The sequence below is a fragment of the Amaricoccus sp. W119 genome (assembly GCF_047275745.1).
Lineage (GTDB): Bacteria > Pseudomonadota > Alphaproteobacteria > Rhodobacterales > Rhodobacteraceae > Amaricoccus.
This window is the reverse complement of the sequence record NZ_JBKQWU010000012.1, coordinates 55,925-100,751: the sequence shown is the minus strand read 5'-3', so window position 1 is coordinate 100,751 and position 44,827 is coordinate 55,925. Positions and strand designations below refer to the sequence as shown.

Below are 44,827 nucleotides of genomic sequence, written 5' to 3'. Positions count from 1 at the left end.
GGACATAGTCACGCCGAGCGGTATCATTCCAAGGCATCCGATCTCCGTCAGTCTTCGCAAACCGACGTGAATCACAACCCTATGATATCGCTCAACTCATTTCGGGTTCGGCTCTTAGTCCTGATCGAATGGGAAGACAGCGTACAGCCGGCGTCGCACTGGCAATACATAAGTGAGCTTCGATCGCCATCCGTAGTGAAATGCAGTTCTGTCGGATGGCTCGTGCAGGACACTGAGGATGTGAAGGCGCTTGCGCCGAATATCGGCCGCGTAGCGGATGACAACGTGCAGGCTTCTGGGATTATTCAGATACCTGCACGTTGCGTAGTACGTCTAGTTCACTTGGGCGAGGGCTAGTCACTTGCCCTTAGGCTTCTGTCCCTTGGTTTCGTCCTGCCCCAAAACGGAGGCAGCCAACCGAATCGCGGTCGCCTGCCGTCAGCATACCACATCTGGTGTGCACGTCGAGTCTAAGTCCAAAAGCGTACCGTTCCGTAAAATTTTGTTAGTGGTCGCCCGGCTAATGCTCGCAGCACCGAACCAGCCAGCATCCGGATGACGCGATGACCGAAGCCGCCCTTCCCGCCCCCGACGACGCTCCGAGAAAGCGCGGCCGCGCGGGATTGCTGATCGGCGCCATCCTCGCCATCGTTCTCGGCGGCGCGGGATTCGGCACGGTCTACGCCGGCCTCGTCGACCCGCTCGCCATCTCGCGTGGCGGATCACCGAAGCCCGTCGCCGCCGGCCACGGCGCGGAGGCCGGCGGTGAGATCTTCCTGCCGCTCGATCCGATCACGGTCTCGCTCGCGCCGGGCCAGGGGGCGCGGCACCTGCGCCTCGCTGCGACGATCGAGACCGCGCCGGGGCTCATGCCGGCGGTGGAGGCGTTCAGGCCGCGAATCCTCGACGTGCTGATCGGCTATCTCCGCGCCGTCGATGTGGCCGAACTCGAAGACCCCGCCGCCATGCCGCGGCTCCGGGCGCAGATGCTGCGCCGCGTCCAGCTCGTCGCCGGCGGCGACGACGTGCGCGATATCCTCGTCACCGAATTCATCCTGAACTAGGAGGCTCAGTTGGAACTGCTCACGGACGGGCTGCTCCTCGCCGCGACGCTGTTCGCGGCGACATATTGCTGGGTGCTGGCCCGCCGGGTCGACGCGCTCAAGGATCTCGACAAGGGGCTCGGCGGTACGCTCGTGCGCCTCACGCGCCAGATCGAACTCGCCCGCGCGACGCTCGACGAGGCGCGCGCCAATACGCGCGAAGGCCGCCAGGAACTCGCCCGGCTCGCCACCCGGGCCGAAGCGGCGGCGNGCGACGCTCGACGAGGCGCGCGCCAATACGCGCGAAGGCCGCCAGGAACTCGCCCGGCTCGCCACCCGGGCCGAAGCGGCGGCGGAGCAGTTGCGCCTCCTGCTCGCGGCAGTGAACGATCCGAACGGTTCGGAACCGGCTCAGCCGGCGCTCCGGGCGACCGCCGCCCGTCCCGCGCGCGGCTCCGCGCCCGAGGGACGGCCTCCCTCCGCTCCCTCCTCTCCGGCCCCCACCTCCGCGGCGCGCGCCCCTTCCGCGCGCCCCGCCCCGGCGCCTGCCCTCCGGACGGCCCCCGCCGGGATGCAATCGAGCCCCGGCCGGCCCGAGCCCTCCGCCGACGGCTTGCCCAAGCCGCGCGGCCTGCCGGCGGTCCGCTCGCTTTCCGCCGCCGCGAGAAGCACGGAGGCCGACGGCAAGGCTGAGGAAGAGATCCTCGCGACGCTGCGCGCGCTCGCCGGCGACAAGGCCTGAGCGATGGCCGGTGGACGCAACCGCGCCGCGATCGGCGGCGTGTCCCTTATCGTACTCTGCTTTCTCGGCTCCGCCTCGCTGCGCTTCGGCGAGGGCGGCCTCGCCGTGGCGCAGGAACTGTCGCGGAGCGCGGAGCCGGTGCCCGCACCCACGCCGAACGACGCGCTCCTCGCCGCGCTCCGGGCCCGCGAAGCGGATCTCGACGCCCGCGACAAGACGCTCGCCGACCGCGCCCAGGCGCTCGGCGTCGCCGAGACCAAGCTCGAAGAGCAGCTCGCGGCCTTCGAGAAGGCGCGCGAACAGCTCGAGGGCACGCTCGCCTCGGCCGACAAGGCCGCCGAGAAGGACATCGACCGGATGACGGCGGTCTACGAGAAGATGAAGCCCGGCGACGCCGCGCGCATCCTAGACAAGATGGATGTCGCCTTCGCCGCCGGACTTCTCGCGCGGATGCGCCCCGAGATCGCGGCCCAGGTCATGGCGGGCATGACACCCGAAGCCGCCTACGCGGTCACGGTCACGGTCGCGAGCCGCAACTCGCGCGTGCCGACGCGGTGACTTGAACCTTTCTTAACCCGCCTCCCCCACAGATTGTGCGCGACCCGCGTGGACGGGCGCGACGGACGGACAGGACACGAGGACATGGTCGGAATAGCCGGAGTCTGCATCGTTTTCGCCATGGTCTTCGGTGGGTACATCATCGCCGGCGGCAAGCTCGAGATCATTCTCCACGCCCTGCCGCATGAGATGATCATCATCGCCGGCGCCGCGATCGGGGCCTTCGTCATCTCCAGCGACTTCCACACGATCAAGCACACGCTGTCGGACATCGCCAAGGTCTTCAAGGGACCGAAGTGGAAGCCGCGCGACTATCAGGACCTCCTGTGCCTGATGTTCCAGCTCATCAAGGCACGGGCCAATCCGGTCGAGCTCGACTCGCATATCGAGGACCCGGCCTCCTCGCCGATCTTCATGGCCTATCCGCGCATCCTCGCCGACGCGGAGGCGGTCTCGCTCATCTGCGACACGCTGCGGTCGGCCTCGATGAACTACGACGACCCGCACCAGGTCGAGGAAGTGCTCACCAAGCGGATCGAGAAGACCTACGCCAAGGCGCAGCATTCCTCGCACGCGCTCCAGACCATGGCGGATGCCCTGCCCGCGCTCGGGATCGTCGCGGCGGTGCTCGGCGTCATCAAGACCATGGCCTCGATCGACCAGCCGCCGCCGGTGCTCGGCAAGATGATCGCGGGCGCGCTGGTCGGGACCTTCATGGGCGTCTTCCTCGCCTATGGCATCGTCGGCCCCTTCGCCTCGCGCGTGAAGGCGGTGATCGACGAGGACCAGACCTTCTACAACCTGATCCGCGAGGTCATGGTGGCCGCGCTCCACAACCACGCCGCCAATGTCTGCGTCGAGGTCGGGCGGCAGAACACGCCCGCCGCCGTCCGCCCGAGCTACGGCGATCTGGAAGGCGCGCTTCGCGCCACGCGCCAGGCCGCGTGATGGCCGGGCTTCCGGATTTTCGGGCGATCCTCGCCGCCGCGTTTCTGCCCGCCTTCGCGCTGCCAGCCGCGACGGCGGCGCAGACGATCCGGGGCGGCGAGCACACCGGCTTCACCCGCGTCGTCCTGCCGGTCGCCGCGGGGGTTTCGTTCTCGCTGCGCGTGGAGGGACGCGAGGCGGCGCTGATCTTTCCGGGCCGGAAGCTCGGTTTCGACACGAGCCGCGCGCTCGCGCGGCTGACCCGCGCCCGCGTCTCGGCGATCGAGGCGGGCGACACGCCCGCCGGCACCCGCGTCGCGCTGACGCTCGGCTGCGACTGCTCCGTCAGTGCCACGCGCATCGACAGCCGCCTCGTCGCGCTCGACATCGCCCCCGCCGAGGGGCCGGTCGTGCCGCCGCCGAAATCCCGCGCCGCCGCCAATGCCGCGCGCGACGCGCGCGAGGCACGGGTGGTCGCCACCGCCGAGGCCGCGCTGCTGCGCCAGCTCGAACGCGCGGCCGAGCAGGGCGTCGTCGATCTCGATGCCGTCCCGGCCGCGGGACCGGCCGCGGCGACGCCGCCCGGCCATCGCCAGATCGAGGCGGTCACCGTGCTCGACCGCGATCGCCGCGAGCTTCGTCCCGCGCCGCCGCCGGATTGCCTTCCCGACGCGCGTTTCGATCTCGGCGGCCCCCGGCCGGGCGAGGCCTTCGCCGACGCGCGAGCGGCAGCGGCGCGGGGTCTGATCTCGGCCTCGGGGGAGGCTGATCCCCGGGTTCTCGCGAAACTCGTCAGGCTCCACCTCCGTTCCGGCCTGGGGCTGGAGGCGCGGGGCCTGCTCGCGGCCTTCCCGGCGCGTTTCCCTGACCGGGCGCTGCTCGAAGATCTCGCGCGGGTGGTCGAGGGCACCGCTCCGCCCGCCACCGGTCCGCTGCGCAAGCCCGAGACCTGCCCCGGCGCGCACGGGCTCTGGCAGGCGCTCGCGGGCGACCTGCCCGCGCCCGACGTGCCGGAGAAGGGGTTCGAAACCGCCTTCGCCGCTCTGCCCCCGGACACGCGGCTCCTGCTCGGTCCCCGGCTCATCTCCCGCTTCCTCGGCGCGGGGAGGGTCGCGGAAGCGGCGCGGCTCCGCGATCTCGTGACGCGCGCGGGTCTCCCGGAGACGCCCGAATTCACCTTCGCCCGCGCCGCGCTCCTGGAGCGGGAGAGGCCGGCGGAGGCGTCGGCGCTCTTCCGCGACCTCGCGCAGGCGCCGATCGCCGAGGCGACCGAGGCGCTGGCGCGGCATGCGAGGCTCGTCCTTCGCGCGGGCACGCCAACGCCAGAACTCGCCGCCGATCTCGCGGTCGCCGCGCATCTCTCGCGCGGACTGCCGCTCCGGGCGGATCTGCTCGCCCTTTCGGCCGAGACCCTCGGGCGAAGCGGCGCGCTCGCCGCCGCGCTCGACGCGCTCGAGACGGCGCGGCGGGATCTGCCGGCCGAGACGCGGCGCTTCGCCACCGTCGCGACGCGGCTGCTCGCAAGCCCGGACGCCGCTCCCGGCGCGGCGGATTGGGCCGGTCTGGTCCTCGGCCATCCGGCGCTGATCGCGCGGGACCGGGGCGCCGCGCCCGACCGCGCCGCGATCGCGCGGCGGCTGCTCGCGATCGGCCTGCCGGCGGCGGCGCGCGATCTCGTGGCACCCTCCCTGACCGCCGGCCCCGGACCGCTCGGCGAGGCCGAAACGCGGCTCATCGCCGCCGAGGCGGAACTGCGCCTCGGCCATCCCGAGCGCGCGCACGCGCTCGCGGCGAACCTGCCGGGAACGGAAGCCACGGCGCTTCTGGCCCGCGCCGAGGCCGGGGCGGGCGCCTGGTCGGAGGCGGTGGGGACGCTCGCAGCGGCCGGGCTCGAGCCCGAGACCGCGCCCTACGCCTTCCCCGCCGGCGACTGGACGCGCGTACGCGGCTCCGCCGACCCGGCCGAACGTGCGATGGCAGCCTATATGGGCCGGTCGGAGCGCCCCGCGGGCGCGACACCGGCCGAGACCGCCTTCGCCGCCCAGGCACCAGGACTTGCCCGGCCGAGCCTCGAGGAGCCTCGCGAGCTTCTGGAGACCGGTCCCGGCGTCGCGGAGTTCGTGCGGGGTCTTCTCACCGCCCCCGAGGGCGCGAACTGAGCCGCGCCGGCGACGGTTCCGCCCGTCAGGGACTGGAGATCTTCATCAGGACCAGCCCGGCGACGATCAGCACCGCCGCGGCCACGCGCATCGCCGTCACCGGTTCGGCGAGCCAGACGATCCCGACGACGAACGCGCCCACCGCGCCGATGCCCGTCCAGATCGTATAGGCGGTTCCGAGCGGGATCGTCCGCATCGCGAGCGCCAGCAACCAGAAGCTGCCGATCATCGCGACCAGAGTGATGATCGACGGCACCAGCCGGGTGAAACTCTCCGACTGTTTCATCGAGAAAGCCCAGACGATTTCAAGAAGTCCTGCCACGAGCAGACTGACCCAAGCCATGCGGCCTCCGTCCCTTGAGCGTCCGGGTCGTCCCGGGCAACGTGCCCTCGCGGGAGGGAGAGGTCGTCCTCGTTTCGCGCCGAACCTACGGCATCCGCCGCGAGGGGGCAACCCGGCCCCGAGGGGTTCGGAGGCATGCCCGAACCGGTGGCACGCCCGGCACGCGCTCCGGGGGCCGCGCGAACCCGTCGTGCGATACCCGCCTTGCGCGTGGCCGGCGAACCGGCCAAGAAGCAGCGAGGAGCGACACGGTCGCGAAAACGCGGCGCCCCGGCCCGGTGGAGACCCCTGCTTGCTGCCACCCTTCGACACCATGAGCTTCGCCAGCGTCTGGTACTGGGCCCTGACCGTGCTCGTCTGGACTCTGGTCACGCAGCGGGTCCTCGGCGTGCCCCATGACATGCTGATCCGCGCGGCAAGGCTGCCCGAGGTCTCCGCGCGCGTGGACACGCTCGCGCATATCGCCGCCGAGCGGGTGGCCGGCATCGCCGATGCCGCCGGGGTCGTCTTCGCGACGCTGGCCGGCTTCACGCTCGCGATGCTGGCGGTCATGGGCTTCCTGTTCCAGATCGAACTCGCCAAGGCGCTCGCGCCGCTGGCCTTCCCGCTCTGCCTCATCGCCGCCACCACCGCCCGGCTGGCCGCCCGAATCCGCCGGGAGAAGCTCAGGGGCGAGCCGCTGCGGCGCCTGCTCACACGGCACCGGGGGACGAACCAGGCGGTCGCGATCATCGCGATGTTCGCGGCCACGATCCTCGCCGTGACGCATCCGCCCATCTACTTCCCGCGCTGACCCCGCGGGTGGCCGCTTGCCGCGGCCGCGTCCTTGGAGTACCTCCGCGCCCATGGCCCGGAAAGATCCGCTCTCTCCCGGCCGCCTGATCGTCGGCGGCTGCCCCGAGGGATTCGACGCACGCTATCTCGCCGAGACGCTGGCCCGCGCGAAGGGTCCGGTGATCCATGTCGCGCGCGATGACGCCCGGCTCGCGGCGCTCCGCGCGGCGCTGCGCTTCTTCGCGCCGAAGGTGCCGGTCCTGACATTCCCGGCCTGGGACTGCCTGCCTTACGACCGGATCTCGCCCAATTCCGAGATCGCCGCCCAGCGCATGGCGACGCTCGCGGCGCTCGCCGACGGACTCTCGCGCGAAGTCGTGATCCTGACGACGCTGAACGCCGCGACGCAGAAGGTGCCGCCCCGCGCGCGGCTCCGCGAGGCGAGCTTCACGGCGGAGGTCGGCGCGCGGCTCGATCTCGCGGCGCTCCGGGGCTATCTCGCGCGGATGGGCTTCTCGCAGTCGCCGACGGTGACGGAGCCGGGTGATTACGCGGTGCGCGGCGGGATCATCGACATCTACCCGCCGGGCCGCGGCAGGAACGGGGGGCCGATCCGGCTCGATCTCTTCGGCGACGTGCTCGATTCCGCGCGCCGCTTCGATCCCGAGACGCAGCGGACGACCGAGAAGGTCGCGCGCGTCGAACTCGCACCGGTCTCCGAAGTCATCCTCGACGACGAGTCGATCCAGCGCTTCCGCACCCGCTACCGCGCGCTTTTCGGCGCGGCGGGCAATGACGATCCGCTCTACGAGGCGGTCAGCGCGGGGCGCAAGCATCAGGGCTACGAGCACTGGCTGCCGCTCTTCCACGAGTCGCTGGAGACTCTGTTCGACTATCTCCCCGGCGCGCCCGTGGTGCTCGACGACCAGATCGCGGCGAGCCGCAAGGCACGCTGGGAGGCGCTGACGGAGGCCCATGCGACGCGCGCCGAGGCGCTCAGGGCGAAGTCGAAGCTCGGCACGGTCTACAAGCCGATCCCGCCCGAGGAGCTCTACCTCGACGACGCGGCCTGGGACCGGGCGATCGGCAACCGGCCGGAACTCCGGCTCTCGCCCCTGCCCCAGCCTTCCGGCCCCGGCGTCATCGACGCGGGCGGACGGATCGGCCGCGATTTCGCTCCCGAGCGCCAGCGCGAACAGGTGAGCCTCTTCGGGGCGCTCGCCGATCACATCCGCGCCCGGCGGCGCGAGGGTCAGGTCGTCGTCGCGAGCTTCTCCAAGGGCGCCCGTGAACGCCTCGGGGGGTTGCTCGCCGACAGCGAGGTGACGGGCGCGAAGGAAATCGCCTCCGCGGCGGATGTGCCCGAGGGCAAGGGCGGGCTCTTCCTCGCCGTCTGGCCGCTCGAAGCCGGGTTCGAGGCGCCGGGCCTCACCGTCATCTCCGAACAGGACGTGCTCGGCGACCGGCTGGTCCGGGGCGCGCGGCGGCGCAGGCGGGCGGACAATTTCCTGACCGAGGCGGCGGGGCTCACGCCCGGCGATCTCGTCGTCCATGTCGATCACGGCATCGGCCGCTACAGGGGGCTCGAGACCATCACCGCCGCCGGCGCGCCGCATGATTGCGTGGCGCTCGAATACGCGGGCGGGGACAAGCTCTATCTCCCGGTCGAGAATATCGAGCTTCTCTCGCGCTACGGCCACGAGGAAGGGCTGCTCGACCGGCTCGGCGGCGGCGCCTGGCAGGCGAAGAAGGCGCGGCTCAAGGAGCGCATCCGCGAGATGGCGGACCGGCTCATCCGCCTCGCCGCCGAACGCGCGCTCCGCAAGGGGCAGGTGCTGACACCGCCGGAACACCATCTCTGGGAAGAGTTCTGCGCCCGCTTCCCCTATACCGAGACCGAGGATCAGCTGAACGCGATCCAGGACGTGCTCGGTGACATGGAATCGGGCCAGCCGATGGACCGGCTCATCTGCGGCGACGTGGGCTTCGGCAAGACCGAGGTCGCGCTGCGCGCCGCCTTCGTCGCGGCGATGTCGGGAACGCAGGTCGCGGTCGTCGCGCCGACCACGCTCCTCGCCCGGCAGCACTACAAGAATTTCGCCGAGCGCTTCCGGGGGCTGCCGATCAACGTGCGATCGCTGAGCCGCTTCGTCCCGGCGAAGGAAGCGGCCGAGACCCGCGAGGATCTCGCCCGCGGCAAGGTCGATATCGTCGTCGGCACTCATGCGCTGCTCGCCAAGAGCATCCGCTTCGCCAATCTCGGCCTGCTCGTCATCGACGAGGAGCAGCATTTCGGCGTGCAGCACAAGGAGCGGCTGAAGGAGCTCCGCTCGGACGTGCATGTGCTGACGCTGACCGCGACGCCGATCCCGCGGACGCTGCAGATGGCGCTCTCGGGCGTGCGGGAACTGTCGCTGATCGCCACACCACCGGTCGACCGGCTCGCGATCCGCACCTATGTCTCGGAATTCGACCCGGTGACGATCCGCGAAGCACTGTTGCGCGAGCACTACCGGGGCGGGCAGTCGTTCTACGTGGTGCCGCGGATCTCCGACATCCCCGGCATCGAGGATTTCCTCAAGGAACAGGTGCCTGAGGTGAAGGTGGTGGTCGCGCATGGCCAGATGGCGGCGACCGAGCTCGACGACCGGATGAACGCCTTCTACGACGGGCAGTATGACGTGCTGCTCGCGACGACTATCATCGAATCAGGGCTCGACATTCCAACCGCCAACACGCTGGTCGTGGACCGCGCCGACATGTTCGGCCTCGCGCAGCTTTATCAGATCCGGGGCCGCGTCGGCCGCTCGAAACTGCGCGCCTATGCCTTCATGACGACCGAGCCGCGCAAGAAACTGACACCGCAGGCGGAGAAGCGGCTGCGCGTCCTCGGCTCGATCGACAGCCTCGGCGCGGGTTTCACGCTGGCGAGCCAGGATCTCGACATCCGGGGCGCGGGCAACCTGCTCGGCGAGGAACAGTCGGGGCAGGTGCGCGAGGTCGGGTTCGAGCTTTACCAGGAGATGCTGCAGGAGGCGATCGCCAAGCTCCGGTCCGGCGATATCGAAATGACCGAGGACGCCGGCGAATGGTCGCCGCAGATCAACCTCGGCGTGCCGGTGCTGATCCCCGAGGATTACGTGCCCGATCTCGACGTGCGCCTCGGCCTCTACCGCCGCCTCTCCTCGCTGGAGCGCAAGGTGGAGATGGAAGGTTTCGCGGCGGAGCTCATCGACCGGTTCGGGCCGCTGCCGCCCGAGGTCGATACGCTGATGCTGATCGTCCGGATCAAGGCGCTCTGCAAGCGCGCGGGCATCGCCAAGCTCGACGGCGGGCCGAAGGGCGCGACGGTGCAATTCCACAACGACCGCGTGGCGCGGCCCGAGGCGCTGGTCGAGTTCCTGCAGAACCAGAAGGGCGCGGCCAAGGTCAAGGACAACCGGATCGTCATCGCCCGCGCCTGGCCCGACCAGAAATCCCGCCTCGTCGGCGCCTTCCAGATCGCGCGCGACCTCGCCGCGCTCATGGCACCGCCGAAGGCGGCTGCCCAGCCGGGGCCCAAGCCGGAGTCCAAGTCGGGGTCCGGGCCGGGCGCGGAGAAGCGCGTCGGGGCGCGCTGACCCCCTTCGGCCTCTCGCTCATGGCGTCGCGCGGACGCGCGTATTGATCGGCCCGCGCCGGCGCGGCACAAGTGGGTCATCACCACCCCCGGGGCCGCCCTCAGGCGATCCGATCAGGACAGAAGGACAGACCATGGCGAACAGGACGGACCATCAGGTGGAGCCGAAATGGAGCCTCGTCGGCCCCGGCCTCGTCGTCGCGGCGACCGGTGTCGGCGCGGCTGACCTGATCGCGACGACGGTCGCGGGCAGCAAATACGGCTACGCGCTGCTCTGGGCGGTCGTCGCGGGCTGTTTCATGAAGGTCATCCTCGTCGAGGGCGCCGGCCGCTACACGCTCGCGACCGGCAACACGATCTTCGAGGGCTGGCGCAGCCTCGGGCGGTGGACCTCGTGGTATTTCGGCCCCTACATCGTGATCTGGGGCTTCGTCTACGGCGCCGCGGCCATGGCGGGTGTCGGGCTCGCGCTCTATTCGCTGTTTCCGTTCCTGAGCGTCGCGGCCTGGGGCATCATCTCGGGCCTGCTCGGCCTCGCGCTGGTCTGGTCCGGCCGCTACGATCTCTTCGAGCGGGCGCTGACGGCCATGGTCATCCTGATGTTCTTCTCGATGCTGATCGCCGCGATCTTCACGCTGCCGAACCTCGGCGAGATCTTCGCGGGCCTCGTGCCCAGGATCCCGGAAGGCGCGCTCATCAACGTTCTGAGCGTCGCGGGCGGCGTCGGCGGCACGATCACGCTCGCCGCCTACGGCTACTGGATCCGCGAGAAGGGCTGGGACACGCCGAGATTCATGCGGGTGATGCGGCTCGACAATCAGGTGGCCTACCTCGTCACCGGCATCTTCGTCGTGGCGACCCTGATCGTCGGCGCGGAACTGCTCTATTCCGCCGGAATCGCCATCGGCTCGGGCGATCAGGGCATGGTCGATCTCGCGCGCGTGCTCGGCGAACGCTACGGCGCGGTCATGGGCACGGTGTTCCTGATCGGCTTCTGGGCCGCCTCGATGAGCTCGCTCGTCGGCGTCTGGAACGGCGTCAGCCTCATGTTCGCCGATTACGCCGGCCAGCAGATGGGCCGCCCGCATGACCATCCCGACCGGCAGTCGGGCGGGCTCTACTACAAGGCCTATATCCTCTGGCTGACCTTCCCGCCGATGATCATGCTCTTCCTCGGCCAGCCGGTCTATCTGATCCTCGCCTATGGCGTGCTCGGCGCGCTCTTCATGCCGTTCATGTCGATCACGCTGCTCTGGATTCTCAACACCGACCGCGTGCCCGTCGAATGGCGCAACAAGCCGGTGACGAACATCCTGCTCGTCATCTGCACGCTGGCCTTCGCGGCGCTGGCGCTGAACCAGCTTCAGGGAGTGATCGCCCGGGCGTTCTCCTGACGCCCGCGGCGGGCGGGGTTTACCGGGCCGGGGATCACCTGACCGGAGGTCATCGGGCTCCGGTTCAGGGGGGCGACAGCAGTGTCGTCCCCAGCGCCCCCGCCCGGACCCGGTCCAGGTCGAGCGCCATCGGGATATACTCGCCGCGCTGCCAGGGCCCCGCCAGATCGTCGTAATGGCGCGACATCGGATTGCCGCTCTGGCCGGTCGCGACGACGAAGACGCTCGAGTCCGGATCGGCGAAATCATAGACGACCCGCAGCCCGGCCGCATGAACGTCGCGATAGGGGAACGGTCCGGAACCGGGGGTCAGGCCGCGCATCAGCGTGTCGTCGCCGCCCGCCGCGCTCTGGCGGATGTTGACGAGATGGCCCAGCACCGGCAGGTCGCCGAGAGTCGGGTGCTTGTGAAGCGCGACATGGGCGTCGCCCCAGCGCCAGCTTTCGAGCCTGGGCCCGTAGCTCTCGGCCAGTTCCGCCAGCGCGTCGTCGAGCGCGCGGCGCGCGATCTCGACGCAATCCTCCTTCGGGGTCGTCTGCTTCACGTCGCACCACTGGGCGGCGCCGTCCACGTCGCGGTAGACCCGCTCCACGAAGACCGGATCGAGCGGCACCGTCTCGACCATCGGCCCGAGCTCGTCGACCGCGAGCCGCCGCTTCAGTGCGCGGACCCAGGCGGCGTAGACCAGCGGCTCAGGGTCGTTGTCGTTCATCGCCCCGGTCCAGTTCGCGAGGCGCTCCAGCGCCAGCTGGCGCTGCCGCGCCACGGGGTCGGCCGCCGTCGGCTCGCCGGAGTACCACAGATCGCGTGCGATCAGCGGCAGGAGCGCCCGCGCGCCCTGCGAGACGATGTCGGTCTGGATCTCGATGAAACTGTCGAGCGAATGATACTCCCGCTCCCCGAGCAGCTTCGCCGCCCGCTGGATCCGATAGTCGTCACCCCAGTCGAAGCTCAGATGATCCGGGAAGGCGGCCTCGGTGATCCGGTTGTTGGTATTGACGACGATGCCGCTCGGCGGATCGACGACCCAGGGGTTCTCCTCGAAGGGCCGCCGCCCCTGCCAGTCGTTCGCGGCGAGCCAGCCGGCGCTCGGGACGCGCCCCTGCGTCGTGCTCGCCTCCTGACGCGCCGGGGCGGCGCCCGTCATCAGGAGCGCGACCGTCTCCCGATCGGCGAGCGTCAGGTTCAGCGAGGGCGCGATCATGCCCCGCGCCGCCTCGCGCGCCTCGCGGATCGAATGCGCGCGCATGAGGCCGATCGCCGCCGAGATCGACGTGTCCTCGGGCGTGAGCGCGGTCCAGGCGAGGCTTGCGACATGATCGGGCGGCGTCACCGCCGCGACGCCGAAACGGTCCGGCGGCAGCACCGGGCCATGGCGCGTCCAGCGCAACTCCTGCTCGACCGTGCCCGCGTCCTTCACCCCGATCCTGGCGGTGCGTGTGACGAAGGGCTCATGCCCCTCGGGCGTCAGGTAGCGGCCCGGATCGGCGGGATCGAGCTTCTCGATGAAGATGTCCTGATCGTCGAGGTAGCTCGAGGTGAGACCCCAGCCGAGCTCGGGATTGCGCCCGATCAGCACGGCGGGGATGCCCGGGATCGTCCCGCCGATCACAGGCCCGGTGGAGAGGTTCAGCCGCGCCAGCATCCAGATCGACGGCGCCGAGAGCGCGAGATGCGGATCGCTCGCGAGCAGCGGCGCCCCCCGCGCCGCCCGCGCCGCCGTCGCCGCGAAGGCGTTCGAGGCGCCCGCGAGCGTGACCGGCGCCACGGGATCGAGCGGACCCGCCGAGGCGACGGCCCAGTTCCCCGAAGCCTCGGGGATGAGGTCGGAATATTTCGGCAGGCCCATCACCGCGGCGTTCGGCGACTCGGGGAGAATGTCGCGAAGCCGATCGGGCGGAAGACGCAGCGACAGGCTGGCGCGCAGCGTCTCGCGCTGCGCCTTGTCCGTCAGCCGCAGGGCCATGAGCTTCAGGATCGCGATCGAATCCGCCGGCGTCCAGGGCGCGAGCCGCGGATCGAACAGGAAGAACTCCGGCGCCCCCCGGCCGAGCGCCTCGTCGCGCACCACGCGGAGCCAGGCGTTGACGCCCTCCGAATAGGCGGCGAGCGCGGCGGCCGACTCGGCGTCCTGCGCCTCCACCGCCGCGCGGGAGAGCCCGTGAAGGTCGAGCGCGCGCATCAGCCGGTCGATCGGCAGCGTCTCCGCGCCGAACAGTTCCGAGAGCCGCCCCTGCGCCGTCCGCCGCAGCAGCATCATCTGCCAGAGCCGGTCCTGCGCGTGGGCGAAGCCGAGGCCGAAGAAGGCGTCGGCGTCATTGGTGGCGAGGATATGCGGCACGGCGTAGCTGTCGCGCAGGATCGGGATCTCGGCCTTCGGCCCCTCCACCCGGTAGCTCCGCCCGTAATCGGGGAGCGATTGCGACGCGAGGTAGTAGACCAGGCCGGACGCGGCCAGGGCGAGAAGGACGAGCGCGAGGAACAACCGCGACAACCAACGAAACAGAAATGCCATCCGGAAACCGGCCCTCGCACGGACTTGACCCCGCGGGAGATAGCAGTCCATCAGGGGATCGCGCAACGGAGGAAGGGCTGGACATGGCCAAGGTGGCATTCATCGGACTTGGGGTCATGGGGTATCCGATGGCCGGGCATGTGGCCGCGAAGGGCCATTCCGTCACGGTTTACAACCGCACCGCCGCCAAGGCCCAGGCCTGGGCCGAGCAGAACGGCGGGGCCCATGCCGACACCCCGGCCAAGGCGGCCGAGGGCGCGGAGATCGTCTTCACCTGCGTCGGCAACGACGACGACCTGCGCGCGGTCACCGTGGGCGAGGGCGGCGTGCTCGAAACGCTCGGGCGGGACGCGGTGCTGGTCGACAACACCACCGCCTCGGCCGAGGTCGCGCGTGAGTTGAACAAGGCCGCGCTCGCCAAGGGCGCGCATTTCATCGACGCCCCCGTATCCGGCGGTCAGGCGGGCGCCGAGAACGGCGTGCTGACCGTGATGTGCGGTGGCGAAGCGGAACCTTACGCGCGGGCTGAGCCGGTCATAATGGCCTTCGCCCGCGCCTGCCGGCTGATGGGGCCGGCGGGCAGCGGCCAGCTGACCAAGATGGTGAACCAGATCGCGATCGCCGGTCTCCTGCAGGGGCTTTCCGAGGCGCTGGCCTTCGCGCAGCGCGCCGAGCTCGACGGCGAGGCGGTGCTCGAAGTGATCTCCAAGGGCGCGGCGGGGTCCTGGCAGATGGAGAACCGCGGCAACACCATGATCGCGGACAAGTTCGACTTCGGCTTCGCCGTCGACTGGATGCGCAAGGACCTCCGCATCTGTCTCGCCGAGGCGGAACGCAACGGCGCTCTCCTGCCCGCCACCGCGCTGATCGACCAGTTCTACAAGGAAGTGCAGCAGATGGGCGGCGGCCGGGGCGACACCTCCTCGCTGATACGGAGGCTGCCGAAGTGACGCTGGCCTTCTCGCGCGATCTCAAGATCGCGCCCTCGATCCTCTCCGCCGATTTCGCGCGGCTGGGCGAGGAGGTGCGCGCGATCGAGGATCAGGGCTGCGACTGGGTGCATGTCGACGTGATGGACGGACATTTCGTCCCGAACATCACCATCGGCCCCAATGTCGTCGCCGCGATCCGCCCGCATGTCCGAACGGTGATGGACGTGCATCTGATGATCCAGCCGGCCGATCCCTATCTCGAAGCTTTCGCCCAAGCCGGAGCCGACATCATCACGATCCACGCCGAAGCGGGACCCCATCTCGACCGCTCGCTCGCGACGATCCGGGGGCTCGGGAAGAAGGCCGGGGTCTCGCTCACGCCATCGACGCCGCCTTCGGCCGTGGAATACGTGCTCGACAAATGCGACCTCATCCTCGTCATGACGGTCAATCCCGGCTTCGGTGGCCAGTCGTTCCTCGAATCGCAGCTTCCGAAGATCCGGAGCCTCCGGGAGATGATCGGCGGCCGGCCGATCTGGATCGAGGTGGATGGCGGCGTGACACCGGCGACCGCGCCGCTCTGCCGCGCCGCGGGCGCGGACGCGCTCGTCGCCGGCTCCGCCGTCTTCAAGGGCGGCACGCCCGAGGCCTATGGATCGAACATCCGCGCGATCCGCGAGGCCTGCGCCGGGGCGGAGATACCCGCCTGAGCCGCCGGCCGCATCCCGGACCCCGCTTGACCGGGGCCCGACCGCCGACATGAACACGCCCCGCGAGGGCCAAATCCTCACGGGGCGCGCCAAAGGCCGGAAGTCCGGCGATCGGCTGAACGGACACAATTCCCGTCGTCAGTTCATCAGGTAATCCGGTTAATTCCGGCAGACCGCCCCTCACCGGAGCCGTTGAAACATTCTGTCGTGCAATGCCGGAATACTAACCGAATCACACACTTCGGTCAAAACCTAAGGTCCATGCTTCAACAATCCCGAAGTTACGGGCTATAGGCGCAATGGTTGACTAACCAATCAACCATCAAGCGAAAAGCTCGTGGCAGGTCTCCAGCGCGCTTACCAGCGCATCGACCTCCTCCCTCGTGTTATAGAGCGCGAAGGAAGCGCGGCAAGTGGCCGTCACCCCGAGATGATTCATCAGCGGCTGGGCGCAGTGGTGCCCGGCGCGAACCGCCACCCCCTTGCGATCGACGACGGTGGAGATGTCGTGCGGATGCGCGCCCCCGCTCATCGTGAAAGAAAAGATCGCCCCCTTGTCCGGCGCCGTCCCCTGCAGGTTCAGCCAGTTCAGCCCGGTCAGGCGCTCGGTCGCATAGTCGCGCAGCGCGTGCTCATGCGCGGCGACGTTGTCGAGACCCAGCCCGGTCAGGTAGTCGATTGCGACTCCGAGGCCGATCATCTGCACGATCCCCGGCGTTCCCGCCTCGAATTCATGCGGCGGATCGTTGTAGCTCACCGAATCGCGCGTGACTTCCCGGATCATGTCGCCGCCGCCGAGGAAGGGCCGCATCTCCGCCATGCGCTCGCGCCGGATGTAGATCGCGCCAGAGGCGGTCGGACCGTATAGCTTGTGCCCGGTGATGGCGTAGAAGTCGCAGCCGATGTCCTCGACATCGACCGGCATGTGCACCGCCGCCTGGCTGCCGTCGATCAGGACCGCGACGCCCCGCTCCCGCGCCGCCGCCGAGATCGCCTTCACATCGACGACCGTGCCCAGCACGTTCGACATATGCGTGATCGCGACGAGCTTCGTCCGGGGCCCGATCGCCGCGATCACCGCCTCCGGATCGAGCGAGCCGTCGGGCGCGGTCTCGACCCACCTGAGCACCGCGCCCTGCCGTTCGCGCAGGAAATGCCAAGGCACGATATTCGCGTGATGCTCCATCACGCTCAGCACGATCTCGTCGCCGGGCTCGAACCTCGGCGCCGCCCAGCCATAGGAGACGAGGTTGATCCCCATCGTCGAGCCGGTCGTGAAGATGATCTCGTCCTCATGCGCGGCCCCGAGGAAGCGCTGGATCGTGCCGCGCACCGCCTCGTAGCGGTCGGTCGCCTGGTTCGAGAGATAGTGCAGCCCGCGGTGCACATTGGCGTAACCGTCGGCGTAGGTCTCGGCGACCGCGTCGATCACCGCCTTCGGCTTCTGCGCCGAGGCGCCGTTGTCGAGATAGACCAGCGGCTTGCCGTGAACTTCGCGGGACAGGATCGGGAAATCGCGGCGTACCGCGTCGACATCATACATCAGCCCACCTCACGCGGTGTCAGCCCCATGAGCGCGAAAAGAAGCCCCAGGGCGATCAGAAGAACGATTCCGGTCAGGACGATGCCGCCCATGACCATCAGGGGGTTGTCGAAACCGTGCAGCTCGGTCACGTAATTCGCGAAGGCCCAGAGCGCCCAGACCATGCCGACGAGCGCGAGCGCGGCGGCGAGCACCGGCAGGACCGCGAGTGCCACGAACTGCAGCGCCTGGATGCCGAGAAGCATGACGTTCAGCCAGATCACCAGCGTCACCGCCGCCTGAAGCGTGCCCTTTCCCCCGAAGAGCTGCCCGATCTTCCAGGTCAGCCAGCCGACGGTCAGCATGACCGCGAACTCCATACCCGCCGCGACCAACGGCATCGAGAGGAGTTCGGCGGAGACCGGATCGATCATTCCGCCGCCGATCCGCATCGTCGCATAGGCGATCAGGATGCCGATGCAGGAAATGACCATGGCGACGAAGACCAGGTCGCGCGGATGCACATGCAGCGCGATCAGCCGCCGCGCCGCCTCGCGCGGGCGCGTCAGGCTGTCGCGGGCGATCTCGGGCCACGGCCCGACCGTCGAAAGCGGTTCCTTCGCCATGATGGCAACTCCCTTCGCTCAGCCCGCGATCGACGCGCCGCGCGTCAGGAGCGACAATGAGATCGCGAGAAGCGCGAGTGCAACCCCCGTGACCGCGCCGACGCGCCAGGTGGCGGAGAACCCCTCCGCCTCGGCGAAACCCGCGACGAAGAGCCAGAGCCAGTAGAAAAACGCCGCGAGTCCGACCGGCGCCGCGAGATCGCCCGCGACCGCGCGTAGCGCCGCCACCGCGAGCGCGAGCGGCGCGCCAAGCAGCGCGGACCAGAAAAGCGCGACCCGCGCACCGAAAAACCCGCCCCGCGCCCCGAAGCCCCGCGCCGCGAGATGCGCGAGCGCGGCGAGACCGTAGGCGAGGAGCGGCGCGATGAAGAGATAGGCGAAGAAATGCGCCGCCACGACCCCCGCCAGCGGGTCCGCGATCTCGATCGCCCGCGCCCGCAGGATCGCCTCGGGCACGCTCGCGACGAAGCCGAGCGCGCAGGCGATGAAGAGCAGCACCAGCGCGCGCGCCTCGGTGATGCCGCCCGCGAGCAGTCGCGCCATCGCGGCGCGGGGCCGGCGATAGGCTTCGGCCATCGCCGCGACCAGACCCGATGGCGCGCCCGCGCTCATGGCTTCAGAGCCGCCCCCGGCGCGCGAGCCAGGCCGCGAGACGGTCGCGCATGTCGTCGGCGAGCACCGGGTCCTCGATCTCCTGGATCGCCTCGTCGAGGAAGGCGAGCACCAGCAGCCCCTCCGCCTCCGCCCGCGGGATGCCGCGCGAGGTGAGATAGAAGAGCGAGGTCTCGTCCACCGCGCCGCAGGTCGAGCCGTGCGAACAGGCGACATCGTCGGCGTAGATCTCGAGCTCGGGCTTGGCGAGGAAGTTTGAATCCTCGTCGAGCAGCAGCCCCTGGCTGATCTGATAGCCGTCGGTCTTCTGCGCGTCCGGCTTCACGAGGATCTTGCCCTGGAAGACGCCGGTCGCGCCGCTCCGGAGCACCTTCTTGAACACCTGCCGGCTCTCGCAGTTCACCGCGTCATGGGTGATGAAGACGGTGTCGTCGTGCAGGAAATCGCCTTCGCCGACCGAGGCGCCCGCGACGCGGGCATGCGCGTCGTCGCCGGTGAACTCGATCACGCATTCATTGCGCGTGAGACGGCCGTTCACCGTCATCGAATACGACTTGAAGCTCGACTCGGTGCCGAGCCGCGCGAAGATCGCCGTCGCCGCGCGCCGGTCATGCGCCCGGCCCTGGGTGCGGACGTGGTGGAAGGAGGCGGTGTCGGCGATGTCGATCTCGAGCACCGAGTTGAACCGCGCCGCCGCCGCCCCGTTCTCCAGCAGCGTCAGATCGGAGCCCGGCGCCATCCGGATCACGTGATGCACCATCGCATCCGAGGTCTCGGAGGAATGGCGGTAGATGAGGCTCACCGGCCGGGGCGCCCGCCCGGTCACGTTTATGACGACGCCCTCGACGGCCCGCGCCGTGTTGAGCGCGGTGAGCGGCCGGTCCACCGGGTCCTGCCCGCGGGTTTCGAGCACGCCGAAAAGCTCGCGCGCCCAGTGGATGTCGGTCGTCGCCGCCTGTGCCAGCGTCTGGATCTCGATCCCGGCCATCTCCAGCGGATCGGACTGCGCCGCGTCGTAGACGCCGTCCACGAAGACCACCTTGAGCCGGTCCACATCGTCGAACGGCGGCTTCTCGATCGCGTCGAGCGTCGGCGCCGGCTTCGGCGGCTGGACCAGGAGGCTCGCCGGATCGGTGAAGCGCCAGTATTCGTCGCGCCGGATCGGCGCGCCCATCCCCATCAGCCGCGCCGCCGCCCTCTCTCGCGCGCTCCGCGCCCAGGCGGCCTCGCCCGCGGGCACGGGCCAGGCAGCCAGAAGCGCCTCGGCGCCTTCGATCTTTCGTGCGGGAACAGCCATTTACGCCACCGACTTCAGGATATCGGCATAGCCGTTGGTCTCGACTTCGAGCGCGAGCTCGGGACCGCCGGTCTGCACGATGCGGCCATCGGCCATGATATGCACCACGTCGGGCTGGATGTGGTTCAGGAGGCGCTGGTAGTGCGTGATCACGAGGAAGGCCCGGTCCGGCGCGCGGAGCGCATTGACGCCCTCGGCGACCAGCTTCATCGCATCGACATCAAGGCCGGAATCGGTCTCGTCGAGGATGCACATGCGGGGCTCCAGCACCGCCATCTGCAGGATCTCGTTGCGCTTCTTCTCACCACCGGAGAAGCCGACATTGACCGGCCGCTTCAGCATCTCGGCGTCGATGTTGAGCGTCTTCGCCTTCTCGCGGACGAGGCGCAGGAAGTCGGCGGCGTTGATCTCCGTCTCGCCCCGCGCCTTGCGCTGCGCGTTGAGCGCGGTACGCAGGAAGGTCATGTTGCCGACGCCGGGGATCTCGACCGGGTACTGGAAGGCGAGGAAGAGCCCCGCCGCCGCGCGTTCCTCCGGCTCCAGATCCAGGAGATCCGTGCCTTCGAGCGACGCCGCGCCCTCGGTCACCTCATAGCCCTCACGGCCCGCGAGCACATAGGAGAGCGTCGACTTGCCCGACCCGTTCGGCCCCATGATCGCATGGACCTGACCGGCGGGAACCTCGAGGCTCACACCCTTGAGGATCTGCTTGTCCTCTTCCTCGAGCTTTACGTGAAGGTTTTCGATTTTCAGCATGATATATCTCGTTTAACGGCCCGCGCGGTCGCGCAGCCGCCTGTTTCGTTCAACCCGTTCCGCTCAACCGGCGTTGGCGCGGTCGAGATGACCTGCGACCCAGGCCGACATCGGCAGCCAGATCAGAAAGGTCAGCGCGAAAGTGAGCATGTTCGGCCACCAGGTCAGCGCGTTCCACCAGATCCCGATGAAGGCCGCGAAGGGCATGGCGACGAGCGCCCCGATCGCGCGGTCCTCCAGCGAGACGGTGAGCCCCCGGCGCAGATCCGCGCCCGCGTGTTCGCGAATGTCCTTGAAATCCATGACCTGTCTCTCCCGTCGCGGCCGGATCAGCCGACCGACCCTTCAAGGCTGATGGCGACGAGCTTCTGCGCCTCCATCGCGAATTCCATCGGCAGCGCCTGCAGGACCTCGCGGCAGAAGCCGTTGACGACGAGCGCCACCGCCTCCTCCTCGTCCATGCCGCGCTGGCGGCAGTAGAACAGCTGGTCCTCGTCCACCTTCGACGTGGTCGCCTCATGCTCGACGCGCGAGGAATTGTTCTTCACCTCGATATAGGGAACCGTATGCGCGCCGCATCTGTCGCCGATCAGCAGGCTGTCGCACTGGGTATAGTTGCGGCTGTTCTTCGCCTTCGGATGCATCGAGACGAGACCGCGGTAGGTGTTCTGCGCCTTGCCCGCCGAGATGCCCTTCGAGACGATCCGGCTCTTGGTGTTCTTGCCGAGGTGGATCATCTTGGTGCCTGTATCGGCCTGCTGGGCGTTGTTGGCGATGGCGATCGAGTAGAACTCGCCCTGCGCGCCCTCGCCCCGCAGGATGCAGGACGGGTATTTCCAGGTGATCGCCGAGCCGGTCTCGACCTGCGTCCACATGACCTTGGCCCGCGCCTCGCGGCAGTCGGCGCGTTTGGTGACGAAGTTGTAGACGCCGCCCCGGCCTTCCTCGTCGCCCGGATACCAGTTCTGGACGGTCGAGTATTTCACCTCGGCGTCTTCGAGCGCGACGATCTCGACCACCGCGGCGTGAAGCTGCGCCGTGTCGCGCTTCGGCGCGGTGCAGCCTTCGAGATAGCTCACATAGGAGCCCTTGTCGGCGATGATGAGCGTGCGCTCGAACTGGCCGGTATTCTCGGCGTTGATGCGGAAATAGGTCGAAAGCTCCATCGGGCAGCGCACGCCCGGCGGCACATAGACGAAGGAGCCGTCCGAGAAGACCGCCGAGTTCAGCGTGGCGTAGAAATTGTCGCTGATCGGCACCACGCTGCCGAGATACTTCCTGACCAGTTCCGGATGCTCGCGCACCGCTTCCGAGATCGGGCAGAAGATCACGCCGGCCTTGGCGAGTTCCTCCTTGAAGGTGGTGCCGAGCGAGACCGAGTCGAAGACCGCGTCGACCGCGACCTTGCGGCCATCGGCGCGTCCGTCGGCGGGCGCCGCGTCCGCCCCCTCGACACCGGCGAGGATCATCTGCTCGCGGAGGGGGATGCCGAGCTTCTCGTATGTGGCCAGCAACTCGGGATCGACCTCGTCGAGCGACTTCGGCCGCGTGACCATGCTCTTCGGCCGGGCGTAGTAATACTGGTCCTGGAAGTCGATCTTCGGATAATGGACCATCGCCCAGGTCGGCTCCTCAAGCGTCTTCCAACGCTCGAACGCCTTCAGCCGCCAGTCGGTCAGCCAGTCCGGCTCGCCGTTCTTCTCCGAGATCAGCCGGACGATATCCTCGTTCAGCCCCTTCGGCGCGTATTCGGTTTCGATGTCGGTCGAGAACCCGTATTTGTACTTCTCGCCAACCGACCGGACCGTCTCGACCGTTTCCTGATCGACGCCCTCGCGGACCTCGGCCTCATCAAGTGCCGCCATCGTCAAACCTCTCCAACAACTCGTTCGGGCGACGTTCCCGACGTCTCCCGGCGCCGCGCACGGCGGTGACTCTTCTCCCAGGCATCGGCGAAGGCGAGCACCGCCTCCCGGCCGACGCCGGGCCCGATCGAAACACGAAGCATCGCGCTTGCGACCTCCGGGTCGTAGCCCATCGCGACCAGCGTCCGGCTCGCCCTGACCTTCCCGCTCGAACAGGCAGATCCCGCCGAGACCGCGAAACCGGCGAGATCGAGCGCCATCACCTGCGTCTCGCCCTTCCAGCCGGGCGTGGCAAGGGCCAGCGTATTCGGCAGCCGCGCGGCACCTTTCCCGACAAAAATAGTTTCCGGAGCGGCCGCTTCCAATGCCTGCTCCAGAATATTCCTGACCTCGGACACTTCGTCCCAGGTTCCGGAGGCGACATCGGCGACCGCGGCCCGGGCCGCCGCCGCGAAACCCGCGATGCCGATCAGGTTCTCGGTGCCAGCGCGCCGGCCCATCTCCTGGCCGCCGCCGCGCAGAACTGGCTCCAGCGCCTCGCCCCGGCGCAGCAGGAGCGCGCCGACGCCCTTCGGTCCGCCGAACTTGTGCGGGGCGATGAGCGCCGCCCGCGCCCCGGTCCAGCCGAAGGCGAAGGGGACCTTGCCCGCCACCTGCGCCGCGTCGATGAGCGCGAGGCCGCGCGGCAAGTCCTGCAGGATGCCGGTCTCGGAATTGGCGCCTTGAAGCGCGGTCCGCTCCGGCTCGGTCACGGTGACCTGACCTTCGGGCGTGACCGCGAGAGACGGGTCGATCCAGCCCAGCACGCATTCATGCTCGACCGGCGCGCCGACGCAGCCCCGGCCCCGGAGCGCCAACGCCGCCGCTTCGGTCGCGCCGGAGGTGAAGACGACCTCATCGGGATCGGCGCCGAATGCCTCGGCGATATCGGTCCGCGCCCGCTCGAGCAACCCCTTGGCCGCGCGGCCCTCGGTATGGACCGAGGACGGGTTGCCGACGAGATCCATCGCCTCGGCCATCGCGGCGCGCGCCTCGGGACGCAGCGGCGTCGTCGCATTCCAGTCGAGATAGACGCGCGCGCTCATGCCCGCTCCGGGGCGGCCGCGCCCTCCCCAATCGCGCCCTCGCCAATCGCACCCTCGCCGTCCTCGCCCGACTCGGATGCCTCCTCGCCGGGATGCGTTTCGGTGTCGTCGATCACGGCGACGAAATTCGGTACCGCGGGACAGGGGGCGAGCTGGTTCGCGACGATGTCCGAGAGACGTGTCTGATGCAGGAGCACGTAGACATTGGCCGAGAGCTGCTCCCAGAACTTGTCCGTCAGTCGCTGCTCGTCCGTGCCCAGCGTCGCGCCGGAGGCGCCGGCGCCGCGGCTGAGCGCATCCATCGTCTCGTCGACCGCCGCGAGGATCTCCGAGACCCGGATCTGCTCGGAGGGCCGGGCGAGGCGATAGCCGCCGCCCGGGCCGCGAACCGATTCCACGATCTCCGCCCGGCGCAGCTTGACGAACAGCTGTTCGAGATAGGCGAGGCTGATCTCCTGCCGGTCCGCGACCTCGCTCAGCGAAACCAGCTGCGACTCGGCCCGCGACCGCGCCGCGAGATCCGTCAGCGCGATCATCGCATAGCGGCCCTTGGTGCTCAGTTTCATTGCCGATCGTCTCCAGCATCCCGGTGCGCGCCACGCAAGCGCGTGACCGGTGTTGACGCCCCGCCAGCGATTACCTAACTAACGACCCGACTTGGATCGCGGGCGTACAATCTTAGAACCGTTCTAGATTGGTCGAGTGATTCCGTCAAGTTCGTGTTTCTTTCTTTTGTTCGACGGGAGATCGACCAGATGCCCGAGGTGATTTTCCCCGGCCCCGATGGCCGTCTGGAAGGCCGGTACCATCCGCAGAAATCCAAGGACGCGCCGATCGCGATCATCCTGCATCCCCATCCGCTTTATGGGGGCACGATGAACAACAAGGTCGTCTACAACCTCCACTACACGTTCCACCGGATCGGCTTCACCTGCCTGAGGTTCAACTTCCGGGGCGTCGGCCGCAGCCAGGGCGAATACGATCAGGGGATCGGCGAACTTTCGGACGCCGCCTCGGCGCTCGACTACCTGCAGGGGCTGAACCCGAATGCCCGGAGCTGCTGGGTCGCGGGCTTCTCCTTCGGCGCCTGGATCGGGATGCAGCTCTTGATGCGGCGGCCGGAGATCGCCGGTTTCGTCTCGGTCGCACCGCCGGCGAACCAGTACGATTTCTCCTTCCTCGCCCCCTGCCCGTCTTCCGGCCTCATCATCGGCGGATCAGCGGACCGCGTGGTGCCGCCCGCGGATGTGACCAACCTCGCCGACAAGCTGAAGCAGCAGAAGGGGATCACGATCACCCAGTCGACGGTCGAGGGGGCGAGCCACTTCTTCGATCCCGGCATGGACGAGATGATCGAGACGGTGGAGGGCTACGTCCGCCGCCGCCTTACCGAAACCACGCGCTGAGCAGACCCATGGGCGGCGTTTTTCCCGAAGCTACCGTTTTCCTGCCCTTCGTCTTCGCGGTCGTGGTGATCGCGGTAACGCCGGGTCCGGACATGACCTTCTTCCTCGGCCGCGCGCTCAGCGCGGGGCGAAGCGCGGGTCTCGCCGCCGTGGCGGGAGCCGCGACCGGGCTCCTCGTTCATACCGTGATGGTCGCGGTCGGAATCTCCGCGCTCATCGTCGCGGCACCCACCGCCTTCTTCGCGCTGAAGGTGGCCGGCGCGCTCTATCTGCTCTGGCTCGCGTTCCAGGCGATCCGCCACGGCTCGGCGCTGAGGCTGCCATCCGGGCCGGTCCCTCGCGCGGGTCTGGTCGGAACCTGGGCCTCGGGGGCGGCGATCAACATTCTCAATCCGAAGGTCGCGCTCTTCTTCCTGACCTTCCTGCCGCAGTTCGTCTCCGCCGCCGATCCCCACGCGGCGGCGAAGCTCTTCGTGCTCGGCTCGGTCTTCATCCTGCTCGGGACCGCGATCAACCTCGCCATCGTCCTCGTCGCCGACCGGTTCGCATCGGGGATGCGGGGCAATCCGAGGATCGCGCGGGTGCTCGACTGGCTCTTCGCCTCGATCTTCACCGCCTTCGCGGCGCGGCTGCTCTTCGCGCGAGCCCATTGAGGCGATGGCATGGAACAACCCTACGCGCTGACCAATCCGGTCTTCGCCGGTTTTCTCGTGGCCGCCGGGCTCATGATCCTGAAGCTGATGCTGCAGGGGTGGATCACCGTCTACCGGATGATCCACGCTGACGCGGGGCTGCTCAACCCCGAGGATCTGCTGCCGGGACCTGCCAACCGCGATCCGCGGCCAGAGCAGCTCGAGCCGAACGACTACGTCGAGCGGTCCCGCCGGGTGCAACGCAATGATCTCGAGAGCATCCCCGCCTTCCTCGCCGCCGGACTGCTCTACGTCGCGATCCGCCCGGCGCCGGCGCTCGCGTTCACGCTGTTCGCGGTCTTTGTCATCGCACGCCTCGCCCACACGATCGCCTACATGACGGGCCAGCGGCACGAAGTCCGCGCGACCCTGTTCTCCATCGGCTCGCTCGTCGTCGTCATCATGGCGATCCAGATCCTGATCGCGGGCCTCAGGGCCGGCTGATCCGGCCGCCACTGACCGGCCGGCGCGCCCCGGTCGTCGCGGGGGAAGAGGTGGCGAGGCCGCGTTCGACCCGCGCGGCGAGGAAGGCGAAGGCCTGCGCCTCCAGCATGTCACCGTCGAGCCCGACCGCCTCCACCGGATCGACCGCCGTGTTGGTCCGCTGCGTCAGCATCGCCATGATCGTCCGGTTTCGCCGCCCGCCGCCACAGACCAGCCAGCGCGTCGCGGGTTCGGGGAAATGCCGCGATGCCTCGGCGACGCAGGCGGCGGTCAGCGCGGCGAGCGTCGCGGCGCCGTCCTCGGGCGAAAGATGCGCGACGCGGTCGAGCCAGGCGTGGAAATCCTGCCGGTCGAGCGATTTCGGCGGCTTCCGCGTGATGTAGGGGTGGTCGCCGAGGTCGGCCAGCGCCGCCTCCTCCACCCGCCCCCGCCCCGCCACCGCGCCGCCGTGATCGAAGGCGGCACCGGTTCGGGCAGCGAGGAAATCGTCGATCAGCGCATTGCCGGGCCCGGTGTCGAAAGCCAGGAGAGCGCCTTCCGCCTCCGGCCCCACGGCACGGGGATCGACCCAGGTGACATTGCCGACGCCGCCGAGGTTGAGGAATGCCACCGGCGCCTCCGCCGCGATGAAACGGGCGCAGGCGAAATGGAAGAAGGGCACCAGCGGCGCGCCCTCGCCACCACTCGCCACATCGGCGGCGCGGAAATCCCAGACCACCGGCAGACCGGCCTCAGCCGCCAGCAGATCGCCCCGGCCCGCCTGATGCGTGCCCCTGCCGCGCGGAGCATGGGCGAGGGTCTGGCCGTGGAAGCCGACGAGATCGAGCCCCGCGAACCCCGCGACCGCCCGCGCATGGGTCGCGCGGACCAGCGCCTCGATTTCCGCCACCGCCGAGGCTTCCGGCCAGAGGCCGAGGCCGGCCCGCAGGATTTCGCGTTCGCGGGGCGTGTAGGGCTGGAACGCCGAGGGGCCGAAAGCGGCGATCACCTCGCCATCGGTCTCCAGCACGGCGGCGTCCACCCCGTCCATCGACGTGCCCGACATGAGCCCCAGAACCCGTTTCATCTCGGCCATGCCTCAGTCCGCCCTTTTCAATATCTGTCCATTGGCTATAGAAGCGCGATCTTCCGCGAGAAAGGACCGAAGCGATGACCTACCGACCGAGGAGCGATTTCCTGAACGTCATGGTCGCGCGCGGCTATCTCGCCGATTGCACCGACCTCGAAGGGCTCGACACCGCCCTGCTCGCGGGCGTGGTTCCCGCCTACATCGGCTATGACGCCACCGCGAAATCGCTGCATGTCGGGCATCTTCTCAACATCATGATGCTGCGCTGGTACCAGAAGACCGGCCACAAGCCGATCACGCTGATGGGCGGCGGCACGACCAAGGTGGGCGATCCGTCCTTCCGTTCGGAGGAACGGCCACTGCTCGACGACGCGGCGATCCAGGCGAATATCGACGGGATGCGGCGGGTCTTCGCGAAATACCTCGCCTATGGCGACGGCGCGACCGACGCCCGGATGATGAACAACGCCGAATGGCTCGACGATTTGAACTACCTCGCCTTCCTGCGCGATATCGGGCGGCATTTCTCGGTGAACCGGATGCTGTCCTTCGAGAGCGTCAAGTCGCGGCTCGACCGGGACCAGTCGCTGAGTTTCCTCGAATTCAACTACATGATCCTGCAGGCCTATGACTTCCTGGAGCTCAACCGCCGCCACGGCTGCCTGCTGCAGATGGGCGGCTCGGACCAGTGGGGCAACATCGTCAACGGCATCGACCTCACCCGGCGCGTTTCTGGGACGGAGATCTTCGGTCTGACCTCGCCGCTGCTCGCCACCTCTGACGGGCGCAAGATGGGCAAGTCGGCGGGGGGCGCGATCTGGCTCAACGGCGACATGCTCTCGCCCTACGAGTTCTGGCAGTTCTGGCGCAACACGACCGACGCGGATGTCGGGCGGTTCCTGAAGCTCTACACCGAACTGCCGGTCGAGGAATGCGACCGGCTCGGGAGCCTCGGCGGGTCGGAGATCAACGAGGCGAAAGTCGTGCTCGCGAACGCGGTGACGACGCTCTGCCACAGGGCCGAGGCGGCCGAGGCGGCCGAAGCGACGGCGCGGGCGGTCTTCGCGGAAGGCGGCGTCGGCGAGGCGCTGGAAGTCGTGACCCTGCCGGCTTCCGCGCTGGGCGCGGGGATCGCGAACACGCATCTGCTCGTCTCGACCGGCCTGGTGAAGTCCGGCAAGGAGGCGAAGCGGCTGATCGGCGAGAAGGGCCTTCGCCTCAACAACGAACTCGTCTCCGATCCGAACGGTATCGTGACCGCCGAGACGATCGGGGACGGGCTGAAGGTCTCGATCGGAAAGAAGCGACACGCGCTGGTGCGGGTCGAGGGGTGAGCGGGCGCGCCTGCCGGCGCGCGGCCGCGGTTCGCGGCCAAAGCGAGCGCGCGGGTGCGCGCGAGTCTTCTTGCGTGGAGACCGGCCTGTGGGCCGGTCTCTCGACTGCTCTCCAGGTTAGCAAACCTGTATGAAAGCCGTTGGCGCCAGGACAGCGGGCGGGATTACTTCACCGTGACATTCGTCATGTAGTCGGGTTCGGACACCGAGCCGTTCGGCCCGTCGCCGCGCGCGATCCGGTCCACCACATCCATGCCCGAGGCGACCTCGCCCACGACCGTATACTGACCGTCGAGGCTGGGCGCCGGAGCGAACATGATGAAGAACTGCGAATTCGCGCTGTTCGGGTCCTGGGCACGCGCCATGCCGACCGTGCCGCGCACGAAGGGCGTGTCGGAGAATTCCGCCGGCAGATCGGGGAGGTTCGACCCGCCCATGCCGGCCTGTCCGTCGCCGAAGGCGTCCTGGGTGCCGAACTGGACATCGCCGGTCTGCGCCATGAAGCCCTCGATCACGCGGTGGAAGGCCACGCCGTCATAGGCACCCTGCGCGGCGAGCTGCTTGATCTGCTCGACATGCTTCGGCGCGAGATCGGGACGGAGCGCGATCTCGATCGTGCCATCCGCCCCGCCGGATACCTCGATCACCAGCGTATTGCCCGGATCGGCGGCCAGCGCCACCGATCCAGGGCCGAGCGCGGCGGCGGCCGAGACCGCCAGCGCAAGGAAGCGGCGCCGGATCATGAGTCGGCCGCGACCTTGACGGAGATCATGCGATCGGGGCTCGCCGGCGGTTCGCCGCGGGTGATCGCATCGACATGCTCCATGCCCGAGACCACCCGGCCCCAGACCGTGTACTGACCGTTGAGGAAATGGCCTTCGCGGAACATGATGAAGAACTGCGAATTGCCGCTGTTCGGGTTCTGGCTGCGCGCCATGCCGACGACACCGCGGTCGAAGGGCAGTTTCGAGAACTCCGCCGGCAGGTTCGGCCGGCTCGATCCGCCGGTGCCGGCGCGGCGGATGTTGAAATCATCCTCCATGTCGCCGTTCGCCACGTCGCCGGTCTGGGCCATGAATCCCTCGATGACCCGGTGGAAGGCGACATTGTCGTATTCACCCCCGCGCGCGAGGGCCTTGATCTGCTCGACATGCTTCGGCGCCACGTCGGGCAGCATCTCGATCACCACGTCACCGTCCTTCAGCGTGATGATGAGCGTGTTCTCGGGATCGGTGATATCAGCCATCGTCTCCTCCAGGCTCGTTTCGCGGCGGACCCTAGGAGGTCTCCGCTCCGGGGGAAAGAGGCGATGCCGGGGCCCTCGGGCGTTTTTGACCGCGAGAGCAGCCGCCGGGGTCTTGGGTTCGAAAGCCTCAGCCCCCCGCGACCCGCGCCGCCGCGCCGCCCGCGGGGAGAAGGCGCTCGCTCAACGCGGTCTCGATGCGCGGAGAGACAAAGCCCGAAATATCGCCGCCGAGGCGGGCGATCTCCTTCACGAGGCGCGAGGCGATCGCCTGGTAATGCGCGTCGGCCATCAGGAACACGGTCTCGATCTCGTCGTTCATCGCCCGGTTCATGCCGACCATCTGGTATTCGTATTCGAAATCCGAAACGGCCCGGAGCCCGCGGATGATGATCGAGGCGCCGACATCGGCGGCGCAATGGATCAGCAGGTTCTCGAAAGGATGTACCCGTATCTCGGTGCCGGTCGATTCCGCGATGCCCGCGCATTCCTCCTCGACCATCGCCACCCGCTCCTCCAGCGGAAACAGCGGTCCCTTGTCGCGATTGATCGCGATGCCGATCACCAGACGATCCACCAGGGCGCAGGCGCGGCGGATGATCTCGGTATGTCCCAGGGTAATCGGGTCGAAAGTGCCTGGATAAAGTCCGATCCGCATGCCTCGTCCCCACCCGCGATGTTCCGACGCAGGCAACAGTATCGAGCGGGGCCGGTCAAGGCCCCTCTCGGGATTACCAGTTGTTGGCGATCATGCCGGTGAGGGCGCTGTTCTCCATCTCGATCTCCTCGAGCCGTGCCTTGACCACGTCGCCGATCGAGATCACGCCAACCATACGGTTCTCGTCGATCACGGGCATGTGGCGGAACCGGCCCTCGGTCATCTTGCCGAGCACCGCGTGGGCGGTGTCGTCGAGATGGCAGCCGATGACGGCGGCGGTCATGAGATCCTTGACCTGCGCGTCGAGGCAGGTCGCGCCGACGGCGACGAGTGCGCGGACGATGTCGCGTTCCGAGAGGATACCCTCCACGATCTCGCCGTCATCGGTAACGATCACGGCGCCGATCCGGTACTTCGCCAACATCTCGGCCGCTGCGCGAACCGTATCCTCACGCTTCACGGAAAGGATGTCACGACTCGGCTTGTTGCCAACAATGTTGCGAACAATCATATGTTTCTCCCGCGATGTTAATCTCTTCTCGATAATAGTCTCTCGCGCTGCAACACATCTGTCAAGCTGGACCATCGCCCAGTGCGAGACGCATGCGCCGCACGATGACATCGGCGACGCGATTGATGCGCGCCACACGCGCGTCATCCTGGTGCCGGATCAGGTAGAAGGACCGCCGCAACCGGATCTCGTCCGGCAGGACCGCCGTCAGTTCGGGGTGCTCGCGCGCCATGAAATCGGGCAGGATGCAGAGGCCTGCCCCGGCCTGGCACCAGCGGCGCTGGGTGATCAGGCTGTTCGAGGTCAGCGCCGGCTCCGCGTTCCGCCCGAGCAGCGCGTAGTAGTCGAGCTCCCGTTCGAAAACCATGTCGGAGATATATCCGATGCCCCTCAGGTCCGCGAGGTCCTCGAGCCGGTCGACCGGCGGGCGCGCCGCGAGGATTTCGTCGCGCACGTAGAGGCGCAGGTCGAAATCCGCGATCTTGCGAACCGTCAGCCGTCCGGCGGTGGGTGGCGAGACGCTGATCGCGAGATCGGCCTCGCGGCGCGACAGCACCGAACTGCGGGGCAGCGACACGCATTCGACGCGCAGATCCGGGTTGTCGCGGGAGAGCATGTCGCAGGCGTCGATCAGGAGATAGTGCGAAACGCCGTCCGGGGCGCCGACCCGCACCACGCCGGAGAGCTGCTCCGGATCGCCGCCGGCGAGCTCCACCGCCTCGCTGATCTGGCTCTCCATCGTCTGTGCATGAGCGACGAGGCCCCTGCCCGCTTCGGTCAGGATATAGCCGCGTCTGCCCCGGTCGAAGAGCTGCCGCCCCAGCCCCTCCTCGAGCGCCGCGACCCGACGCCCGACGGTCGCGGGATCGAGCCCGAGGCCCCGGCCGGCCGCGCCGAGCCGCCTGTGCCGGGCAACCGCGAGGAAGACGCGGAAATCGTCCCACCGAACCGAACTTTTTTGCATGGTACCCCCTGATTCGGATCATAGCATGCCTGTGTTTTTCGCAACCCCCGCGTCGGCTTCGGACGAGGGGTCCGCGCCCGGGTTCGGGCCAGGGCTCGCGCTCGCCCGGCTGTCGCGCCGACGGGCACGGGCGGCTAAGATGCGCCGGCGCCGAGGGGAATCATGCCGGCCCCGCGGAAGGAACCCGACTGGAGCGCGCAATGAGCGATATCTCGATACGCAAGGAAGGCCGCGCCGGCCGGATCACCCTGACCCGCCCCGAGGCGCTGAACGCGCTCACCCTCGAGATGGCGGCCGAGGTGACCGCCGCGCTGGACGCCTGGCGCGACGATGATTGCGTGGAACTGGTGCTCATGGATGCCGAGGGGGAGCGCGCCTTCTGCGCCGGTGGCGATATCGCCTATATCTACCGCACCAGCCTGACCGGCGATTTCGCGAGCGGACGGCGCTTCTTCACCGTGGAATACTGGATGAACGCGACGATCGCGCGCTATCCGAAGCCGGTCGTGGTGCTCGCCCAGGGCTTCGTGCTCGGCGGCGGCGTCGGGCTTTCGGGCCATGCGCGGCATCGCGTGCTGGGCGAGTCGACGCGGGTCGCGATGCCGGAATGCCCGATCGGCCTCATTCCCGATGTCGGAGGCTCGCTGCTCCTCGGCCTCGCGCCCGGCCGTCTCGGGGAATATCTCGGCCTTTCGGCGGATCGGATGGACCCCGGCGACGCGCTGCGCGCCGGGTTCTTCGACCATTTCGTGCCGGAGGCTGACTGGCCCCGGCTGACGGCCGAACTCGTCGGCTCCGGCGATCCGGGCGCGATCGGCGCCTTCGCGAAGCCGGCTCCGGAACCGTCGCTGCTTCCCCATTTCGACACGATCGAGGACGCCTTCTCGGCGCCCGACCTGCGCACGCTCGCCGGAAGGCTCGAAGCGACGGACTGGGGGCACGAGGTGCTGCGCAGGATCCGGGGTTCGTCGCCGCTCTCGCTGGCCTGCGCGCTGGAGCTCATCCGCGCGGCGCGTGCCGAGCCGGGGATCGAGGCGGCGCTGAGGCGCGAGTACCGCTTCACCTACCGCGCCGGAAGCCGGGGCGAGATGATCGAAGGCGTGCGCGCGGCAATCATCGACAAGGATCGCGCGCCGGTCTGGCGCGACTCCTTGGGCAGTCTGCGCGCCGAGGAGGTATCGGCGATGCTGGCCCCGCTCGGCGCCGAGGAACTGAGGCTGCCCGAGCCCGATGCCATGGCTGGATGAGGTCCCTTGAATGCTCCGCGCCGCTCTCGCCTCCACCCTCCTGCTCACACCGGTCGCGGTCGCGGCCTCGCCCGTCGACGACCTGCTCGCGGCGGCGGCCTGGACCTGCGCCGGGATCGACGGCGGCGAGATGACGGCGCCCGAGGGGGCGGTAACCTCCGTCGATCTCTCCGGCGACGGCGCGGCGGACGCGGTCGTGGACGAGAGCCGGCTGGCCTGCTCCACCGCCGCCTCCGCCTTCCGCGGCTCCGGCGGCTGCATGGTCCACGCGGTGGTGGGTGACAAGGTGACGAGCTGGCTCGCGACCGGTTGGCGGATCATCGACTGGAACCAGGACCGAATCCTGCTGATCGGCCGCGACGGTGGCGACTGCGGCGGGATCGGCGCCGAACGCTGCTACGAGGCGGTGGCCTGGAGCGATGGCCGCTTCCTGACCGTCGCGCCCCCGGACACCACGCCGCCGGACACCACGCCGCTGGACAGCGCCGAGTAAGGCTATTCCGCCGCGACGCGTCTCGCCGAGAGCAGCGAGGCGAGATAATGGCCGGTGTGGCTCTCCGCGACCTTGGCGATCTCCTCGGGCGTTCCGGTCGCGACCACCGTGCCGCCGCCGTCACCACCCTCGGGGCCGATGTCGATGAGATGGTCGGCGGTCTTGATGACGTCGAGATTGTGCTCGATCACCACGACCGTATTCCCCTGCTCCACCAGTTCGTGCAGCACTTCGAGAAGCTTCTTGGTATCCTCGAAATGCAGGCCCGTGGTCGGCTCGTCGAGGATGTAGAGCGTGCGGCCAGTGGAGCGTCGCGCCAGTTCCTTCGAGAGCTTCACGCGTTGCGCCTCGCCGCCCGAGAGCGTCGTCGCCTGCTGCCCGACCTTGATGTAGCCGAGGCCCACGCGCATCAGCGTCGTCATCTTCTCGCGGATCGAGGGCACGGCGGAGAAGAACGCCTCGGCGTCCTCCACCGTCATGTCGAGCACATCGGCGATACTCTTGCCCTTGAACAGCACCTCCAGCGTCTCGCGATTGTAGCGCTTGCCCTGGCAGGTCTCGCAGGTCACGTAGACGTCGGGCAGGAAGTGCATCTCGATCTTGATGACGCCATCGCCCTGACAGGCCTCGCAGCGACCGCCCTTCACGTTGAACGAGAACCGCCCCGGCTTGTAACCGCGCGCCTTCGCCTCCGGGAGCCCGGCGAACCAGTCGCGGATCGGGCCGAAGGCGCCGGTATAGGTCGCGGGATTCGAGCGCGGGGTGCGGCCGATCGGCGACTGGTCGATGTCGATCACCTTGTCGAGGTTTTCGAGTCCGCGCACCTCGTCGCAGGGCGCGGGCGTCTGCCGCGCGCCGTTCAGGCGCATCGAGGCGGTCTTGAACAGGGTTTCGATCGTCAGCGTTGATTTCCCGCCGCCCGAGACCCCGGTGACACAGGTGAAGGTGCCGAGTGGAAATTCCGCCGTGACGCCGCGCAGGTTGTTGCCGGTCGCGTTCTTCACGATGACCGACTTGCCGTTGCCCGGCCGCCGCTCGGGCGGAACACCGATCTCGCGCGCGCCGGTCAGGTACTGGCCGGTGATCGACTCCGCGCTGGCGGCGATCTCCTCCGGCGTGCCGGCGACGATGACCTGCCCGCCGTGAACGCCCGCTCCCGGTCCGATGTCGATCACATGATCGGCCTCGCGGATCGCCTCCTCGTCGTGCTCGACCACGATCACCGTATTGCCCGCGTCGCGCAGGTTCTTCAGCGTCGTGAGCAGCCGGCCGTTGTCGCGCTGGTGCAACCCGATCGAGGGCTCGTCGAGCACATAGAGCACCCCCGTCAGCCCGCTGCCGATCTGCGAGGCGAGCCGGATGCGCTGGCTCTCCCCGCCCGAGAGCGTGCCCGCGTTGCGCGCCAGCGTCAGATAGTCGAGGCCCACATTGACGAGAAAGCCGAGCCGCTCGCGGATTTCCTTCAGGATCGCCCGCGCGATCTCGTTCTTCTGCGCCGTCAGGCTGCCCGGCACCGTCTCGATCCAGTCGAGCGACTCGCGGATCGATTTCTCGACCACTTCGCCGACATGGAGCCCGGCGATCTTCACCGCCAGCGCCTCGGGCTTCAGCCGATAGCCCTCGCAGACGCCGCAGCGGCGGTTGTTCTGGTAGCGTTCCATCTCCTCGCGCGACCAGCTCGAATCGGTCTCGCGATAGCGCCGCTCCATGTTGGGGATCACGCCCTCGAAAGCGCGCTCGATCTCGTAGACCCGGCCGCCCTCGTCATAGCGGAACTTGATCTTCTCGCCCTTCGAGCCCTGGAGCAGCACGTCGCGCGCGTCTTCCGGCAGGTCGCGCCAGCGCTTCCTCGCGTCGAAACCATAGTGTTTCGCCAGCGCCTCGATCGTCTGCTTGTAATAGGGCGACTGCCCCTTCGACCACGGCAGGATCGCGCCCTTCAGAAGCGGCAGGCTCTCGTCCGGGACGATCAGCCGCGGATCGAAGAAGAGCTCAACCCCGAGCCCGTCGCAGGACGGGCAGGCGCCGAAGGGTGCGTTGAAAGAGAAGAGCCGCGGTTCGATCTCCGGGATGGTGAAGCCCGAGACCGGACAGGCGAAATTCTCCGAGAAGGTGATCCGCTCCGCCTCCGGCGCCGTGCCGTCGTCATTCGGCGCGGGCGCGGTTTCGAGAATCGCGATCCCGTCCGCGAGGTCAAGCGCGGTGCGAAGCGAATCGGCGAGCCGCGTCTCCAGCCCTTCGCGGACCACGATCCGGTCCACCACCACGTCGATGTTGTGGCGGAACTTCTTGTCCAGCGTCGGCGGGCTGTCGAGCTCGTGGAACTCGCCGTTCACCTTGACGCGCTGGAAGCCCTTCTTCAGAAGCTCTTGGAATTCCTTGCGATATTCGCCCTTCCGGTCGCGCACGATCGGCGCGAGCAGATAGGCGCGCGTACCTTCCGGCAGGCCCATGGTGATATCGACCATCTGGCTCACCTGCTGCGCCTCGATCGGCAGGCCGGTCGCGGGGCTGTAGGGCGTGCCGGCGCGGGCGAAGAGCAGACGGAGGTAGTCATAGATCTCCGTCACCGTGCCGACCGTGGAGCGCGGGTTCTTCGAGGTCGTCTTCTGCTCGATCGAGATCGCCGGGCTGAGGCCGGAGATATGGTCCACGTCGGGCTTCTGCATCATGTCGAGGAACTGCCGCGCATAGGCGCTCAGCGATTCCACGTAGCGCCGCTGCCCCTCGGCGTAGATCGTGTCGAAGGCGAGGCTCGACTTGCCCGAGCCCGACAGACCGGTGATCACCACCAGCTCGTCGCGGGGGATGTCGAGGTCGATCGACTTCAGGTTATGCTCGCGCGCGCCGCGGATCTCGATGAACTTCTGTTCAGCCATGCCAGGGTTCCCAAAGGACAGGCGTTACATAACGTCTCCCGCCGGATTTGCGAGTCCGCTTCAGGAGAGAACAAAACGAGATCAAACGCAAGTCCTCCCGGCCGGGCCGGGAGTTCCGACGCCGGTTTCGGGCCGCGCAGCGTATGCGTCAAACTGTCGCGGGCCGCGCCCGGGCGAGCCACCACGACCGGCTCGCCGCGCAGAGATAGAGCGAGGCGATCCCCGCCACCAGCAGCAGCTCCCGGCCCATCGGCGAGGGCGAATAGAAGCTCAGCAGCGCCGCGAGGGCGTAATAGACGATGATGTGGAAGGTGAAGACATGGAGCGAGTGCCGCCCGAGCAGGACCAGCGCCGGCCGGGTGAAGAACCAGTTCACCCCGGCCGAGAGCCGGCGAATCCAGGCGAGCGGGTCCGTCGCGCCGTTGCGAAGCAGCCAGACCACGATGAAGAGGTCGATCAGGAAGGCGATCGGATAGACGACGCCAAGCACGGCGCGCGGGCTGCGCAGCAGCATCCGCTCGGTATAGCCCTCGCCGAGCAGACGGAATTCGACGATGAGATCGAAGATCCCGAGCAGCGTCATGCCGCCGAGCGCGATGAAGAAGGTGACGCGGAACTGCGGCTGGTCGAGGAAGTCGAGGTTGAGCCGCCCCTCGGTGAACCGGAAGCCGACGAAGAGCCCGCTGAAGAACAGCGCCTGCCAGCCCAGCATGTTGAAGAAGAGGCCGAACCGCGCCGGAATCCCCTCGGCGATGAAGTAGTTCTCCAGCGCGTACATGCCCTTCCCCGTCAGGCTCGTCTGCGCCGCGAGCCAGGCGAGGATCACGAGCGCGAAATAGGGTGCCACCATGTCCCGGTGCAGCAGTTTCATCGCGAAGGGCGTGACAAGCAGGAAGACGATGTACATCGGCAGGATGCCCATGTTCGCCGAGGAGGAGACGAGCAGCAGGCTTCCGGCGGTGAAGGTGACGGGCGCGTCGAGATAGGGCTGAAAGTCGACCGGCGCCCGCGTGCCGAGCGCGAAGGCGGCGCCGAGCGCGAGCAGGATCAGAGTGACCTGATGCGCGTAGATCTGCCGGGCTCGGGCAAAGACCCGACCGAAGGCCTCGCGGACGCTCGGATGCGCGAGGAAGCGGCGGCCGTAGACCATCCCCGCCACGAGACCCGAGAGAAAGACGAAGCCCTGCGCGTCCTCGACCCAGCCGAAATTCTTGTGATGGACGACGCCGACCCAGGTCCGGAGCAGACCGTCGAAATGCGCGATGGCCATGAAGATGAGGAAGAAACCCCGGAATCCGTCGAAGATCTCGTACCGCCGCATTCCCACCCCCCCGGGTTCGCGTCCTCGCGCGAGTCCCTTCGGGAGGACTCGGGCAGCGTGATCGGCATGATGCCGACCCTGCCACGCAAGCCCGCAATATTGCATTATCGGCGGCTTGGGGCCAGCCTTAACGGCCCAGGATCTTCTTCACATATTGCTGCGTTTCGGCATAGGGGGGCACGCCCTTGTACTTCTCGACCGCGCCGGGACCGGCGTTGTAGGCGGCGAGCGCAAGTCGCCAGTTGCCGAACTTCCGGTACTGTTCGCTCAGGTATCGGGCGCCGCCCTCGAGGTTCTCGCGCGGGTCGTGCGGATCGACGCCGAGGATCTGCGCGGTTCCGGGCATGAGCTGCGCGAGGCCGATCGCGCCCTTGGTGGATTTCGCGGAAGGCCGGAACCGCGATTCCTGATGCACGAGGCGCAGGAACAGATCCTCGGGCACGCGATGCTTGCGCGCCGCCGCGCGGGCCATGGCCTCGAAGGCGCCGGGCGAGCCGGTGAAGGCGGGAATGCCGGCGGTATCGTCGGTCTCGAGACCGCGCGGCCGCCTCGGCTGGCCCTCGAGCATCCCCGGCACCGGCTGCCGGATCAGTTGCCGGTATTCGGGAGACAGGCTCGACTGGTTCCTGAGCAGCGCGCTCAGCGACGCATCGGCCATCGCCGGTCCGCACAGCGCCAGACCTACGCCGAGCGCGATCAGTGTTCTTCTCATCGTCCCTCGTCTTGTCCTGGCGGCCTGCTCGCGACCTGCCCGCCACCGCCCGGCCTGCGCCGTATTGCGCGGCAATATGCCAAGCTTTTAACCATCTGTCAGCCTTGGAATTGGAGCGCGCGCCGCGCACCGGGCCGCGAGGGAGAATCGTGCCTCGCCGGACCGGAGAGTTGCGCGGTGGCATCGTGACTCTTCCGCCGCGACGCGCTACCGACAGCCCTGATCTCGCAAGGAAGGACGAAACCGATGGCAGGCAGCGTGAACAAGGTGATCCTGATCGGCAATCTCGGTCAGGATCCGGAGGTCAGGACCTTCGGCAACGGGGGCAAGGTCTGCAACCTCCGGGTCGCGACCTCGGAGACATGGCGCGACAAGAATTCGGGCGAGCGGCGGGAGCGAACCGAATGGCACTCGGTCGCGATCTTCTCCGAGCCGCTGGTCCGCGTCGCGGAGCAGTATCTGCGCAAGGGTTCGAAGGTCTATCTCGAAGGCCAGCTCGAAACCCGCAAATGGCAGGACCAGTCCGGCCAGGACCGCTACACGACCGAGGTGGTGCTGCGCCCCTTCCGCTCGGAACTGACGATGCTCGACGGCCGGAGCGAAGGCTCGGGCGGCGGCTATGGCGACGAGCGCCGGGGCGGCGGCGGTTATTCCGACGACCGCCGGGGCGGCGGCTATGGCGAGAACCGCGGCCCCGCGGGCGGGCTCGACGACGAGATCCCGTTCTAGATTTCTGGTCCGGGAACTCGATGGCGCGATCCGACGCCCCCGGCAGGATCGCCCGGCGCGCCGACCTCCAGAAGCTATCAGCTCTCGCCGATCAGCCGGCGACCGATCGTCGCCTCCCAGGCGGCCCGAGCCGTGGCCTTGACCGGATGCCGAACACTGGACGGCCGGCGCGGCCGCCCGGTTGCCCGGCCCTGAGTTTCCTATGAAACGCGGTGCCGGAGCTCACCTCCCCGGACCCCGCGGGCGCGGACCATTCAGATCGCGGCCCAATCCTTGAACGTCCAGCCGCCAGCCGGCTTCACCGGCGCGGGCGCGCTCTTGGACGGAGGTTCCGTTTCTTGCTGCTTCGTCTCACTCTTCTTCACGTTCACGCGGTCCATTTCCATTTACTCCACAACCACCCTGCCTCCCCAATCGGCGGGAAAGCGCCTACCAGTATACAACCAACACGAGGGGCAGCTTATTGGCCCTTGGTCGTAATGCTCAGGATTTAGGCGTTGCCGTGACGTTTCCGCAACGGCGCGCGAGGTCACGAAACGACACGTTCGCGAGAGCGCGAGCGGCGCGCAGCCCGGACCGCGCGTGCGAAGAGCCTCTGGAAAAATGCACCAAAGCCAGCCGATTGCCTTTGCTGCGGCGCGGCGAAGTGACGAACCCGATCCGTCAGGCTGATCGAGGGTCAGGAGTCGGAACATGCGCGACCGGCGTCGGATGGGCCGCGCCGGTCGCAAGACGAAAGTGTCGCGGGCTACCGGTTCAGGCGGCCGCCCGCGCGGACTCGGGGGGCTTGGGGAGGCGAATCAGCATGATCGCGGGGTTGCCGATCCCCTCGCGACTCACCGTCTCGGCCAGTGCGCCAAGCGTCGCGCGATGGACCCGCGCATCGGGTGAGCCGGCCCGCTCGACGATCTCGACCCTGCTGCCGGGCGGCGCGCCGGCGCCGATGAGCGCGTCGCGGATGCCCCCGGCCGCGCCGACGCCCATGTAGAGCGCGAGCGTGGTGCCGGGGCGCGCCAGGCTCGCCCAGTCGGGTGCTGGGTCGCCGGGCCGCGTGACGCCGGTGGTGAGCACCAGACTGTCGTAGCGGCCGCGTTCGGTCAGGAAGCCGCCGAGCTCGGCGGCGGCGGCCGAGGCGGCGGTGACGCCCGGCACGATCTCCCAGGGCACGCCCGCCGCGTCGCAGGCCTCCCCCTCCTCAGCGCCGCGGGCGAAGATGCCGGGATCGCCGCATTTCAGGCGCACGACGCGCTTGCCGGCGCGGGCGGCGGCTGTGACGACGCCATTGATCCGCTCCTGCGGCCAGGAGGTCGCGCCGGGGGCCTTGCCGACATAGATGCGCTCGGCGTCGCGGCGCGCGAGTTCCAAGAGGTCGGGATCGACCAGCCGGTCGTAGAAGATCACATCGGCCTCCTGCAGCCGCTGGACCCCCCGAAGCGTGATCAGGTCGCGCGATCCCGGGCCCGCGCCGACGAGGCTCACGAAACCGCCGCTTTCGCCCGCGCCGCCCTCATCCGTCCAACCGTCGCCGATGGCGGCCTTCAGGAGCCGCGCCGCCTCGGATTCGGCGCCGCGCGCATGGGCGCGGCGCGGGCCGCCGGTGAAGGCCCAGGCCCAGAAGGCCCGGCGCCGCGCGGGCGCGATCCGCGCCGCCACCTCGTCGCGGAGCCGGCCGGCGAGCGCGACCAGATCGCCGAGCCGGGGTTCCAGCATCGTCTCGACCGCCGTCTTGACCTGCCGCGCCAGCACCGGCGCCGCGCCCTCGGTGCCGATCGCGACGACGAGCGGGTCGCGGTCTACGATCGAGGGCGTGTAGGCGTCGCAAAGCTCGGGCGCGTCCACGACATTGGTCACGACCCCCGCCGCCCGGCAGAGCCCGGCGAGCCGCGCATCTTCCTCCGCCTCGCCGGTCGCGACGAAGGCGAGGGCCGCGTTGGCGAAGATTCCGGGCGAAGGCTCCGGTACATGGCTGGCCCGGCCGCGGGCGACCAGCGCGGCGAGCTCGGGCTCGAGCGCCGGGGCGCAGAGCACGATCTCCGCCTCGGTCTTCAGCATCAGCCGCGCCTTTTGCGCCGCCTGCTCGCCGCCACCGAGGATCACCACCCGGCGGCCGGCCATCTTCAGGAACATCGGGAAGGTCTTCATCGGCGGGACTCCTCGGGAAGCGGCTTACTCGGCGGGGACGGTGAAGCGGGCGGCGTCGGTACGAGGGGCGTCGATCCGGGGAGCGGCGCGGCTGTGGGTCATGTAGAGCGTCAGGCCCGGATCAGCGTGTCGCGGGTGGACATGAAGATCTTCGCCTCGCCGGCGTCGACCATCCTGGTGACGAAATCCTTGGGAGCGACATAGGACATCGGAAGGTCTCCGCTGCTATTCGGCCGCGACGCGCGGCGCATGGGTGGCAAGGAGGGATTTGAGTTCGGGGCGGCAGGAGCCGCAGTTGGAGCCGGCCTTGAGCGCGGCCCCTATGGTTTCGACGCAGACCACCTCGCCACGCGCGATCGCACCGGTGATCGTGTTGACGCCGACGCCGTAGCAGACGCAGACGATGGCGCCCTTGTCCTCCTGCGCGGCGCCGGGGCGGCCGGCGAGGAGCCGGGGCGGGTCCTCGGTCTCGAAGGCTTCGACGACATGGGCGCGGGCGACCTCGACCGGCTCGGGCGCGACGAAGAGCGCGGCGACCACCCTGCCCTTCTCGACGAGCGCGATCCGCGCCGTGCCGCGCGCGCGATCCTCGAAGGACACGATCTTGGCGTCGGGGGTTCCGAAGATGCGCCGGGTCTCGGCGGCCCAGTCCTCGGGCGCCGCGAGGCCCGCGAGTTCCGCGCGCCAGCCGAAGGCGGTCGGAGCGATGGCCCAGTAGTCCGTCGCGGGCTCAGGCCGACTGCGGGAGACGGCGAAACCGTACCAGGCGGCATCGAGGCGCCGGATCTCGACGCGCCCCATCTTCGAGGCGGGCTGTCCCGAATGCGGATCGACCCGCGCGGGCACCAGCGCGTCGACGCGGGCCCGGGCGGCGAATTCGCCCGACCAGTGCATCGGCACGAAGATGTCGCCCGGTTGCACGCGGTCGGTCACGAGCGCGCGGACGATGGCGCGGCCATGCGGGCTCGTGAGTTCGACAAGATCGGCGGGACCGATGCCGCGCAGGCCCGCGTCGGCCGGATGGATCTCTGCGAAGGGCTCCGAGACATGCTGGCCGAGGCGCGGCGCGCGGCCGGTCCGGGTCATCGTGTGCCACTGGTCGCGCACGCGGCCGGTGTTGAGCGTGAGCGGGAACCGTGGCGCCCGCGTTTCCGGCGTGGCTTGCGTGACGGCGATCATCCGCCCCTTGCGGTCGGGGGTGAAGAAGCCGCCTTCGGCGAAGAACCGCGCTTCGCCCCCCACCGGCCATTGCGCGGGCGCCATCGTGTCGTAGTCGGCGTCGATCAGCGCCGAGATGTCGAAATCGCGGCCCTCGGCGGCGGCCAGCGCCGAGAGCGCGGCATATTCGCGGAAGATCTCCGCCGGGCTCTCGTAGGCGAAGGCTTCCGCATGGCCGAGGCGGCGGCCGACCTCGGCGAGCGCCCACCAGTCCGGCCGCGCCTCGCCGGGCGCGGGGAGGAAGGCGCGCTGCCGCGAGACCCGGCGTTCGGAATTGGTGACGGTGCCGGATTTCTCGCCCCAGCCCAGCGCGGGAAGCAGCACATCCGCGCGGCGCGCGGTGTCGGTCGTCGGGAACATGTCCGAGACGACGACGAGCGGCACCTTGCCGAGCGCCTCGGCGACCGCGTCGGCCTCGGGCATCGAGACGACAGGGTTGGTGCCAATGACCCAGAGCACCTCGATCTCGCCCCGGCCGCAGGCGCGGAAGAGATCAACCGCCTTCAGCCCCGGCTTCGTCGCGAGCCTCGTCGCGTTCCAGAACTGGCCGACGAGGAAGCGGTGCGTGGGGTTCTCGATATCGAGATGCGCGGCCAGCATGTTGGCGAGCCCGCCGACCTCGCGCCCGCCCATCGCATTGGGCTGGCCGGTGACGGAGAACGGTCCCATGCCGGGGCGGCCGATCCGGCCCGTGGCGAGGTGGCAGTTGATGATCGCATTGACCTTGTCGGTTCCCGCCTGCGACTGGTTCACGCCCTGGCTGTAGACGGTGACGACGCGCTTGGTGCCGATCCAGAGGTCGAGAAAGCGCGCGAGATCCTCCGGCGCGAGCCCGGTCATCGCCGGATCGGTGGCGCTCGCGGATTCGAGCGCGACGTCGAGGCCAGTGACATGCGCGTCGAGATAGGCGGCGTCGGCCGCGCCTCGCCGGGCGATCTCCGCGAGCAGCGCGTTGAAGAGCGCCACATCGGTATCGGCGCGGAGCGCGAGATGAAGGTCGGCGAGATCGGTGGTCGCGGTGCGCCGCGGATCGACGGTGACGACCTTCATCCCCGGCCGCGCGGCCTTGGCGGCGGCGAGGCGCTGGTAAAGGACTGGATGGCACCAGGCGAGATTCGAGCCGACGAGGACCACCAGATCGGCTTCCTCCAGATCCTCGTAGGTGCCGGGCACGGTGTCGGTGCCGAAGGCCCGGCGGTGGCCCGCGACGGAGGAGGCCATGCAGAGCCGCGAATTGGTGTCGATATTCGCCGCGCCAATGAAGCCCTTCATGAGCTTGTTGGCGACGTAGTAGTCCTCGGTCAGCATCTGGCCGGAGCCGTAGATCGCGACGCTCTCCGGCCCCCGCGTCTCGATCGCCGACCGGATGCGGGCGGCGACGAGGTTGAGCGCCGCGTCCCAGCCGGCGGCCTCGCCACCGATGCGGGGGGTGAGCAGCCGCCCTTCGAGCCCGACCGTCTGACCGAGCGCCGATCCCTTCGAGCAGAGCCGTCCGAAATTCGCCGGATGCTCCGCGTCGCCGGTGATGGCGACACCGCCCGCGCCGTCCGGGGTCGCAAGGACGCCGCAGCCGACGCCGCAATAGGGGCAGGTGGTGCGGATTGGGGCGGCGCGCATCTCTCTCAACTCCGGAGCGCGGCGGGGTCGAGCAGGATGCGGCCAGCCTCCACGCGCACCTGATGGGTGCGGACCTGGCCTTCGTCGGCGCCTTGCGCGGAGCCGGTCTCCAGCGAGATCACCAGGCTGTGCAGCGGGCAGGTCACCTTGTAGCCGTGCACGATCCCGTCCGAGAGCGGACCGCCCTTGTGCGGGCAGCGGTCATCGATCGCGAAGACGCTGTCATCCGCCGCGCGGAAGACCGCGAGGCAGCCGCGCGGGGTTTTCACCACGCGTCCGCCGCGGACCGGAATGTCGGTCAGGGCGCCGATGTCGAGCCAACCTTGGATCATCGCGTTCATGTTCACCTCCGGAGCACGCGCGCCCGAGGGCGCGGGCCGGCCTTTGCCGGCCAGGCGGGGCGCGCGGGTGCGCGCGAGTCTGTTTGGCTGGTTCCGCGCCTGTTGGCGCGAAACGACTGCTCTCCAGGTTTCAAGGCCGTATGAAGACCCTCGGCACGCCGGGGGTCATGGGGCCGCGGGTTCATTCGGCCGCCCTGATCGTCAGATCGGCCAGCGGTTCGAACTCCCGCCTGCCCTCGCCCTCGACGCGGTCGGCCCAGGGGTCGCGCTGGTAAATCGTCTGGCTGTGGTCGAAGCGGGTGACGAGCGCCATCCGGCTCTGCAGGTC

The 44,827-nt window shown here is 68.8% G+C and carries 41 protein-coding genes and 1 pseudogene (1 of these 42 only partly in view); 17 read left to right on the top strand and 25 right to left on the bottom strand.

The genetic code is table 11. From position 1 onward, the window contains the following. Nucleotides 1–563: 563 nt before the first annotated feature. The 5 genes from fliL (at nt 564) to ACLJK8_RS09350 (ending at nt 5,429) form a co-directional block, all read left to right on the top strand. On the top strand, nt 564–1,064 hold the full coding sequence (gene fliL / locus ACLJK8_RS09370; RefSeq protein WP_413149936.1) for a flagellar basal body-associated protein FliL: 501 nt from the start codon (nt 564–566) through the stop codon (nt 1,062–1,064). 550 nt (nt 1,065–1,614) lie between these two features. Next, nucleotides 1,615–1,785 (top strand): hypothetical protein, encoded by a 171-nt coding sequence (locus ACLJK8_RS09365; RefSeq protein ID WP_413149935.1) that lies wholly within the window; start codon nt 1,615–1,617, stop codon nt 1,783–1,785. A gap of 39 nt (nt 1,786–1,824) precedes the next feature. Then, nucleotides 1,825–2,343: a MotE family protein gene (locus ACLJK8_RS09360; RefSeq protein ID WP_413149933.1), complete on the top strand. Its 519-nt coding sequence runs from the start codon at nt 1,825–1,827 to the stop codon at nt 2,341–2,343. Between the two features lie 84 nt (nt 2,344–2,427). Beyond that, nucleotides 2,428–3,291, top strand: coding sequence for a flagellar motor stator protein MotA (motA, locus tag ACLJK8_RS09355; protein ID WP_413149932.1), 864 nt, complete (start codon nt 2,428–2,430; stop codon nt 3,289–3,291). After that, entirely contained in the window at nt 3,291–5,429 is a 2,139-nt protein-coding gene (locus ACLJK8_RS09350) for a hypothetical protein (protein WP_413149931.1), read from the top strand. The genes motA and ACLJK8_RS09350 overlap by 1 nt, the downstream gene beginning before the upstream one ends. Before the next feature lie 25 nt (nt 5,430–5,454). Here the strand turns inward: ACLJK8_RS09350 and ACLJK8_RS09345 are convergent, their stop codons facing one another. After that, nucleotides 5,455–5,772, bottom strand: a complete 318-nt coding sequence (locus tag ACLJK8_RS09345; RefSeq protein WP_413149930.1) for a DMT family transporter — start codon at nt 5,770–5,772, stop codon at nt 5,455–5,457. Nucleotides 5,773–6,064: 292 nt separating this feature from the next. On the opposite strand from ACLJK8_RS09345, the gene ACLJK8_RS09340 reads away from it, so the two are divergent. The 3 genes from ACLJK8_RS09340 (at nt 6,065) to ACLJK8_RS09330 (ending at nt 11,559) form a co-directional block, all read left to right on the top strand. Next, the gene (locus tag ACLJK8_RS09340; protein ID WP_413149929.1) at nt 6,065–6,565 is read left to right on the top strand and encodes a hypothetical protein; all 501 of its coding nucleotides are present in this window, start codon (nt 6,065–6,067) and stop codon (nt 6,563–6,565) included. Between the two features lie 52 nt (nt 6,566–6,617). Then, entirely contained in the window at nt 6,618–10,166 is a 3,549-nt protein-coding gene (gene mfd / locus ACLJK8_RS09335) for a transcription-repair coupling factor (RefSeq protein WP_413149928.1), read from the top strand. Nucleotides 10,167–10,299: 133 nt separating this feature from the next. Then, a complete protein-coding gene (locus ACLJK8_RS09330; RefSeq protein WP_413149927.1) occupies nt 10,300–11,559 on the top strand; it encodes an Nramp family divalent metal transporter in 1,260 nt (419 codons plus the stop codon). Between the two features lie 64 nt (nt 11,560–11,623). Here the strand turns inward: ACLJK8_RS09330 and ACLJK8_RS09325 are convergent, their stop codons facing one another. Then, on the bottom strand, nt 11,624–14,074 hold the full coding sequence (locus ACLJK8_RS09325) for a penicillin acylase family protein (RefSeq protein ID WP_413149926.1): 2,451 nt from the start codon (nt 14,072–14,074) through the stop codon (nt 11,624–11,626). Nucleotides 14,075–14,157: 83 nt separating this feature from the next. Between ACLJK8_RS09325 and ACLJK8_RS09320 the strand changes: the two genes are divergently transcribed. Beyond that, nucleotides 14,158–15,024 (top strand): NAD(P)-dependent oxidoreductase, encoded by an 867-nt coding sequence (locus ACLJK8_RS09320; protein WP_413149925.1) that lies wholly within the window; start codon nt 14,158–14,160, stop codon nt 15,022–15,024. 2 nt (nt 15,025–15,026) lie between these two features. Beyond that, complete coding sequence (gene rpe / locus ACLJK8_RS09315; RefSeq protein ID WP_413149939.1) at nt 15,027–15,716, top strand: ribulose-phosphate 3-epimerase; 690 nt, start codon at nt 15,027–15,029, stop codon at nt 15,714–15,716. A 322-nt stretch (nt 15,717–16,038) separates the two neighbouring features. On the opposite strand, the gene ACLJK8_RS09310 is transcribed toward rpe, so the two are convergent. From ACLJK8_RS09310 to ACLJK8_RS09270, 9 genes and pseudogenes are all read right to left on the bottom strand, one after another. After that, entirely contained in the window at nt 16,039–17,259 is a 1,221-nt protein-coding gene (locus ACLJK8_RS09310; protein WP_413149923.1) for a cysteine desulfurase, read from the bottom strand. Then, nucleotides 17,259–17,864, bottom strand: a complete 606-nt coding sequence (locus ACLJK8_RS09305; protein WP_413149922.1) for a YIP1 family protein — start codon at nt 17,862–17,864, stop codon at nt 17,259–17,261. The genes ACLJK8_RS09310 and ACLJK8_RS09305 overlap by 1 nt, the downstream gene beginning before the upstream one ends. Before the next feature lie 18 nt (nt 17,865–17,882). Next, nucleotides 17,883–18,476: a YIP1 family protein gene (locus tag ACLJK8_RS09300; RefSeq protein WP_413149920.1), complete on the bottom strand. Its 594-nt coding sequence runs from the start codon at nt 18,474–18,476 to the stop codon at nt 17,883–17,885. A gap of 4 nt (nt 18,477–18,480) precedes the next feature. After that, nucleotides 18,481–19,773 (bottom strand): SufB/SufD family protein, encoded by a 1,293-nt coding sequence (locus tag ACLJK8_RS09295; protein ID WP_413149918.1) that lies wholly within the window; start codon nt 19,771–19,773, stop codon nt 18,481–18,483. Next, entirely contained in the window at nt 19,774–20,529 is a 756-nt protein-coding gene (gene sufC / locus ACLJK8_RS09290; protein ID WP_413149917.1) for a Fe-S cluster assembly ATPase SufC, read from the bottom strand. It abuts the gene before it with no gap. Nucleotides 20,530–20,592: 63 nt separating this feature from the next. Then, nucleotides 20,593–20,832 (bottom strand): hypothetical protein, encoded by a 240-nt coding sequence (locus ACLJK8_RS09285; RefSeq protein ID WP_413149916.1) that lies wholly within the window; start codon nt 20,830–20,832, stop codon nt 20,593–20,595. A gap of 26 nt (nt 20,833–20,858) precedes the next feature. Continuing rightward, on the bottom strand, nt 20,859–22,394 hold the full coding sequence (gene sufB, locus ACLJK8_RS09280) for a Fe-S cluster assembly protein SufB (RefSeq protein ID WP_413149915.1): 1,536 nt from the start codon (nt 22,392–22,394) through the stop codon (nt 20,859–20,861). Nucleotides 22,395–22,396: 2 nt separating this feature from the next. Further along, a complete protein-coding gene (locus ACLJK8_RS09275; RefSeq protein ID WP_413149914.1) occupies nt 22,397–23,479 on the bottom strand; it encodes a cysteine desulfurase family protein in 1,083 nt (360 codons plus the stop codon). Nucleotides 23,480–23,583: 104 nt separating this feature from the next. Further along, nucleotides 23,584–24,045, bottom strand: a pseudogene (locus tag ACLJK8_RS09270) (Rrf2 family transcriptional regulator); the annotation flags it as partial. Nucleotides 24,046–24,234: 189 nt separating this feature from the next. Between ACLJK8_RS09270 and ACLJK8_RS09265 the strand changes: the two are divergent. From ACLJK8_RS09265 to ACLJK8_RS09255, 3 genes are read left to right on the top strand one after another with little or no spacing between them, the layout of a single operon-like run. After that, a complete protein-coding gene (locus ACLJK8_RS09265; RefSeq protein WP_413149913.1) occupies nt 24,235–24,885 on the top strand; it encodes an alpha/beta hydrolase in 651 nt (216 codons plus the stop codon). Between the two features lie 8 nt (nt 24,886–24,893). Further along, nucleotides 24,894–25,538 carry a LysE family translocator gene (locus tag ACLJK8_RS09260; RefSeq protein ID WP_413149912.1) on the top strand — a complete coding sequence of 215 codons (645 nt, stop codon included), beginning with the start codon at nt 24,894–24,896 and terminating at the stop codon, nt 25,536–25,538. Between the two features lie 9 nt (nt 25,539–25,547). Beyond that, on the top strand, nt 25,548–26,021 hold the full coding sequence (locus ACLJK8_RS09255) for an MAPEG family protein (protein ID WP_413149911.1): 474 nt from the start codon (nt 25,548–25,550) through the stop codon (nt 26,019–26,021). On the opposite strand, the gene ACLJK8_RS09250 is transcribed toward ACLJK8_RS09255, so the two are convergent. Further along, a complete protein-coding gene (locus ACLJK8_RS09250) occupies nt 26,008–27,087 on the bottom strand; it encodes an anhydro-N-acetylmuramic acid kinase (protein WP_413149910.1) in 1,080 nt (359 codons plus the stop codon). The two genes, ACLJK8_RS09255 and ACLJK8_RS09250, sit on opposite strands and share 14 nt — an antisense overlap. 83 nt (nt 27,088–27,170) lie before the next feature. On the opposite strand from ACLJK8_RS09250, the gene tyrS reads away from it, so the two are divergent. Further along, nucleotides 27,171–28,424 carry a tyrosine--tRNA ligase gene (gene tyrS, locus ACLJK8_RS09245; protein WP_413149909.1) on the top strand — a complete coding sequence of 418 codons (1,254 nt, stop codon included), beginning with the start codon at nt 27,171–27,173 and terminating at the stop codon, nt 28,422–28,424. Nucleotides 28,425–28,588: 164 nt separating this feature from the next. Here tyrS and ACLJK8_RS09240 read toward each other — a convergent pair whose 3' ends face one another. From ACLJK8_RS09240 to ACLJK8_RS09220, 5 genes are all read right to left on the bottom strand, one after another. Continuing rightward, nucleotides 28,589–29,167 carry a peptidylprolyl isomerase gene (locus ACLJK8_RS09240; RefSeq protein ID WP_413149908.1) on the bottom strand — a complete coding sequence of 193 codons (579 nt, stop codon included), beginning with the start codon at nt 29,165–29,167 and terminating at the stop codon, nt 28,589–28,591. Next, nucleotides 29,164–29,670, bottom strand: a complete 507-nt coding sequence (locus tag ACLJK8_RS09235; protein WP_413149907.1) for a peptidylprolyl isomerase — start codon at nt 29,668–29,670, stop codon at nt 29,164–29,166. The genes ACLJK8_RS09240 and ACLJK8_RS09235 overlap by 4 nt, the downstream gene beginning before the upstream one ends. Nucleotides 29,671–29,797: 127 nt before the next feature. Next, nucleotides 29,798–30,325, bottom strand: coding sequence for a pantetheine-phosphate adenylyltransferase (gene coaD, locus ACLJK8_RS09230; RefSeq protein WP_413149906.1), 528 nt, complete (start codon nt 30,323–30,325; stop codon nt 29,798–29,800). A 73-nt stretch (nt 30,326–30,398) separates the two neighbouring features. Continuing rightward, nucleotides 30,399–30,836, bottom strand: coding sequence for a CBS domain-containing protein (locus tag ACLJK8_RS09225; protein ID WP_413149905.1), 438 nt, complete (start codon nt 30,834–30,836; stop codon nt 30,399–30,401). A gap of 61 nt (nt 30,837–30,897) precedes the next feature. After that, nucleotides 30,898–31,800, bottom strand: a complete 903-nt coding sequence (locus ACLJK8_RS09220) for a LysR family transcriptional regulator (protein ID WP_413149904.1) — start codon at nt 31,798–31,800, stop codon at nt 30,898–30,900. Nucleotides 31,801–32,000: 200 nt separating this feature from the next. On the opposite strand from ACLJK8_RS09220, the gene ACLJK8_RS09215 reads away from it, so the two are divergent. Further along, nucleotides 32,001–33,047 carry an enoyl-CoA hydratase/isomerase family protein gene (locus ACLJK8_RS09215; RefSeq protein WP_413149903.1) on the top strand — a complete coding sequence of 349 codons (1,047 nt, stop codon included), beginning with the start codon at nt 32,001–32,003 and terminating at the stop codon, nt 33,045–33,047. Nucleotides 33,048–33,057: 10 nt separating this feature from the next. Beyond that, complete coding sequence (locus ACLJK8_RS09210) at nt 33,058–33,540, top strand: hypothetical protein (protein ID WP_413149902.1); 483 nt, start codon at nt 33,058–33,060, stop codon at nt 33,538–33,540. Nucleotides 33,541–33,542: 2 nt separating this feature from the next. On the opposite strand, the gene uvrA is transcribed toward ACLJK8_RS09210, so the two are convergent. The 3 genes from uvrA to ACLJK8_RS09195 all read right to left on the bottom strand — a co-directional run bounded on the left by uvrA (nt 33,543) and on the right by ACLJK8_RS09195 (nt 38,452). After that, entirely contained in the window at nt 33,543–36,419 is a 2,877-nt protein-coding gene (uvrA, locus tag ACLJK8_RS09205; RefSeq protein WP_413149901.1) for an excinuclease ABC subunit UvrA, read from the bottom strand. Between the two features lie 148 nt (nt 36,420–36,567). Next, nucleotides 36,568–37,740: an OpgC domain-containing protein gene (opgC, locus tag ACLJK8_RS09200; protein ID WP_413149900.1), complete on the bottom strand. Its 1,173-nt coding sequence runs from the start codon at nt 37,738–37,740 to the stop codon at nt 36,568–36,570. A 127-nt stretch (nt 37,741–37,867) separates the two neighbouring features. Then, on the bottom strand, nt 37,868–38,452 hold the full coding sequence (locus tag ACLJK8_RS09195) for a lytic transglycosylase domain-containing protein (RefSeq protein WP_413149899.1): 585 nt from the start codon (nt 38,450–38,452) through the stop codon (nt 37,868–37,870). 246 nt (nt 38,453–38,698) lie between these two features. On the opposite strand from ACLJK8_RS09195, the gene ssb reads away from it, so the two are divergent. Then, on the top strand, nt 38,699–39,181 hold the full coding sequence (ssb, locus tag ACLJK8_RS09190; protein WP_413149898.1) for a single-stranded DNA-binding protein: 483 nt from the start codon (nt 38,699–38,701) through the stop codon (nt 39,179–39,181). Between the two features lie 254 nt (nt 39,182–39,435). Here the strand turns inward: ssb and ACLJK8_RS09185 are convergent, their stop codons facing one another. The 5 genes from ACLJK8_RS09185 to nirB form a co-directional block, all read right to left on the bottom strand. Then, the gene (locus ACLJK8_RS09185) at nt 39,436–39,561 is read right to left on the bottom strand and encodes a hypothetical protein (RefSeq protein ID WP_413149897.1); all 126 of its coding nucleotides are present in this window, start codon (nt 39,559–39,561) and stop codon (nt 39,436–39,438) included. A 376-nt stretch (nt 39,562–39,937) separates the two neighbouring features. Continuing rightward, entirely contained in the window at nt 39,938–41,323 is a 1,386-nt protein-coding gene (gene cysG, locus ACLJK8_RS09180; RefSeq protein ID WP_413149896.1) for a siroheme synthase CysG, read from the bottom strand. Between the two features lie 225 nt (nt 41,324–41,548). After that, a complete protein-coding gene (locus tag ACLJK8_RS09175; protein ID WP_413149895.1) occupies nt 41,549–44,158 on the bottom strand; it encodes a molybdopterin-dependent oxidoreductase in 2,610 nt (869 codons plus the stop codon). A gap of 5 nt (nt 44,159–44,163) precedes the next feature. Next, nucleotides 44,164–44,490, bottom strand: coding sequence for a nitrite reductase small subunit NirD (nirD, locus tag ACLJK8_RS09170; protein WP_413149938.1), 327 nt, complete (start codon nt 44,488–44,490; stop codon nt 44,164–44,166). Between the two features lie 190 nt (nt 44,491–44,680). After that, nucleotides 44,681–44,827 carry the final stretch of a nitrite reductase large subunit NirB gene (gene nirB, locus ACLJK8_RS09165; RefSeq protein WP_413149894.1) on the bottom strand. The gene runs 2,298 nt beyond the window's last position, so only the last 147 of its 2,445 coding nucleotides appear in the window; its start codon lies off the right edge, out of view; its stop codon occupies nt 44,681–44,683.

What these genes read in the sequence shown, in the direction of transcription:
- sufB (WP_413149915.1), bottom strand. Translation starts at nt 22,394, where the DNA reads ATGGCGGCACTTGATGAGGCCGAGGTCCGCGAGGGCGTCGATCAGGAA.
- ACLJK8_RS09185 (WP_413149897.1), bottom strand. Translation starts at nt 39,561, where the DNA reads ATGGACCGCGTGAACGTGAAGAAGAGTGAGACGAAGCAGCAAGAAACG.
- ACLJK8_RS09240 (WP_413149908.1), bottom strand. Translation starts at nt 29,167, where the DNA reads ATGATCCGGCGCCGCTTCCTTGCGCTGGCGGTCTCGGCCGCCGCCGCG.
- ACLJK8_RS09250 (WP_413149910.1), bottom strand. Translation starts at nt 27,087, where the DNA reads ATGAAACGGGTTCTGGGGCTCATGTCGGGCACGTCGATGGACGGGGTG.
- ACLJK8_RS09255 (WP_413149911.1), top strand. Translation starts at nt 25,548, where the DNA reads ATGGAACAACCCTACGCGCTGACCAATCCGGTCTTCGCCGGTTTTCTC.
- ACLJK8_RS09330 (WP_413149927.1), top strand. Translation starts at nt 10,300, where the DNA reads ATGGCGAACAGGACGGACCATCAGGTGGAGCCGAAATGGAGCCTCGTC.
- motA (WP_413149932.1), top strand. Translation starts at nt 2,428, where the DNA reads ATGGTCGGAATAGCCGGAGTCTGCATCGTTTTCGCCATGGTCTTCGGT.
- ACLJK8_RS09265 (WP_413149913.1), top strand. Translation starts at nt 24,235, where the DNA reads ATGCCCGAGGTGATTTTCCCCGGCCCCGATGGCCGTCTGGAAGGCCGG.
- ACLJK8_RS09325 (WP_413149926.1), bottom strand. Translation starts at nt 14,074, where the DNA reads ATGGCATTTCTGTTTCGTTGGTTGTCGCGGTTGTTCCTCGCGCTCGTC.
- cysG (WP_413149896.1), bottom strand. Translation starts at nt 41,323, where the DNA reads ATGAAGACCTTCCCGATGTTCCTGAAGATGGCCGGCCGCCGGGTGGTG.
- tyrS (WP_413149909.1), top strand. Translation starts at nt 27,171, where the DNA reads ATGACCTACCGACCGAGGAGCGATTTCCTGAACGTCATGGTCGCGCGC.
- ssb (WP_413149898.1), top strand. Translation starts at nt 38,699, where the DNA reads ATGGCAGGCAGCGTGAACAAGGTGATCCTGATCGGCAATCTCGGTCAG.
- ACLJK8_RS09350 (WP_413149931.1), top strand. Translation starts at nt 3,291, where the DNA reads ATGGCCGGGCTTCCGGATTTTCGGGCGATCCTCGCCGCCGCGTTTCTG.
- ACLJK8_RS09175 (WP_413149895.1), bottom strand. Translation starts at nt 44,158, where the DNA reads ATGCGCGCCGCCCCAATCCGCACCACCTGCCCCTATTGCGGCGTCGGC.
- ACLJK8_RS09225 (WP_413149905.1), bottom strand. Translation starts at nt 30,836, where the DNA reads ATGATTGTTCGCAACATTGTTGGCAACAAGCCGAGTCGTGACATCCTT.
- opgC (WP_413149900.1), bottom strand. Translation starts at nt 37,740, where the DNA reads ATGCGGCGGTACGAGATCTTCGACGGATTCCGGGGTTTCTTCCTCATC.
- ACLJK8_RS09215 (WP_413149903.1), top strand. Translation starts at nt 32,001, where the DNA reads ATGAGCGATATCTCGATACGCAAGGAAGGCCGCGCCGGCCGGATCACC.
- ACLJK8_RS09345 (WP_413149930.1), bottom strand. Translation starts at nt 5,772, where the DNA reads ATGGCTTGGGTCAGTCTGCTCGTGGCAGGACTTCTTGAAATCGTCTGG.
- ACLJK8_RS09275 (WP_413149914.1), bottom strand. Translation starts at nt 23,479, where the DNA reads ATGAGCGCGCGCGTCTATCTCGACTGGAATGCGACGACGCCGCTGCGT.
- mfd (WP_413149928.1), top strand. Translation starts at nt 6,618, where the DNA reads ATGGCCCGGAAAGATCCGCTCTCTCCCGGCCGCCTGATCGTCGGCGGC.
- uvrA (WP_413149901.1), bottom strand. Translation starts at nt 36,419, where the DNA reads ATGGCTGAACAGAAGTTCATCGAGATCCGCGGCGCGCGCGAGCATAAC.
- fliL (WP_413149936.1), top strand. Translation starts at nt 564, where the DNA reads ATGACCGAAGCCGCCCTTCCCGCCCCCGACGACGCTCCGAGAAAGCGC.
- ACLJK8_RS09300 (WP_413149920.1), bottom strand. Translation starts at nt 18,476, where the DNA reads ATGAGCGCGGGCGCGCCATCGGGTCTGGTCGCGGCGATGGCCGAAGCC.
- ACLJK8_RS09220 (WP_413149904.1), bottom strand. Translation starts at nt 31,800, where the DNA reads ATGCAAAAAAGTTCGGTTCGGTGGGACGATTTCCGCGTCTTCCTCGCG.
- ACLJK8_RS09295 (WP_413149918.1), bottom strand. Translation starts at nt 19,773, where the DNA reads ATGGCTGTTCCCGCACGAAAGATCGAAGGCGCCGAGGCGCTTCTGGCT.
- nirD (WP_413149938.1), bottom strand. Translation starts at nt 44,490, where the DNA reads ATGATCCAAGGTTGGCTCGACATCGGCGCCCTGACCGACATTCCGGTC.
- ACLJK8_RS09285 (WP_413149916.1), bottom strand. Translation starts at nt 20,832, where the DNA reads ATGGATTTCAAGGACATTCGCGAACACGCGGGCGCGGATCTGCGCCGG.
- ACLJK8_RS09195 (WP_413149899.1), bottom strand. Translation starts at nt 38,452, where the DNA reads ATGAGAAGAACACTGATCGCGCTCGGCGTAGGTCTGGCGCTGTGCGGA.
- sufC (WP_413149917.1), bottom strand. Translation starts at nt 20,529, where the DNA reads ATGCTGAAAATCGAAAACCTTCACGTAAAGCTCGAGGAAGAGGACAAG.
- ACLJK8_RS09235 (WP_413149907.1), bottom strand. Translation starts at nt 29,670, where the DNA reads ATGGCTGATATCACCGATCCCGAGAACACGCTCATCATCACGCTGAAG.
- ACLJK8_RS09365 (WP_413149935.1), top strand. Translation starts at nt 1,615, where the DNA reads ATGCAATCGAGCCCCGGCCGGCCCGAGCCCTCCGCCGACGGCTTGCCC.
- coaD (WP_413149906.1), bottom strand. Translation starts at nt 30,325, where the DNA reads ATGCGGATCGGACTTTATCCAGGCACTTTCGACCCGATTACCCTGGGA.
- ACLJK8_RS09310 (WP_413149923.1), bottom strand. Translation starts at nt 17,259, where the DNA reads ATGTATGATGTCGACGCGGTACGCCGCGATTTCCCGATCCTGTCCCGC.
- ACLJK8_RS09260 (WP_413149912.1), top strand. Translation starts at nt 24,894, where the DNA reads ATGGGCGGCGTTTTTCCCGAAGCTACCGTTTTCCTGCCCTTCGTCTTC.
- ACLJK8_RS09305 (WP_413149922.1), bottom strand. Translation starts at nt 17,864, where the DNA reads ATGGCGAAGGAACCGCTTTCGACGGTCGGGCCGTGGCCCGAGATCGCC.
- ACLJK8_RS09320 (WP_413149925.1), top strand. Translation starts at nt 14,158, where the DNA reads ATGGCCAAGGTGGCATTCATCGGACTTGGGGTCATGGGGTATCCGATG.
- ACLJK8_RS09210 (WP_413149902.1), top strand. Translation starts at nt 33,058, where the DNA reads ATGCTCCGCGCCGCTCTCGCCTCCACCCTCCTGCTCACACCGGTCGCG.